48 protein-coding genes and 3 pseudogenes (1 of these 51 running past the window's edge) are annotated in these 57,671 nt (G+C 70.6%); 27 read left to right on the top strand and 24 right to left on the bottom strand.

The window, feature by feature from the left end; genetic code table 11:
* Positions 1-579 precede the first annotated feature (579 nt).
* Positions 580-705, top strand: a pseudogene (locus tag E6P78_RS18165) (CPCC family cysteine-rich protein); the annotation flags it as partial.
* Positions 706-710: 5 nt separating this feature from the next.
* Here E6P78_RS18165 and E6P78_RS18170 read toward each other — a convergent pair.
* Both E6P78_RS18170 and E6P78_RS32805 read right to left on the bottom strand, forming a co-directional pair.
* Complete coding sequence (locus E6P78_RS18170) at positions 711-2,927, bottom strand: hypothetical protein (RefSeq protein ID WP_240799260.1); 2,217 nt, start codon at positions 2,925-2,927, stop codon at positions 711-713.
* On the bottom strand, positions 2,920-3,228 hold the full coding sequence (locus E6P78_RS32805; protein WP_168712642.1) for a hypothetical protein: 309 nt from the start codon (positions 3,226-3,228) through the stop codon (positions 2,920-2,922). Before E6P78_RS32805 ends, E6P78_RS18170 begins: the two co-directional genes overlap by 8 nt.
* Positions 3,229-3,256: 28 nt before the next feature.
* Between E6P78_RS32805 and E6P78_RS18175 the strand changes: the two genes are divergently transcribed.
* Complete coding sequence (locus tag E6P78_RS18175) at positions 3,257-4,186, top strand: restriction endonuclease (protein ID WP_136204653.1); 930 nt, start codon at positions 3,257-3,259, stop codon at positions 4,184-4,186.
* Between the two features lie 50 nt (positions 4,187-4,236).
* On the opposite strand, the gene E6P78_RS18180 is transcribed toward E6P78_RS18175, so the two are convergent.
* Both E6P78_RS18180 and E6P78_RS18185 read right to left on the bottom strand, forming a co-directional pair.
* Positions 4,237-4,767, bottom strand: coding sequence for an NUDIX domain-containing protein (locus E6P78_RS18180; RefSeq protein ID WP_136204654.1), 531 nt, complete (start codon positions 4,765-4,767; stop codon positions 4,237-4,239).
* A gap of 1 nt (position 4,768) precedes the next feature.
* Positions 4,769-6,124, bottom strand: coding sequence for a tetratricopeptide repeat protein (locus tag E6P78_RS18185; RefSeq protein ID WP_136204655.1), 1,356 nt, complete (start codon positions 6,122-6,124; stop codon positions 4,769-4,771).
* Between the two features lie 202 nt (positions 6,125-6,326).
* Here E6P78_RS18185 and E6P78_RS18190 point away from each other — a divergent pair, with 202 nt between their 5' ends.
* The 4 genes from E6P78_RS18190 (at position 6,327) to E6P78_RS18205 (ending at position 9,322) form a co-directional block, all read left to right on the top strand.
* On the top strand, positions 6,327-7,076 hold the full coding sequence (locus E6P78_RS18190) for a hypothetical protein (protein ID WP_136204656.1): 750 nt from the start codon (positions 6,327-6,329) through the stop codon (positions 7,074-7,076).
* Between the two features lie 80 nt (positions 7,077-7,156).
* The gene (locus tag E6P78_RS18195; RefSeq protein ID WP_136204657.1) at positions 7,157-8,068 is read left to right on the top strand and encodes a phosphotransferase; all 912 of its coding nucleotides are present in this window, start codon (positions 7,157-7,159) and stop codon (positions 8,066-8,068) included.
* Entirely contained in the window at positions 8,069-8,761 is a 693-nt protein-coding gene (locus tag E6P78_RS18200) for a class I SAM-dependent methyltransferase (RefSeq protein ID WP_136204658.1), read from the top strand. It abuts the gene before it with no gap.
* Between the two features lie 15 nt (positions 8,762-8,776).
* Complete coding sequence (locus E6P78_RS18205; protein WP_136204659.1) at positions 8,777-9,322, top strand: HAD domain-containing protein; 546 nt, start codon at positions 8,777-8,779, stop codon at positions 9,320-9,322.
* Between the two features lie 90 nt (positions 9,323-9,412).
* Here the strand turns inward: E6P78_RS18205 and E6P78_RS18210 are convergent, their stop codons facing one another.
* From E6P78_RS18210 to E6P78_RS18230, 5 genes and pseudogenes are all read right to left on the bottom strand, one after another.
* Positions 9,413-9,931 (bottom strand): DUF2716 domain-containing protein, encoded by a 519-nt coding sequence (locus tag E6P78_RS18210; RefSeq protein WP_018550276.1) that lies wholly within the window; start codon positions 9,929-9,931, stop codon positions 9,413-9,415.
* A 118-nt stretch (positions 9,932-10,049) separates the two neighbouring features.
* Positions 10,050-11,740: pseudogene (locus E6P78_RS18215) on the bottom strand (mobilization protein).
* Positions 11,730-12,302 carry a MobC family plasmid mobilization relaxosome protein gene (locus E6P78_RS18220; RefSeq protein ID WP_136204763.1) on the bottom strand — a complete coding sequence of 191 codons (573 nt, stop codon included), beginning with the start codon at positions 12,300-12,302 and terminating at the stop codon, positions 11,730-11,732. Before E6P78_RS18220 ends, E6P78_RS18215 begins: the two are co-directional and overlap by 11 nt.
* Positions 12,303-12,617: 315 nt before the next feature.
* Positions 12,618-14,070: pseudogene (locus E6P78_RS18225) on the bottom strand (DUF3631 domain-containing protein).
* 148 nt (positions 14,071-14,218) lie between these two features.
* Positions 14,219-14,413 carry a helix-turn-helix domain-containing protein gene (locus E6P78_RS18230; RefSeq protein ID WP_136204660.1) on the bottom strand — a complete coding sequence of 65 codons (195 nt, stop codon included), beginning with the start codon at positions 14,411-14,413 and terminating at the stop codon, positions 14,219-14,221.
* Positions 14,414-14,533: 120 nt separating this feature from the next.
* Between E6P78_RS18230 and E6P78_RS18235 the strand changes: the two genes are divergently transcribed.
* Both E6P78_RS18235 and E6P78_RS18240 read left to right on the top strand, forming a co-directional pair.
* Entirely contained in the window at positions 14,534-15,034 is a 501-nt protein-coding gene (locus E6P78_RS18235) for a helix-turn-helix transcriptional regulator (protein ID WP_136204661.1), read from the top strand.
* 24 nt (positions 15,035-15,058) lie between these two features.
* A complete protein-coding gene (locus tag E6P78_RS18240; RefSeq protein ID WP_136204662.1) occupies positions 15,059-16,177 on the top strand; it encodes a site-specific integrase in 1,119 nt (372 codons plus the stop codon).
* A gap of 108 nt (positions 16,178-16,285) precedes the next feature.
* Here E6P78_RS18240 and ychF read toward each other — a convergent pair whose 3' ends face one another.
* The 7 genes from ychF to E6P78_RS18275 form a co-directional block, all read right to left on the bottom strand.
* Complete coding sequence (gene ychF, locus E6P78_RS18245) at positions 16,286-17,374, bottom strand: redox-regulated ATPase YchF (protein WP_136204663.1); 1,089 nt, start codon at positions 17,372-17,374, stop codon at positions 16,286-16,288.
* Between the two features lie 251 nt (positions 17,375-17,625).
* Entirely contained in the window at positions 17,626-18,867 is a 1,242-nt protein-coding gene (locus E6P78_RS18250) for a GNAT family N-acetyltransferase (RefSeq protein WP_136204664.1), read from the bottom strand.
* Positions 18,868-19,154: 287 nt separating this feature from the next.
* The gene (locus tag E6P78_RS18255) at positions 19,155-20,282 is read right to left on the bottom strand and encodes a peptidase C39 family protein (protein WP_136204665.1); all 1,128 of its coding nucleotides are present in this window, start codon (positions 20,280-20,282) and stop codon (positions 19,155-19,157) included.
* Between the two features lie 144 nt (positions 20,283-20,426).
* The gene (locus tag E6P78_RS18260) at positions 20,427-22,499 is read right to left on the bottom strand and encodes an iron ABC transporter permease (protein WP_136204666.1); all 2,073 of its coding nucleotides are present in this window, start codon (positions 22,497-22,499) and stop codon (positions 20,427-20,429) included.
* A 32-nt stretch (positions 22,500-22,531) separates the two neighbouring features.
* A complete protein-coding gene (locus tag E6P78_RS18265; protein WP_136204667.1) occupies positions 22,532-23,599 on the bottom strand; it encodes an iron-siderophore ABC transporter substrate-binding protein in 1,068 nt (355 codons plus the stop codon).
* Positions 23,600-23,676: 77 nt separating this feature from the next.
* Positions 23,677-24,540: an ABC transporter ATP-binding protein gene (locus tag E6P78_RS18270; protein ID WP_136204668.1), complete on the bottom strand. Its 864-nt coding sequence runs from the start codon at positions 24,538-24,540 to the stop codon at positions 23,677-23,679.
* Positions 24,541-24,691: 151 nt separating this feature from the next.
* Positions 24,692-25,579, bottom strand: a complete 888-nt coding sequence (locus E6P78_RS18275; RefSeq protein ID WP_136204669.1) for an AraC family transcriptional regulator — start codon at positions 25,577-25,579, stop codon at positions 24,692-24,694.
* Between the two features lie 256 nt (positions 25,580-25,835).
* Here E6P78_RS18275 and E6P78_RS18280 point away from each other — a divergent pair, with 256 nt between their 5' ends.
* Entirely contained in the window at positions 25,836-26,396 is a 561-nt protein-coding gene (locus E6P78_RS18280) for a DUF6542 domain-containing protein (RefSeq protein WP_136204764.1), read from the top strand.
* A 26-nt stretch (positions 26,397-26,422) separates the two neighbouring features.
* Here E6P78_RS18280 and ppgK read toward each other — a convergent pair whose 3' ends face one another.
* Together ppgK and E6P78_RS18290 are read right to left on the bottom strand one after the other, a co-directional pair.
* Complete coding sequence (gene ppgK / locus E6P78_RS18285) at positions 26,423-27,160, bottom strand: polyphosphate--glucose phosphotransferase (RefSeq protein WP_136204670.1); 738 nt, start codon at positions 27,158-27,160, stop codon at positions 26,423-26,425.
* Between the two features lie 66 nt (positions 27,161-27,226).
* Entirely contained in the window at positions 27,227-28,216 is a 990-nt protein-coding gene (locus tag E6P78_RS18290; RefSeq protein WP_206307837.1) for a 4-hydroxy-3-methylbut-2-enyl diphosphate reductase, read from the bottom strand.
* A 74-nt stretch (positions 28,217-28,290) separates the two neighbouring features.
* Here E6P78_RS18290 and E6P78_RS18295 point away from each other — a divergent pair, with 74 nt between their 5' ends.
* From E6P78_RS18295 to E6P78_RS18310, 4 genes are all read left to right on the top strand, one after another.
* Positions 28,291-29,664: an APC family permease gene (locus tag E6P78_RS18295; RefSeq protein WP_136204672.1), complete on the top strand. Its 1,374-nt coding sequence runs from the start codon at positions 28,291-28,293 to the stop codon at positions 29,662-29,664.
* Positions 29,665-29,709: 45 nt separating this feature from the next.
* Positions 29,710-30,921 carry an exodeoxyribonuclease VII large subunit gene (gene xseA, locus E6P78_RS18300; protein WP_136204673.1) on the top strand — a complete coding sequence of 404 codons (1,212 nt, stop codon included), beginning with the start codon at positions 29,710-29,712 and terminating at the stop codon, positions 30,919-30,921.
* A gap of 202 nt (positions 30,922-31,123) precedes the next feature.
* Entirely contained in the window at positions 31,124-31,408 is a 285-nt protein-coding gene (locus tag E6P78_RS18305; RefSeq protein WP_136204674.1) for an exodeoxyribonuclease VII small subunit, read from the top strand.
* Positions 31,409-31,586: 178 nt separating this feature from the next.
* The gene (locus E6P78_RS18310) at positions 31,587-32,177 is read left to right on the top strand and encodes a malonic semialdehyde reductase (protein ID WP_136204675.1); all 591 of its coding nucleotides are present in this window, start codon (positions 31,587-31,589) and stop codon (positions 32,175-32,177) included.
* 136 nt (positions 32,178-32,313) lie between these two features.
* Here E6P78_RS18310 and E6P78_RS18315 read toward each other — a convergent pair whose 3' ends face one another.
* Positions 32,314-32,961 (bottom strand): TetR/AcrR family transcriptional regulator C-terminal domain-containing protein, encoded by a 648-nt coding sequence (locus tag E6P78_RS18315; protein ID WP_136204676.1) that lies wholly within the window; start codon positions 32,959-32,961, stop codon positions 32,314-32,316.
* Between the two features lie 268 nt (positions 32,962-33,229).
* Here E6P78_RS18315 and E6P78_RS18320 point away from each other — a divergent pair, with 268 nt between their 5' ends.
* Complete coding sequence (locus tag E6P78_RS18320; protein WP_240799261.1) at positions 33,230-34,924, top strand: ABC transporter ATP-binding protein; 1,695 nt, start codon at positions 33,230-33,232, stop codon at positions 34,922-34,924.
* A 73-nt stretch (positions 34,925-34,997) separates the two neighbouring features.
* Positions 34,998-36,746 (top strand): ABC transporter ATP-binding protein, encoded by a 1,749-nt coding sequence (locus tag E6P78_RS18325; protein ID WP_136204677.1) that lies wholly within the window; start codon positions 34,998-35,000, stop codon positions 36,744-36,746.
* Between the two features lie 181 nt (positions 36,747-36,927).
* Here E6P78_RS18325 and E6P78_RS18330 read toward each other — a convergent pair whose 3' ends face one another.
* Entirely contained in the window at positions 36,928-37,446 is a 519-nt protein-coding gene (locus tag E6P78_RS18330) for a DUF4245 domain-containing protein (protein WP_136204678.1), read from the bottom strand.
* Between the two features lie 142 nt (positions 37,447-37,588).
* Here E6P78_RS18330 and glpX point away from each other — a divergent pair, with 142 nt between their 5' ends.
* Entirely contained in the window at positions 37,589-38,620 is a 1,032-nt protein-coding gene (glpX, locus tag E6P78_RS18335; RefSeq protein WP_136204679.1) for a class II fructose-bisphosphatase, read from the top strand.
* 159 nt (positions 38,621-38,779) lie between these two features.
* Here the strand turns inward: glpX and E6P78_RS18340 are convergent, their stop codons facing one another.
* Together E6P78_RS18340 and E6P78_RS18345 are read right to left on the bottom strand one after the other, a co-directional pair.
* Complete coding sequence (locus E6P78_RS18340; RefSeq protein ID WP_136204680.1) at positions 38,780-39,151, bottom strand: WhiB family transcriptional regulator; 372 nt, start codon at positions 39,149-39,151, stop codon at positions 38,780-38,782.
* Positions 39,152-39,341: 190 nt separating this feature from the next.
* Entirely contained in the window at positions 39,342-40,010 is a 669-nt protein-coding gene (locus tag E6P78_RS18345; protein ID WP_136204681.1) for a DUF1707 domain-containing protein, read from the bottom strand.
* A 163-nt stretch (positions 40,011-40,173) separates the two neighbouring features.
* Here E6P78_RS18345 and E6P78_RS18350 point away from each other — a divergent pair, with 163 nt between their 5' ends.
* The 3 genes from E6P78_RS18350 (at position 40,174) to E6P78_RS18360 (ending at position 44,031) form a co-directional block, all read left to right on the top strand.
* On the top strand, positions 40,174-41,850 hold the full coding sequence (locus tag E6P78_RS18350) for a fumarate hydratase (protein WP_136204682.1): 1,677 nt from the start codon (positions 40,174-40,176) through the stop codon (positions 41,848-41,850).
* Between the two features lie 139 nt (positions 41,851-41,989).
* Positions 41,990-42,211 carry a hypothetical protein gene (locus E6P78_RS32810; protein ID WP_168712643.1) on the top strand — a complete coding sequence of 74 codons (222 nt, stop codon included), beginning with the start codon at positions 41,990-41,992 and terminating at the stop codon, positions 42,209-42,211.
* A 518-nt stretch (positions 42,212-42,729) separates the two neighbouring features.
* Positions 42,730-44,031 (top strand): M18 family aminopeptidase, encoded by a 1,302-nt coding sequence (locus E6P78_RS18360; protein ID WP_136204683.1) that lies wholly within the window; start codon positions 42,730-42,732, stop codon positions 44,029-44,031.
* Positions 44,032-44,110: 79 nt separating this feature from the next.
* On the opposite strand, the gene E6P78_RS18365 is transcribed toward E6P78_RS18360, so the two are convergent.
* The gene (locus E6P78_RS18365) at positions 44,111-45,634 is read right to left on the bottom strand and encodes a ricin-type beta-trefoil lectin domain protein (RefSeq protein ID WP_136204684.1); all 1,524 of its coding nucleotides are present in this window, start codon (positions 45,632-45,634) and stop codon (positions 44,111-44,113) included.
* A gap of 108 nt (positions 45,635-45,742) precedes the next feature.
* Between E6P78_RS18365 and E6P78_RS18370 the strand changes: the two genes are divergently transcribed.
* The 3 genes from E6P78_RS18370 (at position 45,743) to E6P78_RS18380 (ending at position 50,170) form a co-directional block, all read left to right on the top strand.
* The gene (locus tag E6P78_RS18370; RefSeq protein WP_136204685.1) at positions 45,743-47,143 is read left to right on the top strand and encodes a class II fumarate hydratase; all 1,401 of its coding nucleotides are present in this window, start codon (positions 45,743-45,745) and stop codon (positions 47,141-47,143) included.
* A 44-nt stretch (positions 47,144-47,187) separates the two neighbouring features.
* The gene (locus E6P78_RS18375; RefSeq protein WP_136204686.1) at positions 47,188-47,895 is read left to right on the top strand and encodes a DUF402 domain-containing protein; all 708 of its coding nucleotides are present in this window, start codon (positions 47,188-47,190) and stop codon (positions 47,893-47,895) included.
* Between the two features lie 385 nt (positions 47,896-48,280).
* The gene (locus E6P78_RS18380; protein WP_136204687.1) at positions 48,281-50,170 is read left to right on the top strand and encodes an ATP-binding SpoIIE family protein phosphatase; all 1,890 of its coding nucleotides are present in this window, start codon (positions 48,281-48,283) and stop codon (positions 50,168-50,170) included.
* Positions 50,171-50,259: 89 nt separating this feature from the next.
* Here the strand turns inward: E6P78_RS18380 and E6P78_RS18385 are convergent, their stop codons facing one another.
* Entirely contained in the window at positions 50,260-52,539 is a 2,280-nt protein-coding gene (locus E6P78_RS18385) for a transglycosylase domain-containing protein (RefSeq protein ID WP_136204688.1), read from the bottom strand.
* 222 nt (positions 52,540-52,761) lie between these two features.
* Between E6P78_RS18385 and E6P78_RS18390 the strand changes: the two genes are divergently transcribed.
* The 5 genes from E6P78_RS18390 to E6P78_RS18410 all read left to right on the top strand — a co-directional run.
* The gene (locus E6P78_RS18390; RefSeq protein ID WP_136204689.1) at positions 52,762-53,733 is read left to right on the top strand and encodes an SPFH domain-containing protein; all 972 of its coding nucleotides are present in this window, start codon (positions 52,762-52,764) and stop codon (positions 53,731-53,733) included.
* The gene (locus E6P78_RS18395) at positions 53,730-53,987 is read left to right on the top strand and encodes a hypothetical protein (protein ID WP_136204690.1); all 258 of its coding nucleotides are present in this window, start codon (positions 53,730-53,732) and stop codon (positions 53,985-53,987) included. The genes E6P78_RS18390 and E6P78_RS18395 overlap by 4 nt, the downstream gene beginning before the upstream one ends.
* A gap of 104 nt (positions 53,988-54,091) precedes the next feature.
* Positions 54,092-54,616, top strand: coding sequence for a PadR family transcriptional regulator (locus E6P78_RS18400; protein ID WP_136204691.1), 525 nt, complete (start codon positions 54,092-54,094; stop codon positions 54,614-54,616).
* A complete protein-coding gene (locus E6P78_RS18405; protein WP_136204692.1) occupies positions 54,613-55,299 on the top strand; it encodes an ABC transporter ATP-binding protein in 687 nt (228 codons plus the stop codon). Before E6P78_RS18400 ends, E6P78_RS18405 begins: the two co-directional genes overlap by 4 nt.
* Positions 55,296-57,671: the 5' portion of an FtsX-like permease family protein gene (locus E6P78_RS18410; RefSeq protein ID WP_136204693.1), read on the top strand. It continues 24 nt past the right edge of the window; only the first 2,376 of its 2,400 coding nucleotides appear in the window; the start codon lies at positions 55,296-55,298; its stop codon lies off the right edge, out of view. The genes E6P78_RS18405 and E6P78_RS18410 overlap by 4 nt, the downstream gene beginning before the upstream one ends.

Below are 57,671 nucleotides of genomic sequence, written 5' to 3' on the forward strand. Positions count from 1 at the left end.
TCGGCCGCCGCCCCAGACCACCCGAGATACCTCAGATGGCCTGGATCAACGACCCGGCCAAACGGAGAGACCCCGCACCACAAACCTCATAGCGTCACGACCGTCTCACTGGACTTGAAATCTTCCGGACCGGGGTCCTCACAACGATCGGCTCGTGGTCTCGGGAAGACTCATCAGAGTGAAAACCTGGCACTGGCGGCCCATCCACGTCCAAGCACGGTACGGATGACCAGGGATGACAACAGGTGACGAGGGGTCAGCTATCCCAGCACCATCCCAGCACGGGAAAAAACTAAGGGCCCGACCCCGAAGAGTCGGACCCTGTCTGACTTGCATGTTTGCCAGATCAGCGACGTGGTGTTATGTCACCCGCTACACGTTGAAGCGGAATGTCTGAGGTCTGATCCTGACCTGCGGCGGAGCCCCGCCCAGGGCTCTGACCTGGGATTTCCCGGTTGGCAGGCGTTGGCTCCCGACGGCCGTTTACGGGTGTCCTGCGGACTGGCTGCGGACTGGCCGGAGGCTCCGAGGCTGCGAGATCCCTGGCACGCCGGCGGGGCCTGCGAGGAGACTGCGCAGGTGAGTGACTCCTACCCCTGTCCCTGCTGCGGGCACCGCGTGCTGGACGCGATGCCCGGCTCTTACGAGATATGCCCCGCCTGCTTCTGGGAGGACGACGGGGTCCAGTTCCGCTGGCCGACCATGGCCTCTCACGGACCTGCGAGCGGCTCGGCAAGTCCATCCAGCTTCGCCCGCAACCGGCGGATCTCCACCTCAGCCGTCATCAAGCCCAGTGCGATGCTGTCCGCCTGGTCCCGAGTCAGTGAGCGGCCTCCCGGCTTCGCCTGCACTGCCAGAGACTCGGCAAGCTCCTGACATCTCCCGACGTCGTGGACAAGCACCCCCACCTGCTCTTTCAGGTTCACTGCCAAATTGGGCGCCGGGTCGGTGGCGGGGGCACTTTCGAGACTCGGTGGCTGGACCTCATCTGGCGCCGGATGGGTCGGCGCGATTTCGGGCGACCGAACAGGACCGCTCCTTGTTTCAGGTGCCGGCCGCTCCTCGCCGGGCACCGCCATCGCACCGTTGCCGACCACTGGGCGAGCGGACTGCGCGGTTGGCCGCGGCGCAGCGGAGTTGACCCGTGGTTTCGGCACCCCCCGCCCACGAACTCCCGCCTCTTTGGGGAACTCTCGGTTGAACCACGCCCGGTTCATCGGTTCCAGCAGGGGTTCGCCAGTTGCCGAGACCTTCCGCGGACGACGGTCCCCCTCGTCCATCGCAGCTGCCAGCTCCCGCAGGGCACCCACCGCCTTGCGGCGGTTGTTCCGCATGGCCATCAGGTTGTTCTTGACTGTCCGCCGGACGCGGTCCGCCTTGGTTCCGTCGTCGTCAGTCTTCTGCCCGGTCAGCGATCCCCGGTCCGCGTCGATGATGTCGAAGGCTGCGAGCCAATGTGCCGCCCGGAAGGAGATGAGTTCCTCGAATGCCTCGTCATCAGTGTCCGCCTGGGCAAGCAGCTCCGGCAACCGCCGGTCCGAAGGATTGAGACCGTCTCGGACATCGCCCAGCTGGAAAACCTCCGCGATCCGCGGGTTCCACGGGCTTGGAAAGCTCTCCGAGGTCATGGCCGACCAGACCCGCGCCCTCCGGTTGGCCTCCGGAGCACTGAGTTGGGACGGCGGCGCCTCGCTGAGTGCCCGTCGGATCAACAACCGCTTGCGCCGCTCCACTGGAAAGAGCTCCCGAAGAAGCATCATCGAACGGATATCCCGCCGCTCCGACACCGTCGCATCCGCAGGCAGTCCTGGCAGTCCCGCAATAGGCACGCCTCCTGACAGAACTTCCGCGACCCTTTCGTCAAGCACTCCCTCAGCCACGTACATTCCGAGCACGCTGCGACCGAGTGCCCGGCCTCGGTCGTTCGGGGTGAACTCCAGCGGCATATGAACGTGGTCACGCCGATTGCTCATCTGTGCGATGCGGTAGAGCCTGCGCGGTGCCGAGGTGCCCACGACCAGGTGGGACTCCACTACCGCGAGCCTGGCGGCCTGCACGGCACGGGAGTCGTCGTCAGGATCGGCAGGGCTCATGGCCACGGAGTGCGATGCGTATTCCTCGTTCAATAGGTCGGAAAGGCGCGTGAGCCAGTCGTTCGGATCAAAGACGACGTCTTCCCCGCTCCCTCCGACCTTCTTGACCGGGACACCGGCGACGACATCGGCGGACGAGAGCCGGAAAATCTCGTGGCGCCGCTGCGTCCGGTTGTTGCCCCGGACCGCCATCCACTGCCAGTGCTCGGCCGGATGCAGCGGACGTCCGTCCCGAGCCTGTAGCGGTGCTTCCTTGATGAGGATGTGCTGCGCGACGTAGAGGCCCGGTTCCAGTTGCCCGTTAAGGATCAGGTCTTGCCTGAGATCATAGGCACGGTGGCCTTCCCGTTCGCGCAGCGCCGACGCAGCCTTCTCCAGATTCGCAACCAGTGACTCGCGGTTCTCGACCACGCTCGCCACGGCCGCAAACTCCTGAGTCGAGCCGTCAGCAACCTGCTGGACGTAGGGACGCACTGCGGACAGCGAGCTCTCATCCTCCCGCGCCGGTGCCGGATTGGCAGGCGAGTGCCACAGCGAGCTGATCCGCTCGTTGTGTTCCCAGACACTTCCCCCAGCGCCGTGCATCCGCACCACTGCGATCAGCATGTCCCCTGCATCGGTATGGAGCCGCCGCAGAACATCTGGCCGCCACATCTGCATCCCGACCTGCTCGGTCAGCATGGACTCCGGATCGATCACGAAGGGGGCGAAATTGCACAGCGCCTCACGCGGAACGTTCACCCCTGGGGTGTTCAGACCCGCTTCCACCCATTTGCGCTGCATTTCCAAAGAGGCAGGGCGCAGAAATGGCCCCGCCTGAGCATTCTCAACCACTATTTCTTCCCATTAAATCGCCGGACTTACCGAGACCACTGCCGGAGAGATCGAGCGCACCCTTGAGACCTTCCCTTTCCCAAGCCAACCCATCAGGCGAGTCCATTGAACCCATGCTTACGCGCCACGTTGGAAATACGAAGTTGATGCCATAAAATGAACGAAAATGACTGATTGTCATTGAATATTGATCGCACAATACAAGAATCTGTCCATCTTCAATGACATATGTGGACTTGGATGCGTAACCATGCACTCTTGCGCTAGAACTTAGAAATCCCAACGCGACTTCACGCGCCAAGCAGGTCGACCTGACAAGGAACTCCGCCGTGACACCCCCGCCGCAGCCGATCAGCCCAGCCGCCTACGGAGCCCTGGCCGGCGCGCTCAAATCGATCTTCTGGTATAAGCGTGACCTCGAACGATTCATCCGCTTGTGGGCTACGAACCACCCTTCGCTGCTGGCCCACATGGACTTCAGCAGCTACAAATGGGCCACCGCAGATGAGTTCGTGGACCGGTTGATGGAAAATGAACGCCAATACCGCGACCTTTCATTTCGGATGATGGCGGAGATTTCTCAACTGACAAGTTTCCCTGCATTGAAACGGCACGAGAACACCGAAGCATTGATCGCCGAAGCAAGGGAATCCGTCGACCATCTCAGAGGGCTGGTGGACCGCCAGCGCGTTGCCCACGAGCAACAGTCGCAGTTCGATGATGAGCTTCTCACGTACCGCGCCGTGGTGGAGGCCCAGCATGGCTTTGAAGCTAAGCTTGCCGCCCTTAGAGAACGCTTCCTCGAACTGGAGCGCATGGATAATCGCCAGCAGGCAGGCAGGCTCTTCGAGCCATTCCTAAATGACGTATTCAGGCTGTTTGACATGGAACCACGCCTGGCATACAGCCTGGAGTACGAGCAAATCGATGGCTCGCTCACCTTCGACACGGACGACTACATCGTTGAAGCCAAGTGGTGGCAGGAGGCGATCCAGCCTCACCACCTCTACAGCTTCAATGAAAAGGTGAGGCGGAAGGGGAAAAATTCGCTTGGAATCTTTATCAGCGTAAATGGATTCACTAGCGGGGCCCGAGAAGCTTACAGGGAGAGTACGCCGTTCCTGACGATGGAGGGGCTCGACTTCTTCTATGTTCTCGACGGTCGCCTCACGCTCGACGAACTTTTGCGACGCAAGAAGCGTCACGCAAATGAGACCGGAAGCTGCTACTTTCCAGCCACGATGTTCCCAGGTGAATAGCCGAAACAGCCCGTCGCCGTCAAGCCGGAGTCGACGGAAGGCACTGCACCCTAATGCCACCCGTCAAGTGACACCTGGGAACTGCCGTGTAGGTACTGGTGGAGAGCACTGGCAGTTGTGTCGACAAAGGCGTCCGGGATGGCGTTGGCATCGACCCAGCAAACCTGGGAGTGCTTGCGGGGTTCGCGGTTTTCGGGTTCGCCGGTCCATTCGTGGGCGGCGAAGACGACCGTGAGGAAGCCGTTGGGGGCTTCGACGCCCCAGGCTCCGTGGATGATGTGGGCGACCTTGAGGGACTCGGGCTTCACCGTGAGGCCCGTCTCCTCGTAGAGCTCGCGGACCGCGGTCTCGGTGATGGGCTCGCCCGGTTCGCTTTTGCCGACCGGCAGGTCCCACTTGCCCTGGGCGAACTTGGCGTTCTCGCTGCGCTGGAGAAGGACCACGCGGTTGGTGGCCTTGTCGTGGACGATGACGGCCGCGACCAGCAGGGTCATCGATTCGAGCGCCGGCTTGAGGGCCTTGGGCTGGTCGTCGGTCTGCTGGGTCACGGTGTTCCCTTCGTCGGGCGAGTTGTTGGGCATGTTAGGCGAGGGCCTCGCGGGCTCGGCGGGCGAGATCTGCGGCTCCGGGGACGCGGCGGCGCTGGTAGACCGCGAGAGTGGAGCGGATCGAGGTGATCGCCTTGCGGGTCCGGTCGGAGGTCATGCCCTCCATGAAGACCAGGGCCTGGGTCCAGGCGGCGACGGCTTCGTCGGCGCGAGCCTGGGCGGCGAGGCTGTCGCCGAGGTCGGCGTGGGTGAGGGCGTGGACGCGTTTGTACTTCTCCGGGTCCCAGCGGGTGAGCGCGTCACGGTGCTGCTGTTCCGTTCCGATGTGGTCGGCGAGGTCGGTCAGCGTGCGGGCCGTGTGGCTGGCCACGGTGCCGGCGGCGGGGCCGCTGACGCGGGAGAAGCGGGGCTGGGGACCGTCCTCGCGCAGGAGGGCGTCTTCGGCGGCGAGCAGAGCACGAGCGGCCAATGGGGTCTCGCCGACGGCTGCGTAGGCGCGGGCGTGCGTGATGTGGAGGAGCGCTTCGGTCTGGCCGTCCACATGGCCGAGGCCGCGGGCGAGCGCGCCTTTGACGAGGTCCACGCAGTGGTGGGGTTGCTTGAGGCTGAGGGACTGGTGGGCGAGGGCGCGCATCATCCAGGCAGCATGGCCGTGGGGGTCGGCTTCGCAGGCGAGCTGGTAGCCGACCTGGTAGTAGCGCTGGGCAGCGCCCTCGTGGCCGAGGTCGTGGTGCTTCCACCCTGCGAGGTATGCAAGTTCGGCGACGGCTCCGAAGGCGGCCTGGCGTAAGGGCTCCGAGGAGAAACGTCCACGGAGCATAGGTGCGGCTGTGTCGGCGAGGTACGCAGTGACCGTGGTCAGGCCGTGGCCGCCGCCAAGCCTTTCGTCGGCGGCACTGAAGGCCGCCGTGATCTGCCGTACGACGTCGATGTCGTCGCTGCCGACGAGGGAGCTGGCGGTGCGGGCACGGAGCATCCGCGCGGTGGCCTCGTGGTCGTGCAGGAGCGGCATGGCCACGCCAGCCGTAGTGAAGGCCGCGATGGCGAGGAAGCTGCGGCGTTCGACATCCGCGCGGCCGAGGTCTGTGACCGCGGTGACGGGGTCGGTTTCCGGTGGCGGCTCAGCGTCGGGCGAGTGAAGACCGAGCTCGGTTCGGGTGACGACGCGTCCCAGCCGCCGGGAGAGAGCTTCGGCGAGGTACTGGCCTGCCCGGCCGGACGGCGTGCGGGCACCGCCCACCCAGTGGGAGATGGCCGACTTGTTGGTCTGGAGCAGTTCTCCGTTCTCGGCCGCGATACGGCGTACGTCCTTGGCGAGCGCGTCGTACGTGCACCCGGCGACGTTGATCGTGTCGCGCAGGCGGGAGTTGGCGCTGGTCGGTGCCGGCACAATCGCCTCCACTCCGATTCCGTAAACCGTGTATACCGCTTGGCCTCGCTCACACCGTACCCACTCTGCGTAGCGGACGGTTCACTTATCGACAGCCGCCCCACTCACGGCATCACGGGCCGGGCGGCCCCCAAGTTCCGTACGCCCCAACGGGCTCGGGCATTCCTGTGCCCCGGCCCGGACGATCAGAGACGGAGACACGGTGACCACCATCGACACCGCGACCATCACGGTCGAGCTGCCCGACACCTTCGACCCGCGCTGGAACCGCCTGCCCGGCATCCACGTGGACGGCCGGAGCATCACCATCGACCCGGCCGAGTACTTCTTCCGCTTCGAGTCGAACACCTGGCTCGTCGCCGACTGGGAGCTGGTCAAGTCCCAGCTCCTGGGCGTGGACGAGTCGACCGAGAGCGCGGTCGAGCAGCTCGCGCTCGACTTCATCAAGCAGCACAGCGAGTCCACGTCCGATGCGGCCCGCGTCCTGGCCACCGCGTACGAGGTGTACGCGTACCTCTTCCGCGAGGAGCACCTGGCCGGCCTCGGCCTGCCGCAGATCACCGCCGACCACCTGAGGATGCTCCGCGAGGCGGCCACGCTCATGGCGCTCAACAAGGTCGAGTTGGACGGCCACATCTCCAACGTCGGCCCGTGCTGGTTCTTCCCCGCCGCCACGTCCGTCGTCTTCGACCTGGACGACGAGACGGGCGGAATGCTGGACGAGGTCTACCACGGCGGCTGGTTCAACGAGCACCGCCGGATCGAGTCCATCAAGGCCCACGCCGCGCTCGGCGGCCGGCTCGTGCACGGCTGCCAGTCCGTGCCGGACCAGTCCGGCGGCGTCGTCGCACCCTACGGTGCCTCGATGGCCAACTTCCGTGACGACCTGTCCGAGTTCAAGGCCGGCTGGATCGAGCAGGTCTACGCCCACCGCGTGACCGCAGCCGAGTAACCCTCCCCCCAGTACGGCTCCGGGGCGGGCCAGCTCGCGCGCGCCCGCCCCGGAAGCCACCATCCCCCTCGGAGACCCCCATGGACCAGAGCGTGTCCGCCACTCTGCTGGACGACCTGTGCACCCTCGTCGGCAAGCCCCTCCCCCACCGTGCCGAGATTCGTGTCTGGGGCATGTCCGGCGTCGAGCGCGTCACCTTCCCCGACGACACCACCGCTGTTTTCAAGTACGCCAAGGAGCCCTTCGACCGCGAGGCCCAGGCCCTGCGGCTGGCCCACCAGCGTGGGCTCCCGGTCCCTGCTCTCCACGCCACCGCCATGCAGGACAAGTGGCTCGGGATGCTCATGGACGACCTTGGCACCCCCGTACGGAACGCAGACGACCTCGACGGTGTCGCCGCCGCCGTCATGCTCCATGCCGCCCGCCCTGCGGGCGGTCTGCCCCTCCTCGACGGGGCGGGCCTCGCAGCCCTGCCCGGCCGAGCTCTCGATCACCTCCAGCGGCTGCGGAAAGCCGACCGATGGACGGACTGCGACGACATCGAGGCCGCGCTGGGGAAGATCTCCGCCGCAGCTGAGACCCGTGTCCAGGGTGCGACGCTCGACCCGTTCGGCTGGGTCCACTCCGAGTTCCACCCCACGAGCGTCCACATCGGGGAGAACGGCTGGCACCTCCTCGACTTCGCCCGCGCCTTCACCGGACCCGGCCTGATCGACCTCGCCTCGTACCACGGCACCACCGACGTGCCGAGCCCCTTCCGCATGCGGGTGTTCCTGGAGCAGTACGTCACCGCGGGCGGTCACGAGGACGCCCTCGCCATGCGGGGCGGACTGGCCGCCGAGGCGTGGGCCCTGGGCTGGCACCGCATGTGGGCCGTGGAGTGGTTCATGGAGCAGGCCATCCGCTGGATCGACGACCCGGCCAAGGACCCCGCGTACATCCCCGTCGTCCGCCGCCACCTGAACGACGTGGTCCAACTCCTGGAGGTCTAGGTGCTCGCCCAGGTCTCCCCCTGGTACGCCCACGCAGCCCAGCGCACAGCCGCCGCCCCCGCACACGCCCTCACCGCACCGGCCCGTATGGAATGGAGCACCCACGCCGGCCTCGGTCCCGGCGCCGAGATCCTGGGCCGGGACCTCTGCGGCAAACGCGTCCTGGAGCTGGGCTGCGGCCCCGGCCACAACGTGGCCCACCTCGCGAAGCACCACCAGGCCCACGTCACCGGCGTGGACCTGATCGGCCTCCAAGTGCGCCGCGCCCGCTCCCACTACGGCCACATCGACGGCGCCACGTTCGCCGCCGGCCACGCACTGCACCACCTGCAGGCCACCGGCCAGACCTTCGACGCGATCTACTCCATCTTCGGCGCCGTCGGCCTCGTCGCCCCCGAACTCCTCCTCGCCGCCATTTCCCGACGCCTGAATCCGGGCGGTGTGCTGGCCTTCTCCGTCCCTCACCCGGCACGGGCCGGAAGACATCCATCCACGGACGACCGTCCGCGCGAGGACTACGTCACCGTGCCCGACCGCACCCGACTGCCCCTCGTTCGATGGGAGTTCGACGCCCGACGCTGGGGAGCCCACCTCTCCCGGACCGGCCTGGGCGTCACCTCGGCGGTGGAGCTGCGGCACCCGCGCCGCGACCCGTGGCCCACCACCCTCCTGATCACCGCCCGCAAACGCTGACCGACGGAGGCACCGATGACCCCTCCCTACCTGCTTCTCGACATCGACGGCGTCCTCATACCGTTCCCGGCCGCCGACGGCAGCACCCCGCCCACCCACGTCCGTCACACCGTCCTGCCTACCGGCCGGCACCCCGACGACCCCGTGCCCATCTGGCTCGACCCGAGTCAGGGCGGCATTCTCGCCGACCTTCTGACCAGCTGGCTAGTCACTCCCGTGTGGTGCACAAGCTGGCGCAAGGACGCCGCCACGATCATCGGCCCCCTCCTGGGGCTGCCCGACTTCCCTTACCTCGACCTGCCTCATCCTCAGATCACCACCAGTCACCCCGACGGCTACCTCTGGAAACGAGACCACGTCGACGTCTGGCTGGCAGACGCCCCCGCCATCTGGATCGACGACGACTTCACCGGCCTCGACCATGAATGGGCAGCAGAGCGCACCGCCAAGGGGACGCCGACCCTCCTCGTTCAGCCAGACCCACACCTCGGGCTGCAGCCCGAGCATCTGACCGAGGTGGCGAAGTGGGTCGCGCAGTTACCCACAGCCCACGCCGTCTGACGACTGATGCCCTCGCTACCGCGAGCGGCGAGGGCATGAGGATGCGCTGTGGGGTCTGACTCCTTGGTGCCTGTGGAGTCGGGACCCACCTCAGGTGGTGCCGGCTGCCCTGCCGGACCTACGGATCGGCTGTCCGAGGAGCTTCTCTACCTCCGCGGATGCGGCGTCGAGGAATTCCTGACCGAACAGACAGAGGGACTCTTCCCAGGGGTGCCCAAAACTGCCTATACGGAAGTCTTCCGACAGGTAGATGTAGTAGTCCCCATCGGGGTACGGGCTCAAAGGCCAGGCCGGCTGCCCAGGGCCACCGACGCCCTGCGGCGCGAAGCGATACGACGTGTGCTGCCAGTCGAGCGCGAGCAGCGTTCCGCTCGGGTCGATGCAGGACTTCAGCCCCTGCTCGACCACCTCGACCAGGCGGTCCAACCGCTCGTATTCAGGATCGTCGTCAAGCGCGGCAAGGCTCCAGGAAACCGAGGCGACGGGCTCCTTGATAGCTGGCCACTTGAGGGAACTCGTACTCGGCTGGAACTTGAACTCGTCGTAGAAGCGGTCCCAAACGCGTCGGTACTCGGCCTCAAGCAGCTCGACCACGGGACTCTCCGTCATGGCCCGATCCTATCGAGTCGCCCGTGATGTTCCCTCGGGGAACATGTCGCACCAGGGGCAGTGCCGGCCTTCGCCTGCCGTTCCCTTCGTCGGGAATCTGGGCTGGGAGGGACCAGGGTCAGCGGTACCGCCTGCGCTCCTCGGGCCTCGTAGCCACTGGTGTGGCCGGAGGGCGCAGCGTGGCCGACATAGATGACGTTCCGCTGGTGGTGCTCCGGCTGCGAGCCGCTTGCGTCCGCCGGTTCGGCTGAGCGGTGATGCGCCAGTTGAGGACCTCGGCTGGGCGCTCGGCGCTGTCGAGCTCTCGCTGGGAGCCCACCTCGATCAGGAGACGTCGGGGGTTGTGGCCAGCGGTTTCGGCTTGGGCGAGGGTTGTGGTCAAGGCGATCCAAGTGGGGTCGGTGAGGATCCGGTCGGCGTGGTTGGGGAGGGCCGCGCGAACGTCCTGTTCGAAGCGGCGGGCGGTTGCGGCTCGTGGTGCGCCAAGTCCGCCAGGACAGGGGTGACGGCTTGCTGGTAGCCGGCCTGGAGGTGGCGGAGGGCTTCGTCGGCTGCTGCGGCTTGCTGTTGGTGGCCTCGTTGCTCGTGCCACTTGGCGGCGGCGCGGGCCAGGTGCACGGTGGCGAAGAGCAGTGCGATGGCGAGTCCGCCCGGCTCGTTGGAGGCGTAGGCGAGTTCCTTGGCGGCTTGGCGCAGGGCGGTAGCGGCCTGGTGATCCGCGCGGGTGGCGGATCGGCGGGCGCGGTTGAACGTCGAGGCTGCTACGCGTAGCTCTGCTTGGTGCGGGCCGAGTGTGGCGCTGGCGATGTTGTAGAGGGCGTCGCCGAAGGCGGCGAGGTGGGCCTGTGCGGCGGCATCGTCGTCGGAGTCGAGGACGGTGTGCGCCGTTTGTACCGCGGAGATGGTGTGCTGCCACGGTTCGGTGGGATCTGCCGCGAACCGGGGACGGTCGGCTGCCTCCTGGTCGGGGAGGCGTTCGCGGAGGCGGTTGAGGGAGAGGTCGGGGGCGAGCTTGGAACCCCCGTACCAGACGGGTTCGCCGGCCGCGTTGGTGTCGCCGGGGGCTGCGAGGCTGTAGCCGATCACGTCGCCTGTCTCGGGACCGAGGCGTGTCTTGACCTTGACGCCGAGGGACTGCAGCACGGTGAAGTAGTCGGCCTCAGTGTGTACGGCGGCGGCGACCGCGTACGCCCGCTCGCGCAGCCAGTGCCGTGCCGTCACCGACTGGCCCTGGCGCTCGGCCTTCGCGCGTTCGGCGCCGGTGGGGGTGCGAGGCGCGGTGAGGTCGCCGGACTTCAGGCGGCGCAGGCCGAACTCGGTTTCGATCCTGCGGCACTCGGCCTGCGCGCGGCGTCCGTCCTGGTGGGTGCGGGGACGGCGTCCGTCGGCGCGGACGGTGGTGGCCATGATGTGGATGTGGTCGTCCGCGTGGCGGACCGCGATCCATCGGCAGGCCCCCTCCTCGCCGTCGGGGGCGATGCCCGTGGCGTGCACGACGCGGCGGGCGACCTCGGCCCACTCGGTGTCGGTGAGGTAGCGGTCACCGGGCGCGGTGCGAACCGGGCAGTGCCAGACGTGCTGAGCGGGCTTCTTGCCGCCGAGCTCGCGGGTGCGGAGGTCGACGTGGTGGTCGAGTCGCCTGGCGAGCTGGGAGTAGGTAGCGGCCGGGTCGCGGCCGGGATCGGGAGCGCCGCCCATGTCCCAGGCGGCGACGATGTGGGGGTTGGTGTGCTCGTCGCGGCGGCCGGGGCCGAAGAGGTAGGCGATCAGTCCGCGGCTGTCGGAACCGGTGGAGACGTCAGGAACCATAAGTCGTGCCGTCCGTCAGGAGCTGGTCGATGAGGTGGAAGCTGTTCTGTGCTGCTTGCTCGACGCGGTCCAGAACCGCCTCGGCACGCTCGGGCACGGTTCCTCGATTGATGGCTGCGGTGATCTGGTTGAGGTTGCCGCCGATGCGGTTCAGCGCGACCGTGTGCGCCTCGACGGCCTCGATCAGCGGGCGCAGAGGATCGTCCTCCGGACTGCCGACCAGGTCGGCCTTGCCTTGCGCAACGGCCAGGGCCGCATCTCCGACGAATCCGGCGAACCTCTGACCGCGCTGGTGAGCAGCGGCGCTGATCACTTGGACCGCGGTGCGCGTGAAGCGGATGGTCTTCTCCTGGTCCCGCTTCTCCACGGTGCGCTTGCGGTTCATCTGCGCGGGCAGGACGGGGGCGTCGAGATCACGCCAGGAGGGCTGCTCGACGAGCGGTGGGACATCGGCCGGCGGATTGCGGGGACCTACGGAGTCGGCTGCGGGCTGGCAGGAGCCCTTGTCCACCCCCTCCTCCGGCTCGGGCGCCCCCTGGCGCTCGGCCTTGTCCTCCGCCACCCCTGGGGCGGGGGCAAGCGCGGACGAAGCCTCGTTAGAGGCTCGTTCGCTCCAGCTTGCTGCTGGTCGTCGGGTGAGCCTGAACAGCTTCCTGCGGCGGCGGGAGGTGGGGTCGTCGGCGTTCGATTCGGGCATGGTGGTGCTCCGTCAGTCGTGTGGGGTGGCCCGTCGTCGCATCCGTCGCATCCGTCGCGTGGCTGGTCAGCACAGGTACGGAGAGGGCCGCAGGTACGGATCGATCCGTAACGGCGAGGAGATCCGTCCCCGCGCTGACCTGCGCGGGGACGGATGCGACGGATTGATGCGGACCTGGTGTCAGCGAGTGGGCCTGGGCCCTGCGGGCTTTCCCGGCGGGCCGGTGGGCAGCGCCCCGGACGGAGGGGCGGGCGGCCTGCCCTGGGCCGGACGTGCCGGGACCTCGGCGGTGGGTGCCGACGGGGCGGGGTCGGGGCAGTAGCGAGCCCATGCGTCCACGAACTGGTTGCGGGCGTACGCCTTGGCCTGCTGGCCTTTCTCGAACCGGTAGTTGGCCGGGCTGATGCCGAAGTCGCGCAGCAGATTCGCCAGGTGGTAGGCGTTCAACCCCTTCGTGCCGTACTCCGCCCACGGGGCCTCGGCGTCCTGGATCAGCACGGCCAGCAGGTCCTGGCTGCGCAGTGCCTCCCTGCCGCCCTCCTGGTCGAAGACACGGCGGATGTCACGCAGCAGCCGTGTCTTCAGCGTCGTCTGCTCGTCCTGGACCACCTCGTTGCGCGTCATCGCCAGACAGGCGGCACGTGCCCGCGCGGGCCAGTGCCCGCCGGCGAGGTCGGCGACGATGACGAGCGGCTCCCATGTGTCGGCGGCGCGGTCCTCGACGGGCATCTTCGGCACCGCGCCCGCGACGGTGCCGCGCTGCGGGACCAGCCAGTCGGCCAGCCGGTCGCGAAGCGCGTGCAGTTCCGGTACGGAGTACCGCGATCGGAACGGGGTGATCCGCTCGCCCGGCTTGCGCTTCTGCATGCGGATGACGATTGCCCGGTCCATGATCGTGTCCGGCAGGTCACCGATACCGGCCAGCGCCGCCATCGCGAAGGTGGGGAATGCGGTCGGCTTGTGCTCCGGCCCGGAGATCCGCCAGGCGGGCCGGTTGCGCTGGTGCCCGGCGTTCAGCAGGCCGCGCAGGTCCTCTTTGTCGCCCGCTTTGGGGCCGAAGATGGTGTCGGCCTCGTCCACCAGCAGCGTCGGCGGGTTCTTGCCGATGACGCGGAAGACGACGGCGGGGGAGGTGTTGACCGTCATCATCGGCTGGTGGACGGTCTCGTCGAGAACGTCCAGGAGACGGGACTTGCCGCACCCCTTGGTCGGTCCGACGACCGCCAGCCGTGGTGCGTGCTGGAGGCCAGGCTGGATGTGGGAGGCCGCGACCCAGAGGGTGACGGCGGTCAGGGGCCTCGTCGCTGGGCAGCACCACGTACCGCCTGATCGCCGTGCGGAGGTCGTCCAGCAGCGCGCTGCCTTCGCCTGCCGCCTCGCCGCCGTCTTGGGTTTCTGATCCGCCTGCAGCAGGATCGACTGCGCTGTCCGACGCGGTTGTCGGGGCGCTGACCTGAGCAGGTCGCGAACCGGGAGTGCTCCGATTCGGAGCATCGGAGGTCGCGCCTCCCGTGCCGGCACGTGGTTCCGTCCGCTCTTCGCGGTTCCGAGGCAGACCCTGGCCCGGGATCGCGATCGGTGGCCAGGCAACACCGGATGCCTTCGAGGGGGCGGGGGACGTAGGGTCCTCCATAGACGTTCCTCTCGGGTGAGGGACGAGACGAACAAGGTCTCGCCCCTCACGGGTTCGTTCGTTCAGGGATGGGCGACGTGCAGGGGAATCTCCGGCCCTCGGCGTTGGCGCGCCGGGGGCCGTTGCTGTGTCTGGGCCTGTCGGTGGCTCATGAGGCCAGGCCCCAGTCCTCTCCACCGTCGATCAGCGCGCGCTCGTAGCGCAGCAGTTCGGCCTCGGGGTAGAGAACCCGCTTGCCGATCTTGATGCCGCGCGGTCCCTTCTCCAGATGGCGCCAGTAGCGGACGGTGCTCTCGGCAGTGCGGTAGCGCTCAGCGACCTCGGAGGTGGTCAGGTATCGCATGTGTTCCCATTCGGCTAGTTATCGATTCGATCTGCATAATCAGTACCTCATGATCGGCGGTTAGCCAAACCGGGAAGGCCATGTTTCAATTCGGATAGCGGTGGTCGCGATGGAGGTTCGATGGCAGGCGAGAAGGCAGAGGGCGGCGAAGTGCCGCTGCTCTACAGCGAAGGCAACGTGGCGGGCCGCGTTGCCTTGGAGCGCGAGGTCAGAGGGTGGAGCACGACTGAGCTGGCCGAGCGGGTGACCAGAGCCGGCGTGAAGATGAACCAGACGGCCGTGTGGCGCATCGAGAACGGCTCTCCCCGCCGGCGCATCAACCTCGACGAGGCCCTCGCCTTCTCCCGCGTCTTCGAGCTCCCCCTCGAAGAACTCATGTCACCGCCCCTGGAAGGGCTCGACATCGATAGCCGACGGCTCGTCCAGGAAGCCGTCGAAGCGTTCTACGAAACCCGCGACGCCCGCGACCGCCTGCACCGCGCCGTGGTCGCCGTGGCGGACCACATCAAGGCACACCCCGACAGCTCACGCGCGATCAACGAGCAGTGCCTCCGCCTCATGGGCGACGAGCGGGACGCTCGCACCCTCACCAGCGACATCGAGGACGGCGGCCACTACTGACAACCAGCACAAAGGAGAAGCCACTTGGCGAACATCCAGAAGCGCCCCAACGGCAAATGGCGTGCCCGCTACCGCGACCTCGACGGCAAGGAACACGCCCGCCACTTCGACCGCAAGAGCGACGCCCAGCGCTGGCTCGACGAGGTCACAACCAGCGTGGTCACCGGGCAGTACGTCGACCCGCGCTCGGCGAAGAAACCCTTCAAGGAGTACGCGGAGGAGTGGCGGGCCAGCCAGCCGCACAGGCCGTCGACGGCCAAGGCCGTAGCCCAGCACCTGCGTTGCTACGCCTACCCCGTCTGGGAGAAGCGGGCACTCGGCGCGATCAAGCCCGGTGACGTGCAGAGCTGGATCACCAGCCTGACGACCACCCACAAGCTGGCTGCGAGCACTTCCCGCACCGTCTTCAACACGGTCAACGCCGTCTTCCGGGCAGCGGTCCGCGACCGCATGATTCCGCACAACCCCTGCACCGACGCGAAGCTGCCCTCAGTTCCGAGGAAGAAGGTCGTACCCCTGGCCGTCGAACAGGTGCGGACGCTGGCCGAGGAGATACCCGGCCGCTACAAGGGCCTGGTCCTGCTGGGCGCGTGCACCGGGCTCCGCCCCGGCGAGCTCTTCGGCCTCCAACTCCGGCACGTAGACCTACTGCACGCGACCGTCTCGGTCGAGCAGCAGATCCAGCAGACCGCCAAGCACGGCGTGTACGTCTGCCCGCCCAAGACCGCTCGCTCGCACCGCACGGTCCCGCTCCCCCGCATGGCGGTGGATGCGATGAAGGCCCACCTGCGGGACTTCCCCGCCGATGGGCCCGAGAGCTGGATCTTCACTGCACCACAAGGCGGGCCCGTGGTCTACACGCACTTCATGGACGGGTCCTGGCGGCCCGCCTGTGCGAAGGCCGGCATACCGAAGGGCACCGGACCCCACGCCCTCCGGCACCACTACGCCAGCCTGCTGATCAAGCACGGCGAGTCCGTGAAGACGGTCTCCGAGCGTCTCGGCCACACCAACGCGGCCATGACACTGAACATCTACACCCACCTGTGGCCCGACTCCGAGGAGCGGACCCGGGCCGCCGTCGACAAGGCGTACGCCGACCAGTCCGCCGATGCCCAGCCACAGGTCGACGAAGCGGCGTAACCGCTCCCCCGCGTGCCGGATTCGTCCAGCACGCTGCGGACTCCGTGCGGACCGCAAAAGCCGCCCAACCCGCTCCGTCGCAGGTCAGACGGCCTTTCGCCGGACGTATTAGACGTTGAAGCGGAACTCCACCACGTCCCCGTCCTGCATCACGTAGTCCTTGCCCTCCATGCGGGCCTTGCCCTTGGCGCGGGCCTCGGCCACCGAGCCGGTTTCGACCAGGTCTTCGAAGGAGATGATCTCGGCCTTGATGAAGCCCTTCTGGAAGTCGGTGTGGATGACACCGGCCGCCTCGGGGGCCGTGGCGCCCTTCTTGATGGTCCAGGCGCGGGTTTCCTTCGGGCCGGCCGTGAGGTACGTCTGGAGGCCCAGGGTGTCGAAGCCGACGCGGCCGAGGGTGGCGAGGCCGGGTTCTTCCTGGCCCATGGACTGGAGCAGTTCCAGGGCCTCGTCGTCGTCCAGCTCGATCAGCTCGGACTCGATCTTGGCGTTCAGGAAGATGGCCTCGGCGGGGGCGACCAGGGCGCGCTGTTCGTTCTTGAAGTCCTCGTCGACCAGCTCGTCCTCGTCGACGTTGAACACGTAGATGAACGGCTTGGTGGTGAGGAGGTGCAGCTCGTGGAGGAGGCGGCCCTTCTCCGTGGAGGCCGTGATGCCGGCGTGGAAGAGGGTGTCGCCCGCTTCGAGGATCTTCTGGGCCTCCTCGGCCGCGGCCAGGACCGCGACCTTCTCCTTCTGGAGGCGGGACTCCTTCTGGAGGCGCGGGACGGCCTTCTCGACGGACTGGAGGTCGGCGAGGATCAGCTCGGTGTTGATCGTCTCGATGTCGTCCTTCGGCGAGACCTTGCCGTCGACGTGGACGACGTTCTCGTCCTTGAAAGCGCGGATGACCTGGCAGATCGCGTCCGACTCGCGGATGTTCGCGAGGAACTTGTTGCCCAGGCCCTCGCCCTCGCTCGCGCCGCGCACGATTCCGGCGATGTCCACGAAGTCGACCGTCGCCGGCAGCACCTTCTGGGAGCCGAAGATCTTCGCCAGGATGTCCAGGCGGCGGTCCGGGACGCCGACCACGCCGACGTTCGGCTCGATCGTGGCGAACGGGTAGTTGGCCGCCAGCACGTCGTTCTTGGTCAGGGCGTTGAAGAGGGTCGACTTGCCGACATTCGGCAGTCCGACGATTCCGATACTAGTACTCATGACACAAACGTCCGCTCAGGATCAAGAAGGGTGGGGTCGGCCGCGACTCCAGACACGCTCACCGGCTCCTCGTTCGCACGGCAGCCCAAGCGCGCCATCGTCCACGTGCGCGTATCACGGTACAGGGACAAGGACGAGAAGATCTCCCTCGAACTCCAGATCGATGCGTCCAGCGCGCTGACGGACGCGCTGACGGGTGCGCTGACGGACGGTCCCGAGACGTGCGGACCTCGTTCCCGGTGCGTGTCCGATCAGAACCAGTGCAGGCAGTGCGGGGAGCGATCGGTTCCGAAGAGCGCGTCCGCGAGGACGGCAGCGCCCGGGTGGTGGGCCCGGATGTGTCCGGCGCGCACGAGCGTGCTCGGGCGGGTACCGCCGAGGTAGACCGAGCCCAGGTCGCGCACGTCCAGGGACAGGTCGGGGTCTCGGTCCGTGGGGACGCAGTCGGCCTTGCCGTCGCGGACGGTCAGCAGGTAGCGGCCGTGCTCGCCCAGGAACGGATCATCGACGTCCAGGACGAGTTCACCGTCCGTGAACCATCCGCGCGCGGTCAGGGCCCGTGGGACGTCGAGAAGGCGCACCCAGAGCCAGTCGGTGTGACCGCCGACCTCGCCGGCCCGGAGGTCGGCGAGTTGCCAGCGCAGCGGGTGCTCGGGCGGGACATGCCGGAACACGACCTGGGAGACCAGGTCGTGTCCGAGTACGAACCGGGCCAGGGCCGTGAAGACCGCGTCGTCGGCGGCGATGGTCTCGTCGACGGTCAGGGTGCTCTGCTCGCCGACGGAGCCGAGGGAGTAGCTGGCGTACCCGTCCGCAGCGCCGTCGGCGTCCCGGTGGACGGCGACGTAGCGCGGTGCCGGGGAGATCGGCGGATGCCCCGCGCCCAGGGTCCACCAGCGGTGCGGCCGGGACAGTGCGCCGGGCTGGGCGCGGCGGTACCGGTCGTAGACCGCTTCGAGGATCTCGCCGCACTCGGCGCGCCGCAGTATCTCGACCGAACCGCTGTCGGAGCCGGTCGCCGGGGCGTCGGCCGTCGCAAGCGCCCGGGGAGCGGCGAGGGCTGCTTTGTGGCGCGGCACCGTCAACCGCGCGGTGGAGGTCGCGGGTCCGTAACCGAACCTCCCGTAGATCGGGGCCTCCGAAGCCAGCAGCACGGAGAGGAACTCACCCCGGGCCCGCACCTCGGTGAGCTGGTGCCGCATCATCGCGCTGAGCACGCCACGTCGCCGGTGCGAGGGCAGGACGCCGACGGCGGTCACTCCGGCGACCGGGACGGGTATCCGACCGGGCAGGGTGAGTTCGAAGGAGTACGCGGCGGCGGTGCCCACGGGCCTTCCCTCCGGCGCCACGGCGAGCAGGCCGCGGTCCATTTCCAGCGCCGACCACCAGCGCCCGCCGTCCGCGATCGGGGTTTCGGGGAAGTGCCCGAATGCCGCGTGGACCGTGTCGACGAAGACGTCCAGGTCCTTGTCGGTCGTGGGACGAATCTCCATCGCTGCCGCTTCCTCCTCGGCTTGGCGACACCCCGGGTCATGGGTCGCGGGTGTCGGGCGGGTCATGGGTCGTGGGTCATGAATGTCGGGCCGGGTCACGGGGATCGGGCCGGGCCACGGGGGTCGGGCCGGGTCACGGGGGTCGGCCGGGTCGCGGGGGTCGGCCGGGTCGCGGGGATGATCGGGCCCGGTCGCTGGGGCCGGGCCACAGCGCAGAGTAGCCCTCTGGCCAGGGCGGATGGACGGCGGCCGAGTGCCGAGCAGGTCACACCGGACGGCCGTGCGGGCTACTCGTCGGTCGGAGCGGAAGGGGGGACGGGCCGCCGCTGCGGGTGGCTGATGGTCACGGCTCCGCGGAAGCCTTCCGGTGACATCGTCGACATCGTGTCGAGCGACGCGTCCGGCACCGGCAGGAGGTGGGCGTCGACCCAGGTGTCTCCCGTCGACGCGTTGGCCCAGGGGTCATCGATCACGACGGCGCCGGGCACGACGCCGTGGCAGAGCACCCAGTGCGGCACGTCGAACCCCTGCATCCCGGCGAGCGAGAGCAGGAGCAGTACGTGCTCCTGCCGGCCGATCGCGTCCCGGATCTCGGTCAGGGAGAGGTGGCGCGGGTCGATCGGGACGCCGACGCGATCGGCATCCGTACGCGACGCGCGCTGGAGCAGGGCGCGCCACTCCTGGTCGCCCGGAGGGAGGTGGTCGAGCATGACCGGCCGGTCCGTGTCGAGGTGGACCGTGACCTGGGACGACGGCCGGGCCCGGCGCACGGCGACACCCAGGCCGACCGGCTCGCACGCCATGAAGTTGTTCGCGTCGCGCCACAGCGTCAGCTCCGCCCGGCGGTCGAGCGCGTCCCGCGCCAGTACTCCCGCGTGCACCTGCGCGACCAGGGCGGTGACGGCGCCGCAGGTGAAGTGTGTGGTCTGCCCGTAGTACGGGGGTGCGCTCACCACGTCGTCGCGCAACCAGCGAACGTAACCGGCGGCCGGTCCGGCCGCACCCTCCGACTGCGTGAGCGGAGGGCTCAGGGTGGCGAAGCCCGCGGCGGCGGCGTCCTCGGGGCGGGCCGTCCATCCTTCCCATTTCAGCTGTACGAGCTCCTGACGGCGTGCGTGGGCGGCGACGGCCGCGACGGCCGCCCGCACGTCGCCGACGGCGTCGACGATCTTCAGATAGGCCGTGTCCGGGCGGGCGGTCACGAGCGCGGCAGCCGTCCAGTCCTCGCCGTCGTCACCGGGAACGGCCACGATGTGCGGGGCGTGGGCGGAGCGGTCGACCGCGCGCCAGCGCTCCGACACCTCGTCGTGTACGAGCCGCGCCAGTCGGTCCGGCGGGGTATCGGGCTCGTACGGCACGACGATGCTCTTCACGGGCCGCACGGGCCGCACGGGCCTCTCCTGCTGGGACGACATTCGGGTGCTCCTGGCGGGACGCGGGGGGGCGGGGACGGGGACGGGGTAGGGAGTACGGGGATTCACTGCGGGTGAACGGCGGCCCGCCGACTGGCGGGACCGGAGCCCGGAGCCGGCCGGTCCGGGCTCCGTACCGGCCGGAGGTCATGCGCGGGACTGCCGGAGCACCCAGACGAAGTACGGTGCGCCGACCAGGGCGATCATGAGGCCGGCCGGCACCTGGGCGGGGGCGACGACTGTGCGGCCGAGTGCGTCCGCCACGCACACCAGCAGCCCGCCGAGCAGCATCGCGACCGGGATCGCGCGGCCCTGCCGGGCGCCCACCAGCGAACGGGCGAGGTGCGGGGCGACGAGTCCCACGAAGCCGACGACGCCGACGGCGACCACGCTGAGCGCCGCGAGCACCGCGGCGATCGCCAAAGCGGAGAAGCGGGTGCGCTCCACCCTGACGCCGACGATGCGCGGGGTGTCCTCGTCGACGGCGAGCAGGTCGAGCCGATCGCGCATGGACAGCAGTACGGGAAGCGCGAGCGCCAGGGCCACCGCGACCGGTACGACGTCGGAGAACGTACGGCCGTAGGTCGTACCGGAGAGCCAGGTGAAGATGCGGGGCGTGTTGTACGGGTCGGCGCGCAGCAGGAGGAAGGTGGTCACGGAGCTGAGGCCGTACCCCATGCCTATGCCGATCAGTACGAACCGGTCGGGCAGGAAGCCCCCACGCCAGGCCAGCAGGGCGATCACCGCGAAGGTGGCGAGCCCGGCCGCGACGGCGACCGCGACGAGCACCGCCTGTCCGCCGCCCAGCCCGGACGTGACGACGCCCGCCGCACCCAGCCCGGCGCCCGCCGTGATGCCGAGCACCCCCGGCTCCGCGAGCGGGTTGCGTACCGTGCTCTGCACGACGCATCCGGCCAGTCCGAGCGCCGCGCCGGCGAGGACCGCGGCGGTGACACGTGGCACCCGGTCGTCGAGCGCCTGGCCGATCAGGTCGGGGGCGGTGCCCTGGACCCAGAGGGCGATGTCCCCGGTCCGCAGCCAGAGGCTCCCCGCCAGGACCGCCACGAGGACCGCCGCGGCCAGCAGTGCCACCGCGCCGGACACGACGAGGAGGTACGCGCGGTGGGATCGTACGGCGACCCGTGCCCGCGGGGGCTGCCGAAGCCGGCCCGTGTCACGCAGCCGCAGCGCGAGGACCACGATCACGACGGAGCCGAGCAGCGTGGTCGGCACACCGGTGGGGATGGAGGCCGCCCCGTCCGCACCCTGCACCGCACGCAGGACCGCGTCCGCGAGCAGGATGAGCAGCGCGCCGAGCAGGCCGGCCGCGGGGATCAGGAGCAGGTGCCGGCGCAACGCGCGGACCCGCCCCGCGATCAGGCGGGCCAGGACGGGGGCGCCGAGACCGACGAAGGCCATCGGGCCCGCGAGGGTCACCGAGGTGCTGGTCAGGAGTACCGCGCAGACCACGGCGGTCACCCGGGTGCTCCGGATCGGCACGCCGAGGGTGGACGCGGTGTCGTCACCCAGGTTCATGACGTCCAGCCGCCGGGACAGTGCCAGGGCGGCGCACAGCACCACGACGACGAGGGGGATGGCGCGTACCGACGCGTCGATGTTCAGCTGCGAGAGCGAGCCGCTTCCCCAGGCGTAGAGGCCGGTCGTGTTCTGCTTGAACAGGATGAGGAGCATCCCGGTCGCGGAGTCCAGGGCCATCGCCATCGCCGATCCGGCGAGGATGAGGCGGGTGCCGGAGGTGCCCGCGGCCCGGCCCGCGAGAAGCAGTACGAGCGCCGCCGCGACCAGGCCGCCGGCGAAGGCGACGACGCCCGACGCCCACAGCGGGACGGCGAGGCCGAGGGCCGCGATGAGCGAGACGGCGAAGTAGGAACCGGCCGAGACCGCGAGGGTGTCCGGCGAGGCGAGCGTGTTGTGCGTGACGGACTGGAGCAGCGTGCCGGCGCAGCCGAGGGCGAAGCCCACCGCCACGCCCGCGAACAGGCGCGGCAGGCGTGAGCCGGTGAGGATCTCGCCGACCGGCGCGCCGTCGGCGCTCTCCCGTTCCCCGGCGAGATGGCGCACCAGGTCGCCGACCCCGACGCCCGATGTCCCCTGGGTCAGGTGCCACAGGCCCACCAGGACGGTCGCGACGAGGAGGACGGCCAGGACAGCCGCCCCGGCGGGGCCGCCGCCGCGCTCCACACGCGGGCGCGCCGGCACCGCCCCTTCCGGTGGCGCTGTGTCTACGGCGCTCACTTCTTGTCGAGCACGTCGACGTAGGCGTCGATCGCCTGCTCGTTGGAGCGCGGGCCGCCGGCGCCCCACACGCTTGCCGGGAAGGCGTGGGCGCGGCCTTCCTTGACGGCCGGGAGGGTCTTCCAGATCGGGTTCTTCCGGATCGCCTCGACGTATCCGCCGGCGTCTTCGTCGTTGGCGTAGAAGAGGTTGGCGTCGCCGACCGCGACGAGTCCTTCGACGTCCGTCTGCGCGAGGCCGTAGGCGGGGTCGACGCCTCCGTCACCGTGCTCCTTGTTGACGCTGCTGGTCCACGCGGGCTTCATGCCGAGTTCCTTGCCTATCTCGGTGAACAGGGCGCCGTCGCTGTAGGGGCGGATGGTGAGGTTGCTCCCCTCCAGCCATCCGTCGAAGAAGACGAAGTCCTTCGTCGGCAGGTCGGCGTCGGCGACCTGCTGCTTGGCCTTCGCCAGGTGGTCGTCGAACTCCTTGAGCACCTGGTCGGCCCGCTCGGTGCGTCCCGTCGCCTGGCCGATCATGCTGAACACCTCGCGCATGTTCCCGATCGGGTCCTTGGGGTTCGCCCCGCGCGTGGCCATCACGGGGACACCTCGCTTCTCCAGCTTCTTGATCGTCTCGTCCTTGGCGTCGAACGCCTCCACGACGATGAGGTCGGGCTTGGTCGCGTAGAGGGTGTCGAGGTCGGGTTCCTCGCGTGTGCCGATGTCCGTCACCCCGCTGGGCAGCTTCTCCGCGCTGACCCAGGTGCTGTACCCCTTCACGTCGGAGACGGCGGCGGGGGTGACGCACAGGGTCAGCGCGTCCTCGACCTGCTGCCATTCCAGGACCGCGATGCGCTTGGCGGGCTTGTCGAGCTTCACCTGCCGGCCGACGCCGTCCTTGAAGGAGACCGGCTCCGTCGAGGTGGTCGTGGTGTCCTGGGTGCAGTCCTTCGACGTGGGGGCCGGGGCGGCGCTGCTCCTGGCCGTGATCTCGTCGGCGTCGGTGGTGCCGCAGGACGTGAGGGCGAAAAGGGCGAGCCCGGTCGAGGCTGCTGCGGCCGTCAGGCGACTGGCACGGTTCATGGAGGGGTCCTCTTTCTCGGACTCGAACGATTCGGCGGAGCGGCGAGCGGGCTGCTCCGGAAGGGGTGCCGCCCTCTTCAGGAGAGGTGGCGCCCGAGTGGGTCGATACGCAGACGGCCGGTGCGCGGATCGACGCCGGCTTCGACCCGGATGTCGTAGACCTCGCCGATGTTCTCGGCGGTGAGAACGTCGGCGGGTGCGCCCGCCGCGTGCACACGGCCGGCACGCATGAGGACCAGCGTGTCCGCGATCCGGGAGGCCTGGTCGAGGTCGTGCAGCACGATCCCGACCGCGATGCCGTGCTTCTCCACGAGATCCCGCACCAGGTCGAGCGTCTCGAACTGGTACCGCAGGTCCAGGTGGTTGGTCGGCTCGTCCAGCAGCACGACACCGGTGTCCTGGGCGAGGCATGCGGCGAGCCAGACACGCTGCATCTCCCCGCCGGAGAGTTCCCCGACCAGCCGGCCCGCCATGTCCCGTACGCCGGTGACGCCCATGGCGCGGTCGATGGCGGCACCGTCCTCGACGGTCGGTCCGGCGAAGCCACGCCGGTAGGGGTGGCGTCCGAACGCCACGACCTCCGCGACCGTCAGCCCCTGGGGTGCGGGCCTCGACTGGGAGAACAGTGTGACCTCGCGGGCGAACTGACGGGGGCTGAGCAGGGCCGCGTCACGCTCGGCCTGTCCGTCGGGGGCGCCGAGCGTGACCCGGCCGCCGTCCACCTGATGCAGTCGGGAGAGCGCGCGCAGCAGCGTGGACTTGCCGCTCCCGTTCGGCCCGACAAGGGCGGTCACGCGGCCGGGTTCCAGGGCGACCGAGACACCGTGGACGACCGGCTTGCCGCCGTAGCGCAGCACCAGGTCGCGCCCGTTGAGCGCGGCCGCCGGGGCGGCGGGGCCGGCCGGGGGACTTCCGGCACGCCGGAAAGGGCTTGTGAACATGAGGAGGTCCGGGTGATCGAGGGGCGCGGGCTGCGGCACCCCGCCCGGCTTTTACCGGCCGGGCCGCACGCTCTCCCGCACGCGGGCAGCACCGTGCGCGGCGAGCAACAACTAAGGGTTACCTAACTTCGAGAAGACTATATTCCACTTGTCATGCAGACAATCCGGCGTTCTCGCCACCCGATACGGAATTCGGGACATCCCGGGGCGCCGCGCCCGCCGCGCCGAAGAACGCGCCCGGCGTGGTTCCCATGACACGCCGGAAGGCGGCGATGAAGGAGCTGGGCTGCGCGTAGCCAAGGCTCTCGGAGACCGACATCACATCGAAGCCGTCGGAGAGGAGCATCAGCGCCCGGTGCACACGCAGCATCTGCCGCCATTGCGCGAAGGAGAGACCTGTCGTCTGCCGGAACGCGCGAGTGATCGTACGGTCGCTGCTCCCCAGCCACCGCGCCCATTCCTCCAGTGAACGGCAGTCGGCGGGATCGTTCAGCAGGGCCTCGGCGATCGCGTCGATCCGGGGGTCGCCGGGCAGCTGCAACGCGAGCTGGTGCTCCGAGGGCTGGATCACGTCGAACACGACGGATTCCGCCCGCAGCCGGGCCGCCACCTCAAGATCGGTGCGCGACAGATGAGTCAGCAGCGACGTGAGCAACGGCGTCATGGCGATCGCTTTCGGCTCCCCGAACGCGAACGGCGTGCGGTCGGGGGCGAAGAAGGCGTCGTGGAAACGCGCACCCTCCGTCGCCCGGCCCGCGTGCACCACTCCGGCGGGCATCCACAGCCCGTGCCCCTCGAACACGGTGAAGACGCGGTCACCCACCCGGGACGTCAGCGTCCCCCCGCGCACCCAGACGAGCTCATGCAGACGGTGCGAGTGCGGCGCCCACTCCGTGGGGGCGGGGACGATCCGGAACTCCGCGACGACGGCACCGGAGGCTTCCGCCCGCTCCGGGAGCGCCCCGGCCCGGCGCAGCACCGTGCCCGCCTCGCGCCGCCACATCCCCGGGCTCACCTCACCACGGGACGATCGGACCATGCGGACGAGTCTAAGGGGCCGTCCCGATCCGGTTCCCGTTGAGCCGTGTGGCATCGAACTCATCGCCAAGGTCGGCCAAAGCGCGTGTCCCGCACCTGGTTCCGCCCTCCCGGCGACCTACGTTGTCCCGGTGGAGCAGCACAGGACACGTCCCCCGCAGCGCAGGCAGACCCGGCAGGCCCCGCTGTCCCCGCTGGGGGCGGCCAGGGGAACCAAGAAGGCGGTCGGCGGCACGGGGGCCCTCGGCTACCGGGTGATGAGCGCGCCCGCCGGGCGCGACGGCCGGGCGGTCTCCCCCGCCGTGCTCGCCCTGCGCCGACTGCCCAACCCCCGGCTCACCGGTATCGGCGCCGGGCTGTTCGCAGCCGCCGCCATGTTCGTGCTCGGCTGCCTGGACCGGCTGCTGTTCGACGGGTCCGCCGCCGTGTTCGGCGTACTGTTCCTGCCGGTCAGCGCCCTGACCGCGTTCTGGGCGCGGCCCGCGGACCTGGTGACCGCGCCGATCAGCGTGCCCATCGCCTTCGCCGTCGGGATCGTCCCCATCTCCGGCGGCACCGGCGGCTTCGGCGGGCAGACCATGGCCGTCGTCACCGCCCTCGCGGTGCACGCCGGCTGGCTGTACGGCGGAACCCTCGTCGCCGGCCTCATCGCGACCGTACGCAAGGTGCGGCTGATGCGGGCCCGGCAGCGGCGGATGCTGCTGGCCGCGCAGACCGCCCGGCCCGCCGCGCACCCGGCCGCGCAGCCGCAGGGCGTCTCCCCCTCACCGGCCTCCCGCCCCGCCGGGCGCGCCCCCCGCCGCCCGTCCCAGCGCTGAGCCGTACGCCCCGCCCGCCTGCGGGCTCAGCTGCTCGCCGCCGCCATCGCCGCGCCCACGATGCCCGCGTTGTTCTGGAGCTCCGCCGGGACCATCTCGGCCCGTACGCGCTCGATCAGCGGCAGGAACTTGTCGGCCTTGCGGCTGATACCGCCGCCGACGATGAACAGCTCGGGCGAGAACAGCATCTCCACGTGGGCCAGGTACTTCTGCACCCGGCGCGCCCAGTGCTCCCAGCTCAGGTCCTCGTCCTCCTTGGCCTTCGTGGAGGCGCGCTTCTCCGCGTCGTGGCCGTTCAGCTCCAGGTGGCCGAGCTCCGTGTTCGGTACGAGCTTGCCGTCGACGAAGAGGGCGCTGCCGATCCCCGTACCGAAGGTCAGCACGATCACCGTGCCCTTGCGGCCCCGGCCCGCGCCGAACGTCATCTCGGCGACGCCCGCCGCGTCCGCGTCGTTCAGCACGGTGACGGGGAGGCCCAGCTTGTCGCCAAGGAGGGTGCGGGCGTCGAGGTCGATCCAGCCCTTGTCGACATTGGCCGCGGTACGGGTCAGGCCGCCGGTGACCACGCCCGGGAAGGTGATGCCGACCGGGCCCTTCCAGTCGAAGTGGCCGACGACCTCGGCCACGCACCCGGCCACGTCATCGGGTGTGGCCGGGTGCGGTGTCAGTACTTTGCGGCGCTCCTGCGCCAGGTCTCCGCGCTCCAGGTCCACGGGAGCGCCCTTGATACCTGATCCGCCGATGTCCACGCCGAAGATCTCCATGTGATCCACCGTACGGGCACCCGGCGCCGATCACTTCCGGAACGGAGAAGGGAGGGCCGAGACCCGCTACTCGCCCTTCAGGGCCGCCGCCTCCGCGCGCAGGTCGCGGCGCAGCTCCTTCGGGAGCGAGAAGACGATCGATTCCTCGGCGGCCTTCACGATCTCGACGTCCTCGAAACCCCGCTCGGCCAGCCATGCCAGCACGCCGTCGACCAGGACCTCGGGCACGGACGCGCCGGAGGTGACGCCGACCGTGGAGACGCCCTCCAGCCAGGCCTCGTCGATCTCGTCGGCGCCGTCGACCAGGTGGGAGGCGCCCGCGCCCGCGCCGAGGGCGACCTCGACCAGGCGGACGGAGTTCGAGGAGTTCTTCGAGCCGACGACGATCACCAGGTCGGCGTCCGCGCCCATCTGCTTCACCGCGATCTGGCGGTTCTGCGTGGCGTAGCAGATGTCGTCGCTCGGCGGCGAGATCAGCAGCGGGAACTTCTCCTTGAGCGCGCCGACCGTCTCCATCGTCTCGTCGACCGAGAGCGTGGTCTGGGAGAGCCAGACGACCTTCGACGGGTCGCGCACCTCGACGTTTCCGACGTCCTCGGGGCCGTCGACCAGGGTGATGTGCTCGGGGGCCTCGCCGGAGGTGCCGATGACCTCCTCGTGGCCCTCGTGGCCGATCAGGAGGATGTCGAAGTCGTCCTGCGCGAAGCGGACGGCCTCCTTGTGGACCTTGGTGACCAGCGGGCAGGTCGCGTCGATCGTGGCGAGTTTCCGCTCGGCCGCCTCCTGGTGCACGGTCGGTGCGACACCGTGCGCGGAGAACATCACGATCGAGCCCTCGGGGACCTCCGCCGTCTCCTCGACGAAGATCGCGCCCTTCTTCTCCAGGGTCCGTACGACGTACTTGTTGTGGACGATCTCGTGGCGCACGTAGACCGGGGAGCCGTACTGCTCCAGGGCCTTCTCCACGGCGATCACGGCACGGTCCACGCCCGCGCAGTAGCCACGGGGAGCGGCGAGGAGGACGCGTCGGGCGGTCGTAGCAGTCATGCGTCCCATCGTAAGGCCGTACCGAACAGGCGCGGGTGGCGACGGGTCGGGAGACTGATCTCGACGCGACCAACGGAGGGCTCATGGCCGGCAGCGGTACGGATTCCACCAGCGGCAGCACCGCGGAGCGGGCCGGGCTGCGGCGGACGCTGGGATTCCGGGACCTGGTGGTCTACGGGCTGCTCTTCATCGCCCCGATGGCCCCGGTCGGCGTGTTCGGGACGCTCGACGCGAGGTCGGACGGCGCGGTCGCGCTCGTGTACGTGGCCGCGACCGTCGTGATGGCCTTCACCGCCTTCAGTTACGCCCAGATGGTGCGGGTCGCCCCGCTGGCCGGTTCGGTGTTCGCGTACGCCCGCAGGGGGCTCGGTGAGGGGCCGGGGTTCGTCGCCGGGTGGATGGCGATGCTGGACTACCTGCTGATCCCGGCCGTGGCCTACCTGTTCTCCGGGATCGCGATGAACTCGCTGGTGCCCGGGGTCTCCCGGTGGGTGTGGACGGCGCTCGCGGTGGTCCTGACGACGCTGCTCAACCTGTGGGGCGTGCGCGCCGCCGCCCGCGTCGGTTTCGCGGTGCTCGCGATGGAGATCGTGGTGCTGCTGGTGTTCCTGGTGTCCGCCGTGGTGGTGCTCGTACGGGACGGGGCGCAGCGCGGCTGGCTGACGCCGCTCACCGGGGACTCCGGTTTCTCCACGACGGCGGTGCTGGGCGCGGTGTCGGTGGCGGTGCTCTCGTACCTCGGTTTCGACGCCATCGCCACGTTCGCGGAGGAGGTGACGGGCGGTTCGGCGAAGGTGGCGCGGGCGCTGCTGTTCTGCCTGGTGCTCGCGGGCAGCCTGTTCGTGGCGCAGGCGTATCTGGCCGCCCTGCTGGAGCCGATGACCTCGGCGGAGCTGGCCGCCGATCCGGCGGCGCAGGGCTCGGCCTTCTACGACACGGTGGACTCCTCCGTCGGCACCTGGCTGCACGATCTGGTGGCCGTCAGCAAGGCGATCGGGGCGGCGTTCGCGGCGCTCGCCGGGCAGGCGGCCGCGGGGCGCCTGCTGTTCGCGATGGCCCGCGAGCGGAGGCTGCCGGCGCTGCTGTCCCGGGTCGATCCGCGCTCCGGCGTGCCCCGGGTCGCGATCCTGATCGCCGCCGTCGTGACGCTGGTGGCGGCGGTGTGGGCGGCCCGGCGCGACGACGGGCTCGACCATCTCGTCTCGGTCGTGGACATCGGGGCGCTGACGGCATTCGTCCTGCTCCACGCGTCGGTGGTCGGCTGGTTCGTGGTGCGGCGGATGGAGGGGCCGCCGAGCTGGTGGCGCCACGTCCTGGTGCCGGTGGTCGGTGCGGGGGCGCTGATCGCGGTGATCGTGGAGGCGGCCGGCAGCGCCCAGGTGGTGGGCGCCTGCTGGTTCGTGGTGGGTCTGGTGGTGCTCCTCGTGCAGCGGGGGCGGCGGGGTGTGGCCCGCTGAACGCGGACGGTCCGGTTGTCGGTCCCGGCCGTTACGCTCGCTCGCATGGCTCTGAACACTTCTCCGGAAGCCCCGCTGCCCGTCGGTGACGTGTCGCGGCTCATCGGCGGCTGGATCGACCGGCTCGGTTCGGTCTGGGTCGAGGGCCAGATCACCCAGCTGTCCCGGCGGCCGGGCGCCGGTGTGGTGTTCCTGACGCTGCGCGACCCGTCGCACGACATCTCGGTGAGCGTGACGTGCTTCCGGCAGGTCTTCGACCGGATCGCCGACGTGGTGTCGGAGGGCGCGCGGGTCGTCGTCCTCGCCAAGCCCGAGTGGTACGCGCCCCGGGGGCAGCTGTCGCTGCGGGCGACGGAGATACGGCCGGTCGGCATCGGCGAGCTGCTGGTGCGGCTGGAGCAGCTGAAGAAGTCCCTGGCCGCCGAGGGCCTGTTCGCCCTCGACCGCAAGAAGCCGCTGCCCTTCCTGCCCCAGCTCGTCGGCCTGGTCTGCGGCCGGGCCTCGGCGGCCGAGCGCGATGTGCTGGAGAACGCCCGCCGCCGGTGGCCCGCCGTCCGCTTCGAGGTCCGCAACACCGCCGTGCAGGGGGTGCACGCGGTCAACCAGGTCGTGCGGGCGGTACGGGAGCTGGACGGCGTCCCGGAGGTCGACGTGATCGTCGTGGCGCGCGGCGGCGGCAGCGTCGAGGACCTGCTGCCGTTCTCGGACGAGGAGCTGATCCGTACGGTCGCGGCCTGCCGTACGCCGGTGGTCTCGGCGATCGGGCACGAGCCGGACTCCCCGCTGCTCGACCTGGTCGCGGACGTACGGGCGTCCACGCCCACGGACGCGGCGAAGAAGGTCGTGCCCGACGTGGGCGAGGAGCTGGACCGGGTGCGGCAGCTGCGGGACCGGGCGCTGCGGACGGTCCGGGGGCTGCTCGACCGGGAGGAGCGGGGCCTGGCCCACGCCCTGGGGCGGCCCTGCATGGAGCACCCGCAGCGGATGGTGGACGAGCGCGCGGCGGACGTCGACGCGCTGGTCGGGCGCTCCCGCCGGGTGCTGGGCCATCTGCTGGACCGGGCGGACTCGGAGCTGGCCCACACCCGCGCCCGGGTCCTCGCGCTGTCCCCGGCCGCGACCCTGGAGCGCGGCTACGCGGTGCTCCAGCGCGCCGACGGGCACGTGGTCCGGGACCCGTCGGATGCGGGCGCGGCCGGGGAGACGCTGCGGGCGCGGGTGTCGGGGGGCGAGTTCGCGGTGCGGGTCGCCGAGTGAGCCGGGCCGGGGGGCGGGGGGCGGGCCTCCGGCGGACCGGGCCGGGCCGGGCCCGGTCGGGCCAGACCAGACCGGGCCAGGCCGGGAGCGACGTGCAGGCCGACACGGACCGGCGTAAACCGGCACAGGCCGGCCAAGGGCCGAGACAGGCCGGCCACAGGCCGATACAAGCTGACACATGCCGATGCGTAGGGTGGATGACATGACGGACGACGGGACGGCGACCGCCGCCGCGACGGGCACGCTCGGCTACGAGCAGGCGCGCGACGAGCTGATCGAGGTGGTGCGCCGACTGGAGGCGGGCGGCACCTCGTTGGAGGACTCCCTCGCGCTCTGGGAGCGCGGCGAGGAGCTGGCGCAGGTCTGCCGGCACTGGCTGGAGGGCGCCCGCGCCCGGCTGGACGCGGCCCTGGCGGGCCCGGCCGGCGGGGAGGGCGGCGACGGGGACGGCGGCCCCGGGGGCTCGACGGCGGCCGACGCGGGCTGAGCCCGTACCGGGGCGTTCCTGTGTCGTGGGCCGCCTTATTCCGGCTGCGTGGGGTGAGTCTCCCCACTTTCGATTTAGTTGAACATTAACGCACTTTCGCCGTACGGTGACCGTCGTTGCTCGATCCCCCGTGGTCGTGATCCGATCCCCCCGTGTACGTCCGGAAGGTATACCCACGATGTCGCTCGTTCTTGACCCCGCCGCTCAGGACCTCCTCTTCCGCGAGGCCCGCACCGCCAACACGTTCACCGACGAGCCGGTGACCGAGGAGCAGGTCCAGGCCATCTACGACCTGGTCAAGTACGGCCCGACCGCCTTCAACCAGTCGCCGCTGCGCGTCGTGCTGGTCCGTTCGGAGGAGGCCCGCGCGCGCCTCGTCACGCACATGGCCGAGGGCAACCAGCCCAAGACCTCGACCGCCCCGCTGGTCGCGATCCTGGCCGCGGACAACGAGTTCCACGAGGAGCTGCCGGCCCTGATGCCGCACTTCCCGCAGGCCAAGGACATGTTCTTCTCCGAGCGCCCGGTCCGTGAGTCGGCCGCCTCGCTGAACGCCGCCCTCCAGGCCGCCTACTTCATCATCGGCGTCCGCGCCGCCGGCCTGGCCGCCGGCCCGATGACCGGCTACGACGCCGCGGGCATCGAGAAGGAGTTCCTGGACGGCGACCACAACGTCCTGATGGTCGTCAACATCGGCAAGCCGGGCGAGGACGCCTGGTTCCCGCGCCTGCCGCGTCTCGCGTTCGACGAGGTCGTCAAGACCGTCTGAGCCCCGCCGCCCGAGAGGGCGGACAGTGGCATGGGGACGGCCCCGGAGTGCGCTCCGGGGCCGTCCCCGTACTCATGCGCCGAACACTCGTGCGCCGGCCGTGAAGCGGCGGCTCCGGTCCCGCACACCTGACGCGTCAGGACGATGCCCGCGCGTCCCCGAGTTCCCCCTCGAATCCGGACAGCAGCGCGTCCAGCGCGAAGTCGAAACGCGCGTCGGCGGTGTCCTCGCCCGCCTCCCGGGCAGCGCCCACCAGCAGCGGATACGCCTCCGCGTCCAACGAGGCGAAGCTGCCGGCCCCGTCGACGTCGCCCGCCTGCGCGGCGGCGTGCCCGACGACGAAACTCGTCAGCGAGTAGAGGATGTCCAGGGTCCTCGGCAGCCGGAAGCCCGCCTCGTGCAGCATCCCCACCACGGCCTCCATCGTCCCCAGGTTGCGGGGCGTCATGGCGGCCCGGGACAGCAGGAGCGGCACGGCGTTCGGATGGGCGCCGAGCGCGGCGATCAGCGCGTGGGCGTAGGCGCCCAGGTCCTCCCGCCAGGTGGCGGCTCCGAATTCCGGAGGCACGGCTTCGGCGACGACCTGCTCGATCATCCCGTCCAGGAGTGCGCTCTTGTTCGGCACGTGGTGGTAGACGGTCATCGCCTCCACCCCGAGCTCGTCGCCGAGCCGCCGCATCGACAGAGCGGCCATCCCCTCCCGGTCGACCAGTCGCAAGGCCGCCTCCAGGACGGCCTGGCGGGTGAGCCCGGCGCGCTGCCCGCGAGCCCTTCTGGCCGCCATGGCACCTCCCCTTTCGTACCGGACGACCCACGACCGGATTGACGAGTCTTACGACGTAAATATAACGTCCCCACATGGCCTTACGTTGTAAGAATTACTGGGTGCATCAATGACCGGCGAGGGCGAGAGGGCGATGACCACCACCGAACTCACCACGGGAAGACATCCCGCACGGCCACCGGAGCATGCCGCTCACGCGCGGGAGGAGCCCCCGCCGGGGCGGAGCACGACAGGGTTTCTGCGGCCCTACGCAGGGGCCTTCGCCGCCGTGATCGTCCTACAGGTCGTCGGCGCCCTGGCAGGGCTGGCGCCGCTGCTCGCGGTCGTCGAGCTGGGCCGCACCCTGCTCGCGCCGGGTCCGGCCGACCACGACCATGTCCGGCTCGTCGTGGTCGCCGGTGCGGGCGGGCTGTTCGTCAGGCTGCTGCTCACGGCCGCCGCGGCGGGAGGCGCCCATCTGCTCGACGGGCGGGTGCAGTTGGCGTTGCGCCGCCAGCTGGCGGCCCGGCTGGGGCGGGTGCCGATCAGCTGGCTCTCCGGCCGCCGTCGCGGTGAGCTGGCCAAGCTGGTGGGTGAGGACGTCGGCGCCGTGCACCCGTTCATCGCCCACACCCCCGGAGAGCTCGCCTCCGCCTTCGTCGTGCCGCTGGCTTCGCTGGTGTACCTGTTCACCATCGACTGGCGACTCACCCTGATCACTCTGATCCCGGTGGTCGCGGCGGTGGCGCTGGTCCCGCTGATGATGACCCCGGCCCGGCTGCGCGAACAGGCCGACTTCGACGCGGCGATGGCGCGGATCGCCGGCTCCGTCGTGGAGTTCGTCCAGGGAATCGCGGTGGTCAAGGCCTTCGGCGGGGGTGAACGCGCGCACCGCGAGTTCCGCGCCGCCGCCGACGCGTTCGTCGACACCTTCAGCCGCTGGGTACGGGGGATCTCCCCGATCGCCGCGAGCATGCAGCTGGTCCTCGCGCCCCCGTTCGTGCTCCTGACCGTGCTGACCGGCGGTGCGGCGCTGATCGGTGACGGGTCGCTGGCCCCGGCCGACCTGCTGCCGTTCCTGCTGCTGGGACTCGGGCTGACCGCCCCGGTGGCGGCGCTCGGGCACGGCTTCGACGAGTTGCAGGCCGCCCGCCGCGCGGTCGGCCGCATCCGCGACGTGCTCGCCGTGCCGCCGCTGCCGGAGCCCGCGAACCCGGTCGCGCCGCACGGCCACCGGGTGGAGCTGCGCGATGTCCGCTTCGCCTACGAACCCGGCCACGACGTCCTGCGCGGGGTCGACCTCGTACTGGAGCCGGGGACGGTCACCGTGCTCGTCGGACCGTCGGGGAGCGGCAAGTCCACGCTGGTCCAACTACTGCCCCGGTTCGTCGACCCGACGGCCGGCTCGGTCCGCCTGGGCGGCGTCGACCTGCGCGAACTGGCCGGCCGGGAGCTGTACCGGCAGGTCTCCTTCGTCTTCCAGGACGTCCGGCTGCTGAACGCGTCCGTCACGGACAACATCGCGCTGGCGGCACCCTCCGCCACTGCCCAGGACGTGGAACGTGTCGCCCGTCTCGCCAACGTCCACGACCGCATCCTCGAACTCCCGCACGGCTACGACACGGTGATCGGCGCGGAGGCCCGGCTGTCGGGCGGCGAGGCCCAACGGGTCGCGCTCGCCCGCGCCCTGCTGGCCGACACCCCCGTCCTGGTGCTCGACGAGGCGACCTCCTTCGCCGACCCGCTCACCGAGCAGGCGGTGCGCCGCGCCCTGGACACGCTGCGGGGCGAGGACAGGACCTTCCTGGTCATCGCGCACCGCCTGGAGACCGTCGCCGGCGCCGACGCCGTCGCGGTCCTGGAGGACGGAGTGATCGTCGAGTACGGCCCGCCCGGTGAACTGCTGGAAAAGGGCGAGAGGTTCGCCGCCCTGTGGCGTACCCGGCAGGTGGCGGGTTCCGCGGAAGAGGGTGAGCGGCTGTGACCACGCACGGCCCGGCCGATCCGATGAAGACGTGTCTGCGGACCCTCTTCGAACAGCGAGGGGACGAGCTCCGATGATCACCATGCTGCTGCGGGTGCTGGGCCATCAGCACGCCCGCCCGATGCGACGCACCCTCACCCTGATGACGACGACCGCGGTGGCCGAGGGCCTGTCCTACGCCCTGCTGGCACCTGTGCTCCGGGCCCTGCTCGGGGGCACGCCGCAGCACGCCTGGCCCTGGCTGGGCGCGTTCGGGGCGGCGGTGGCGGCGTGTGCGGTGCTGCGCTTCCTCAGCGACCTGTCGGGGTTCCGCGTCGGCACCGCGCTGCTGCGCGGCGTGTACCACCGCCTGGGCGACCACCTGGCCCGGCTGCCGCTCGGCTGGTACAGCGCGGCCCGGGTGGGAGAGGTGTCCGTCCTGGCCGGCCAGGGCGTGCTGCGGTCCATGAGCGTGATCGCGCACCTGCTGGCACCGTTCGTCTCGGCCGCCGTGACGCCGCTGACGGTCGTCGCCGTGATCCTCGGGCTCAACTGGCAGCTGGGCCTGGCCGTCCTGGCAGGCGTCCCCGTCGTGGTGGCGATCCAGATCCTGGCCGGCCGCTCGACGGCCGCCGAGGACGCGGAGCGCGCCACCCGCGACCGGGAGGCCACCGGACGGGTCATCGAATACCTCTGGGCACAGCCGGTCCTGCGCGCCGGCGGCCGGACCGCCGAACGCTTCCGCCTCCTGGACGACTCCCTGCGGCAGGTCCAGCGGGCCTCCCGCCGCTCCACGCTGTCCGCGCTGCCCGGCGCGGTGGGCCTGACACTGACGGTGCAGGCGGTGTTCACCACGGTGCTGGCCCTGGGGGCGTATCTCGCACTCGGCGGACACATCGGGGCCGCCGAACTGCTGACGGTCCTGGTGCTGGCGACGCGCTGCGCGGACCCGCTGCTGTCGCTGGCCGACCTCGGCGGCAAACTGCGCGCCGCGCGCGGGGAACTGGCCAGGCTCGACGCGCTGCTGCGCACCGAGCCGCTGCCGCAGGCCACCGATCCCGTGGAACCGGCGGGGCACGGGGTGGAGTTCGAGTCGGTCGCCTTCCGGCACGGAGAGCGCACCGTGTTCGACGATCTGTCGCTGTCCGTCCCCGAGGGGCAGTGGCTGGCAGTCGTGGGGCCGTCGGGTGCGGGCAAGAGCACCCTGCTCCAGTTGCTCGCCCGGTTCTACGACGTGGACGCGGGTGCGGTGCGCGTCGGCGGCGTGGACGTACGCGCGATCAGCACCGAGACCCTGATGGCACAGTTCGCCATCATCTTCCAGGACGTCTACCTCTTCGACGGCACGATCGAGGACAACGTACGCCTGGGCCGGCCCGACGCCACCGGTGCCGAGGTGCGCGCCGCCGCGGAGGCGGCGCGGCTGGACGAGGTGATCGAACGCCTGCCCGAGGGGTGGGCGACCGCCGTCGGCGAGGGCGGCGCCCGCCTGTCGGGCGGCGAGCGCCAGCGCGTCTCCATCGCCAGGGCCCTGCTGAAGGACGCCCCGATCGTGCTGATGGACGAGGTGACATCCGCGCTGGACCCCGTCAACGAGTCGGCCGTCCACGCCGCCGTCGAACACCTGGTGGCGGGCCGGACCGTGGTGTCGGTGGCCCACAGGCTGCACACCGTCCGGCGCGCCGACCGCATCGTCTTCGTCGACGGCGGCCGGATCGTCGAGGAGGGCGGCCACGAGGAACTGCTGCGCCTCGGCGGTCGCTACGCGGCGTTCTGGGACCTCACCCTGGACCCCTCGGCGCCGGGACCGGCACCGGAACGCCTTCTTCCGCCGGTGATGTGAGCGAGCACGGGCCGGTCGCGGCGCCCCGCGACCGGCCCGAAGCCTTCCCCGTACGCACGGACGCGCGTCGTCTGCGCAGGCCCGCGTCGTACGCCCAGACCGGCGTCGTGTGCACAGACGCTCGTCGTATCCGCAGATCCGCGTCGTATCGGCAGACGCACGTCGTACGCACGGACGCGCGTCAGGACGTCTTGAGGGCCGCGGCCATCTCCGCCAGTCGCTCCGCCGGGGCCGAGCCGGTCACGACCGTCGTCGCGCCCTTCTCCTCGCGCACCAGCGCGTCGTACTTCGGGCCCTCCCAGCGCTGCCAGGTCTCCCCCGCCACCTCCTGCGTGCGGCCGGTGTCCTTCGCCTTCTGGCTGACCTGGCTGATGTACGGCTTCGCCGGGGACGTGGACTGCTCCACCGCGACGTACTTGCCGTCCGGGTCCAGGAAGCCGAGGTGCCAGCTGTTACCCCCGTCCCGGTCGTAGGTGACCGAGGTGGGCTTCCAGCCCTCGGGCAGGCCGCTGGGGGCCGCCACCGGGTACGGGGCGGCGCGCCGGGCGGTCAGGAGCTCGACACGGTAGTCGACCGCCTTGATCGGATCGGCCTTGTCGTCGTGCGGAATGAAGATGTAGACGACACCTGCCACGGCGGCGATCGCCATCAACGACAGGATCATGTCCCGCACGGTCTGCTTGCCTCGCTTGCTTGCCACGGGACCATCGTCGCATCAGCCCCCGCGGGACCGACTCGGGGGCGCCCCGCTCAAACGTGACCCGGTCTGCTCATTTTATCGACCTGGCGATAGAGTCAGATCACCCTCATCCGGTCGTCGTCGTACAGAAAGGTGCGCTCCGATGTCCGAGCATCATCTGCCGTCCCAGCTGGAGGTCTCCCCGGAGGCTCCCGACCGCAACCTCGCCCTGGAGCTCGTCCGGGTCACCGAGGCCGCCGCCATGGCCGCCGGGCGCTGGGTCGGCCGCGGAGACAAGATCGGGGCCGACGGCGCGGCCGTGAAGGCCATGCGGACCCTCGTCTCCACCGTGTCCATGAACGGCATCGTCGTCATCGGTGAGGGCGAGAAGGACGAAGCCCCCATGCTGTTCAACGGCGAGCACGTGGGTGACGGCACCGGGCCCGAGGTGGACATCGCCGTCGACCCGATCGACGGCACGACGCTGAACGCCAAGGGCATGCCGAACGCGATCGCCGTCCTGGCCGCCGCCGACCGGGGCGCGATGTTCGACCCGTCCGCGGTCTTCTACATGGACAAACTGGTCACCGGCCCCGAGGCCGCCGACTTCGTCGACATCAACGCGCCCGTCTCGGTGAACATCCGGCGGGTCGCGAAGGCGAAGAGCTCCACGCCCGAGGACGTCACGGTCGTCATCCTGGACCGCCCCCGCCACGACGGCATCGTCAAGGAGATCCGGGAGACCGGCGCCCGGATCAAGTTCATCTCCGACGGCGACGTGGCCGGATCGATCATGGCCGCGCGCGAGGGCACCGGCGTCGACCTCCTGATGGGGATCGGCGGCACGCCCGAGGGCATCATCTCGGCCTGCGCCATAAAGTGCCTCGGCGGCACCATCCAGGGCAAGCTCTGGCCCAAGGACGAGGCGGAGCGGCAGCGCGCCCTGGACGCCGGGCACGACCTGGGCCGGGTGCTGTCCACGGACGACCTGGTCAGCGGGGACAACGTGTTCTTCGTGGCGACCGGCATCACGGACGGCGAGCTGATGCGCGGGGTGCGCTACCGCGCGGAGACGGCGACCACCGAGTCCATCGTCATGCGGTCCAAGTCGGGCACCATCCGGACGATCTCCTCCACGCACCGGCTGTCGAAGCTGCGCGCCTACAGCGCCATCGACTTCGACCGCGCGAAGTAGCCCCGGCGGCTCCGCGCCCACCGGCGCGTTCGGCGACGACGGCGACGGTGGACCCGGCCCGCCCGCGCGTCCGGCCGAAGAGGCGCCCCCCATGTGCGGTGGGGGGCGCCTCTTCGTACGAACGGGTACGAACGCGTACGGGCGGGGGCGGCGGCCTCGTCAGCCCGCCGCCGCGACCCGCTCGGTCGCGCCCGAGGCCTTCAGCTCCACGTCGCGCCGCCTGCGCCGGGCGAGCGCGACGCGTCGCTCGGCGGCGGTGAGGCCGCCCCAGACCCCGTACGGCTCGGGCTGCATCAGGGCGTGTTCGCGGCACTCGACCATCACGGGGCAGCGCGCGCAGACCCGCTTCGCGGACTCCTCGCGCGAGAGGCGGGCGGCAGTCGGCTCCTTCGACGGGGCGAAGAACAGCCCGGCTTCGTCCCGGCGGCACACCGCCTCCGAATGCCAGGGGCCGGCCTGGTCCTCCCGAGCGGGGGCCCGCTGCGGGGGGACGGCGGCGACCTGCAGGGGCTGATGCGGCAGTTGCAGCACGGGTCCACTCCTGACGACGGCTTCGCGAGCGAGAGACGATGCAGCAGTCCCTACCCGCTGTGCGCGCGCCTATGCACTGAGTGGCACTCAGGTCCGTTCCGCGCAATTGCGGTCGAGTGCCTTTCCGGCCGGAAACGCACCCGCGCCCGCGCCGGAATCCGCGCCGCGCCTCACATCGCCGCGCACTTCGTCAGTGGCCGAGATGTTTGCGCAGCCGGTCCTGGAGATCCGCGATGAACTTGCCGCGCTTCGGCTTCGCCTCGACGCTGCCGAACACGGAACATCCGTTCACGACCACCACGGGCGCCTCGGGATCGGGGGATTCCAGCGTGCGTACTTCGAAACTGCCGAAAATGCCCGTACCGCTGCCGCGCAGCGAGATGTTCTCGGGCACCTTGATCTCCACGCTCCCGAAGACGGAGGTCGCGTTGATCACGGTGAGACGCTGGCCGAAAAGCGCCTCGGTCAGGTCGATTTCCACACTGCCGAACAGCGAGAACGCGTTGGTACGCCCGCCGACCCGCCAGCGCCCCTTCCGGGTCGAGCTGCTGAAGATCGCCACCAGGTTGTCGGCGGGGCCGGTGGCCTCCTCGGGACCGTAGGAGTACGAGGTGCCGGTGGCGGCCCTTGGCGTGCCGCCCGGCGTCGGCAGGTCCCGCACCAGCGGTTCGAGCTCGCCGACGGTCTTGGCGCGGTAGACGGAATCGACCCGCTCCGCGTGTTCGTCGGCGGTCAGCCGGCCCTCGGCCAGCGCTTCCCGCAGAATGTCCGCGATCCGGTCGCGGTCCGCGTCGGAGGCGCGGATGACGTCTGTTTCCGCCGGTGCGGTGGGCTGCTGGGGCTGCTTCTCGAGGTCCACCGACCCAGCGTACCGAAACGCGATAGATCGCGACAGAGGCTGGACGGTACGCCGCCCGGCGAACCCGGGTGAGCCCTACCTCACAAGCCCGGCGCTCCCGGCGGGTCCTACCCTGGTGGGTGCGCTGTCCAAGGGTGGCCAGCCGCTGTCTGCCGAGTGAGGAATGGCCGTAATGCCAGAGTTTGCGTACTCCGATCTGCTCCCTCTGGGAGAGGACACCACGCCGTACCGTCTGGTCACCGCCGAGGGTGTGTCCACCTTCGAGGCCGACGGGCGTACGTTCCTCAAGGTCGAGCCGGAGGCGCTGCGCACCCTGGCCGCCGAGGCCATGCACGACATCTCGCACTACCTGCGGCCCGCGCACCTGGCGCAGCTGCGGCGGATCGTGGACGACCCGGAGGCCTCGTCCAACGACAAGTTCGTCGCGCTCGACCTGCTGAAGAACGCGAACATCGCCGCCGCGGGTGTCCTGCCCATGTGCCAGGACACCGGTACGGCCATCGTCATGGGCAAGCGCGGGCAGAACGTGCTGACGCGGGGCGGTGACGAGGAGGCGCTGTCGCGGGGCATCTTCGACGCGTACACCAAGCTCAACCTGCGGTACTCGCAGATGGCCCCGCTGAACATGTGGGAGGAGAAGAACACCGGCTCCAACCTCCCCGCCCAGATCGAGCTTTACGCGACCGACGGCGGCGCGTACAAGTTCCTCTTCATGGCCAAGGGCGGCGGCTCGGCCAACAAGTCGTTCCTGTTCCAGGAGACCAAGGCGGTCCTCAACGAGGCCTCCATGATGAAGTTCCTGGAGGAGAAGATCCGTCTCCTGGGGACCGCGGCCTGTCCGCCGTACCACCTGGCGATCGTCGTCGGCGGTACGTCCGCCGAGTTCGCGCTGAAGACCGCGAAGTACGCCTCCGCGCACTACCTGGACGAGCTGCCCGCCGAGGGCTCCCCGACCGGGCACGGCTTCCGCGACAAGGAGCTGGAGGAGAAGGTCTTCGAGCTGACGCAGAAGATCGGCATCGGGGCGCAGTTCGGCGGCAAGTACTTCTGCCACGACGTGCGTGTGGTGCGCCTCCCCCGGCACGGCGCCTCGCTGCCCGTCGCCATCGCCGTCTCCTGCTCGGCGGACCGCCAGGCCACCGCGAAGATCACCGCCGAGGGCGTCTTCCTGGAGCAGCTGGAGAAGGACCCGGCCCGCTTCCTGCCGGACACCACCGACGAGCACCTCGACAGCGAGGGCGACGTCGTACGCGTCGACCTGAACCGGCCGATGGACGAGATCCTCGCCGAGCTGACCAAGTACCCGGTCAAGACCCGGCTCTCGCTGACCGGCCCCCTGGTCGTGGCGCGCGACATCGCGCACGCCAAGATCAAGGAACGCCTGGACGCGGGCGAGGAGATGCCGCAGTACCTGAAGGACCACCCGGTGTACTACGCGGGCCCGGCGAAGACCCCCGAGGGTTACGCCTCCGGCTCCTTCGGCCCGACCACGGCCGGCCGCATGGACAGCTACGTCGCGCAGTTCCAGGCGGCGGGCGGCTCCAAGGTGATGCTCGCCAAGGGCAACCGCTCGAAGCAGGTCACCGACGCCTGCGACGCGCACGGCGGCTTCTACCTGGGCTCGATCGGCGGCCCGGCGGCCCGGCTCGCGCAGGACTGCATCAAGAAGGTCGAGGTCGTCGAGTACGAGGAGCTCGGCATGGAGGCGGTCTGGAAGATCGAGGTGGAGGACTTCCCTGCGTTCGTCGTCGTGGACGACAAGGGCAACGACTTCTTCACCGAGCCCGCCCCGGCCCCGACGTTCACCAGCATCCCGGTGCGCGGCCCCGGTCTGGGCTGAGTCCCGCACGGCCGGAGGGGCGTTTGCGCCCGCGCCCCTCCGCTCCGCCGTCGCTCAGCCGTCGCAGCAGCCCCGAGGTCGCCACCGGGTAGCCGAGTGGGCGCGGCCGGTGCTGCCCAGCCGCTCGGAGCCCTCGCGCATGTGCTCGGCAATGCTGCGCCGGCTCATCCCGATCCGCCGCGCTGTCGCGGCGTCCGCCTCGCCGTTCACCACGGAGGGTCGCCCGGTCCGGGCGGACGGTGTGCTGGTGGACGGTCCGCCGCCGGATGCCGCGCCGCAGGTCGCCCATGTCCCGGGCCGGCGCCACCCGGAGGGCCTGCTCGGACCGCCGGCCGCCCGCCGCCGGGCCGCGCGGTGCTGATCTCCCCTCCCCCCGACAGCCGGCCGCCCCCGCCTCCCCCGCCTTGCTGATGACGGCTTCCCGGAGAGCCGGATGAGCCGGGGCGCCGCTCGGCCGATGTCGTGTACGCGGACACGCTGGGCATGTACATGTACAGCAGGAACCAGCCAATCTCGCGCACGGCCCGCAACGGTCCCGGGGCGGCGCGGGTCCGGGTCGCGGGGACGCGGCGCGAACCGGGCCGGGGCCCCGCCCCGGGCGGCGTACGCGCCCCGGGGCCGCCCGCAGCGCACCGCCGCTTTCGCGCAGCGGGCCGTCCACCGGACTTGCGGGGCACCGGGCCGATGCGGTGGGTTGTCCGGCGTTGCCGGAGAACTCCGCACCACCGGGCGGTCCGGCCCGGTGCCGTCACCGGACGCCGGGCCGCCCCCACGAGCCCGCCGCCGGCCCTCGCCCCTTGCCGATCCTCGCCGCGCCGCCGTCCCAACCCGTACGGCCGCACCACCCTCACCGTCCCACTCCGGAAAGGCGGACACCGCATGACGCCGGTCCCCCACCGCAGCCATGCCGACGACCTGCTCACCTTCATCAGGGCCAGCCCCTCGCCGTACCACGCCGTGGCGAGCGCCGCCCAGCGGCTGGAGAAGGCGGGCTTTCGTGAACTGCGCGGAACCGACGACTGGACGGGCACCACGGGCGGCAGCTTCGTCGTCCACGGGGGCGCCCTGATCGCCTGGTACGCCCCCGAGTCCCTGCCCGCCCACACACCGTTCCGGATCATCGGCACGCACACCGACTCGCCGAACCTGCGGATCAAGCCCACCCCCGACACGGGCTCGGCCGGCTGGCGGCAGGTCGCGGTGGAGATCTACGGCGGGGTTCCGCTCAACACCTGGCTCGACCGGGACCTGGGCATCTCCGGCCGGCTCGCGCTGCGCGCCCCCGGCGGGCGGACCGACTCCCGGCTGGTGCAGATCGACGAACCCCTGCTGCGGGTGCCGCAGCTGGCGATCCACCTGGACCGTTCCGTCAACGACGGGCTGGCCCTGGATCGGCAGCGTCACATCGCCCCGATCTGGTCGCTCGGCGCGGCCGACGAGGGGGCGCTGCTGCGCCGGGTCGCGGCGGCGGCCGAGGCCGACCCGGACGAGGTGCTGGGCTGGGACCTGATGCTGCACGACGTGCAGGCGCCCGGCTACCTGGGCGCGGAGCGGGAGTTCGTGGTGTCCTCGCGGCTGGACAACCTGGTGTCGGTGCACGCCGGGGTCACCGCGCTGGCAGCGGTGGCGACGGCGGCCGACGCGCCGGCGTACGTCCCGGTGCTGGCGGCCTTCGACCACGAGGAGGTCGGCAGCGGCTCGGACACGGGGGCGCAGAGCCCGCTCCTGGAGCGGGTGCTCAGCCGTTCGGTGACCGCCCGGGGCGGCAGCTCCGAGGACTGGTCGCGGGCGCTGGCCGGCGCGTACTGCGTCTCGGCCGACATGGCGCACGCCGTCCACCCCAACTACGCCGAGCGCCACGACCCGGGCCACCAGCCGCTGCCCAACGGCGGCCCCACCGTCAAGGTCAACGTCAACCAGCGCTACGCCACCGACTCGTCCGGGATCGCCCTGTTCACGGCGGCCTGCGAGCGGGCGGGTGCGCCGTGGCAGCCGTTCGTCTCCAACAACGCGATGCCGTGCGGCACGTCCATCGGCCCGCTCACGGCGGCCCGGCTGGGAGTGCCGACCGTCGACGTCGGTGTTCCGGGGCTCTCGATGCACTCCGCGCGCGAGCTGTGCGGGGCCGAGGACCCGGGTCACCTCGCGGCGATCCTGACGGCGTTCGCGACCTCGGGCTGAGGCGCTGAGGCGCTGAGGCGGGGCACGGGTACGGGGAGGGGCCGGTGCGGCTCCTCCCCGTACCCGTGCACGACGGGTGTTACGCGAAGCGCTGCTTCGCGCTGCCGTCGCAGGTTTGCAGCCTCAGCGGGTCGTGGGCGCCCGCCAGGGTCGCGCACAGGCCCGTCGACGCGGCCGGGCGCAGGGTGCCCGACTGGCGGACGAACTGCTGGTTGGCGGCGCCGGAGCAGTTGTAGAGGATGAGGGCCGCGCCCGCCTTGTAGTTCACGCCCGGCACGTCCAGGCAGCGGTCGTGGCTCAGCTCGGTGCGCAGGGTCTTCGTGGCGGAGTCGTACCACCAGCCCTGGTTGCGCCCGCCGTGGCACTCCCAGCCGGTGACCCCGGTGTTGTTACGGGTGACGGAGGCGGGGGCATCCAGGCAGGTGGCCGTCGCCTCGCCGCGCAAGGGCGTGAAGACGTCGTCCCAGGCGGCCGGCTGGAGGACGGGCTGTCCGGTGCTCGCCGGGTCGGCGCAGCTCGCCTCGCGCAGGCCCGAGTTGTAGATCTGGGTCAGGCAGGAGGCGAAGGCGCCGTGGCCGGCCGCGTTCGGGTGGAAGGACTGCCGCACCGAGTTGGAGTCCGGCGGGAAGTGCGACAGGTCGATGTAGAGGCCGCGGGCCCAGGTGGACTCGCTGCACACCTCGTGGCCGTGGAAGAGCCGGGAGTTGTCGAGGTAGACGGCCCCGGTGTCGGCGGCCGCCCTGCGCATCCCGCGTTCGAAGGCGGGGACGGCGGTGTTGCGGCCCCAGGCGGCGTCGGAGTCGTATCCGGCGCAGCCGCCGGGAAGCTTGCCGGGGAACTTCGGGTTGTCGTAGAAGTCCGGGCCGATGGGGCTCGGGTAGCCCATGACGACGAGCTTGTAGTCGCTGTCGGCGTAGCCGGCGCCGGTCATCACGGTCCGCAGGTCGCGCACGGTCTTCTCGACCTTGGGGACGAGCCCGTCGACGCGGGCCTGCCAGCCGCCCTCGTACTTGGACTGGCAGACGCCCTGGAGGAGTATCCAGCGCTCGACGCAGTCCGTCATGACGGGCCCGAACTGGAGGTCGTCGTTGGCACCCGCCACCAGCACGATCATCTTGATGCGGGTGTTGCGCGCCTTGATGGCCAGGTTGTCGCTCTGCACCAGCTCGTCGGCGTACTGCTTGGAGCCGCCGATGACGATGTTTCCGGTGTACGCGCCGGAGCACGAGACGTTGTACGTGACGTCGGCCGGAATCCCCGTGCGGTGGATCGCGGAGTCGGGTGAGCGGTGGCACCAGTTGTCGGGGCCGTTGGTGCCCGCCTCGTACGTGCCGACGCCCTCGCCGGAGATCTCGCTGTCGCCGAGCGAGACGAGCCCGGTCTTGCGCTGGGCGAGCGGGCGCTCGGCCGGGTCGCCGTACAGCTGGGTGGCCTCCGCGGCGCGGATGGCCTCCAGTTCCGGCGACAGGGGGGTGGATGCGGTACTGGTGGTACCGGACTGGGCGGCGGTGGCCGGTCCCGCCGCCGCCATGCCGCCGAACGCCGCCGCGATGGCCGCCGCGGCTGCGACGGTACAGCGGAGTCTGTGCCTGGTGCGCCTCATTGCGCCTCCCCGGGTTGGTGGTTACCCCCGGTATTTACTGGTCGGTAAGCGACTTGGGAATAGTTAGAACAAGACAAGTGCTCATCTTTTTCAGGAGGTTGAACGACCATGGATCAGGGAACGGGCGAGAGCTACCGCGTCGAGCACGACTCGATGGGCGAGGTGAAGGTCCCCGCGGACGCGAAGTGGCGGGCCCAGACACAGCGGGCCGTGGAGAACTTCCCGGTCTCCGGGCAGCGCCTGGAGCGGGCCCACATCGAGGCCCTGGCCCGTATCAAGGCCGCCGCCGCCAAGGTCAACGCCGAGCTGGAGGTCCTGGACCCGGAGATCGCGCGGGCGGTCCAGGAGGCGGCGGAGGAGGTCGCCGAGGGGCGCTGGGACGCGCACTTCCCGGTCGACGTCTTCCAGACCGGCTCGGGTACCTCGTCGAACATGAACACCAACGAGGTGGTGGCCACGCTCGCCACCGAACGCCTCGGCCGCGAGGTCCACCCCAACGACCACGTCAACGCCTCGCAGTCCTCCAACGACGTCTTCCCCTCCTCCATCCACATCGCCGCGACCGCCGCGGTGACCGCCGACCTGATCCCCGCCCTGGACCACCTGGCGGCCGCCCTGGAGCGCAAGTCGGACGAGTTCGCGACGGTCGTGAAGTCCGGGCGCACCCATCTGATGGACGCCACGCCCGTCACCCTCGGCCAGGAGTTCGGCGGGTACGCGGCGCAGATCCGCTACGGCGTCGAGCGGCTGCGCGCCTCACTCCCCCGCCTCGCCGAACTCCCGCTCGGCGGTACGGCGGTGGGCACCGGCATCAACACCCCGCCGGGCTTTTCCGCCGCCGTGATCGCCGAGGTGGCCCGCGTCACCGGGCTGCCGCTCACCGAGGCCCGCGACCACTTCGAGGCGCAGGGCGCGCGGGACGGCCTGGTGGAGACCTCCGGCCAGCTCCGCACCATCGGCGTCTCGCTCACCAAGATCTGCAACGACCTGCGCTGGATGGCCTCGGGCCCGCGCACCGGACTCGCCGAGATCTCCCTCCCCGACCTCCAGCCGGGCTCCTCGATCATGCCGGGCAAGGTCAACCCGGTCGTCCCCGAGGCGGTGCTGATGGTCGCCGCCCAGGTGACGGGGAACGACGCCACGGTCGCCGCGGCGGGCGCCGCCGGCAACTTCGAGCTGAACGTGATGCTCCCGGTCATCGCGAAGAACCTGCTGGAGTCCGTACGGCTGCTCGCCAACGCCTCCCGGCTGCTCGCGGACCGTACGGTCGACGGGATCACCGCCCACGCGGAGCGGGCCAGGGAGTACGCCGAGTCCTCGCCGTCCGTCGTCACCCCGCTGAACAAGTACATCGGCTACGAGGAGGCGGCGAAGGTCGCCAAGAAGTCCCTCGCCGAGCGCCGGACCATCCGCGAGGTGGTCCTCGAATCGGGCTACGTGGAGCGCGGCGACCTGACCGAGCAGCAGCTCGACGAGGCCCTGGACGTGCTGCGCATGACCCGCCCGTGATGTGCGTCGCTGCGGGGCGGGGCCACGCTCACTAAGATCTCTCCATGACAGGTAGCGGAGAGATCGAGCGCTGGGCGCCGGGTGATCAGATCCTGTGGCGCTACCGGGGCAACGGCCCCCGGCGGCCGGATTCCGCCGCGCATCCGTTCCACATCTGCCGCCCCGTCACGGTCGTCCAGGACACCGAGGAACTGCTCGCGGTCTGGGTGGCGCCCGGCACCGAGTGCGTCAAGCCGGTCCTGGCCGACGGCACCGACGTGCACGCCGAACCGCTCGCCACCCGGTACACCGCCCCGCGCACCACCGCCCGCTCGGCCTGGCTGGGCAACGGGGTGCTGAAGCTGGCCGGGCCCGGCGAGCCCTGGTCGGTCTGGCTGTTCTGGGAGCGCGGCTGGCAGTTCCGCAGCTGGTACGTCAACCTGGAGGAGCCGCGCACCCGGTGGGCCGGCGGGGTCGACTCCGAGGACCACTTCCTCGACATCTCGGTCTACCCGGACCGCAGCTGGCTCTGGCGCGACGAGGACGAGTTCGAGCAGGCCCAGCGGGTCGGCCTGATCACGCCGGACGTGGCGGACCGGGTGCGGGCGGCGGGGCGCGCGGCGGTCGGGCTGATCCGGGACTGGGCCGCGCCGTTCCGGGACGGCTGGGAGGACTGGCGGCCCGATCCGGCGTGGCGGGTGCCCGAACTGCCGGACGACTGGGACCGCCGGCCGGATGGTTCGGACCGCACGCCTTCCGCCATGCCGTCGTGAGACCCTTGATGCACCCCAGGGGGGCAAACGTAGGATCGTCCCGAGAAGAGCGGCTCGGCCCCAACCGGCAGGCGGGGTTCAGGACCTGACCGTGAGTCATCGGCTCGTCGCACAGACCGCAGCCCTCATGGACCGCATCGGCGCCACGAGTCGACGAGTTGCCCGCACCGCATGAGCCACGACGAGGGGGTGGAGACGTGTCCGCTGTCCGCTGCCGCCCCGTCGGAAACGTTGTCATCGGCATCCCGCGCAGACATCAGGTTTCGGCCCCGAGTTCCGGGGCAGGCGATGTCAGCCGTTGTTATTGCCGCTCCTGCCGGGGCACAGTAGCGCCCCACAAGGTGATTGCCTCATACAACCGGCCCGGACGGACGGAACCCCACGCGTGACGGAGCACTCCACCTCCCACGAAGGCCGGCAGCCTCTCGCCGCCCGGCCGCAGGAACGCACCCGGCCGCGGCAGCGGGACGCCGCCGTGGCGGCCGCCGCTGCCGCGACGGCGATCCCGGCCCCGGCCAAGGGCCCCGGCCCCTCGGGGCCCGACCCACAGGCGGCGACGCGGCGCGAGGGCGACCGGCTGCGCTTCGTGGGGGCCGCGACCCGGCGGATCGCCCGGGGCATAGACCTGGACGAGATCGTGCTGGGGCTGTGCCGGGCCAGCGTGCCGACGTTCTCCGACGCCATACTCGTCTACCTCCGCGACCCGCTGCCCGTCGGCGACGAGCGGCCCGTCACCCCGTTCGTACTGCGGCTGCGCCGCTCGGACCGGCTGCGGCTGACGGAGGAGGAGACCGAGAGCCTGCCGGAGACCGAGCGGCTGCGGCTGCCCGCCGTCGACCCGCAGGCCGATCTGATGCCCGCCGCCGAGCTGTGCGAGGTCCAGGCCGGGAGCGCGCTCGCCGAGGTGCTGCGCGGGGTGCGCCCGGTCTTCGGCGACTCCGCGGCGGCCCGCGTCGCGCTGCCCGAACTGCTCGGCGCCGACCGCACGGTGCCGTCCGGGCACCGGGTGATCCTGGCCCCGCTGCGCGGCCGCCGGCGGGTGATCGGGGCGGCGGTCTTCCTGCGCGGCGCCGAACGCCTGCCGTTCGAGGCCAACGACCTGCTGGTGGCGGCCCAGCTGGCGACGCACACCGCGCTCGGCATCGACAAGGCGGTGCTCTACGGGCGCGAGGCCTACATCGCCGACGAGTTGCAGCGCACGATGCTTCCCGACTCGCTCCCCCAGCCCACCGGCGTCAAACTCGCCTCGCGCTACCTCCCGGCCGCCGAGACGGCCCGGGTCGGCGGCGACTGGTACGACGCGATCCCGCTGCCCGGCAGCCGGGTCGCCCTCGTCGTCGGCGACGTCATGGGCCACTCCATGACCTCCGCCGCGATCATGGGCCAGCTGCGCACCACCGCCCAGACCCTGGCCGGGCTCGACCTGCCCCCGCAGGAGGTGCTGCACCACCTGGACGAGCAGGCGCAGCGGCTCGGCAGCGACCGCATGGCCACCTGCCTGTACGCGGTGTACGACCCCGTCGCGCACCGCATCACCGTCGCCAACGCCGGCCACCCGCCGCCCGTCCTGCTCCACCTGGGCGGCCGCGCGGAGGTGCTGCGGGTGCCCCCGGGCGCACCGATCGGCGTCGGCGGGGTGGACTTCGAGGCGGTCGAGCTGGACGCCCCGGCCGGCGCGACGCTGCTGCTGTACACCGACGGCCTGGTCGAGTCGCGGCTGCGGGACGTGTGGACGGGCATCGAGCTGCTGCGCGAACGGCTCGCCACCACGGCCCGGCTGACCGGCCCGGACCACTCGCCGCCGCTGGAGGCCCTGTGCGACGACGTGCTGGACATGCTGGGCCCCGGCGACCGTGACGACGACATCGCGCTGCTGGCCGCCCGCTTCGACGGGATCGCGCCGAGCGACGTCGCGTACTGGTTCCTGGAGCCGGACGACTCCGCCCCCGGCCGGGCCCGCCGACTGGCCCGCAGGGCGCTCGGCCGCTGGGGCCTGGACGAGCTCTCGGACTCGGTGGAGCTCCTGATCAGCGAGGTGGTCACCAACGCCGTGCGGTACGCGGAGCGGCCGGTGACCCTGCGCCTGCTGCGCACGGACACGCTGCGCTGCGAGGTGGGCGACGACTCCCCGCAGCTGCCCCGCCAGCGCCGGGCCCGCGACATGGACGAGAACGGGCGCGGCCTGTTCCTGGTCAACCGCCTCGCCAGGCGCTGGGGCGCGACCCGACTGTCGACCGGCAAGGTCGTGTGGTTCGAGATGCCGGTGCGCGGGTAGCGCGCCCAGCACGCCGGAACGGGCGGTGTACGAGGATTCCTCCTCGTACACCGCCCGTTCCGGCTGTCGGGACCTGGACGGTCAGGGCGTCATCGCTCGTCGCTGTTGTCCGGCCGGTTGTCCCCGGAGAGGTCCGGCAGCTCGATGGTGGCCGAGGGGTCCGGTTCCGTCGACGGGCCGGGGGGCGGCTCGCTCGACGGGTCGCCCGAGGGCGAGGCGGGCGGTGAGCTCGGCGGGGCCTCGCTGGACGGGGGCGGCTCGGAGGACGGGGTGTCGTCGGACGGTTCGCCCGAGGGCGTGGGGTCCTTGGACGCCGAGGTGCTGGGGGACGCCGAGTGGGACTCGGGCGGCGGACTGACGGCGGCGCCCATGTCGGTGTCGAGGTCGAACTTGCTGGCCTTGCCGACGGAGTGCCCCATGTAGTCGGCCCAGATCTCGGCCGGGAAGCCACCACCGTTGACGCGGCCGCCGCCGCCGGCGCCCTGGAGGGTCACCTGCGCGTTCTTCTTGATCTTCTTGCCGTCGTCGCCGGTGCGGTCGAAGGCGGCCTCGCCGAACAGACCGACCGAGGTGACCAGGTCGGGGGTGTAGCCGGTGAACCAGGCCGACTTGTTGTCGTCGGAGGTTCCGGTCTTGCCGGCGATGTCCCGGTCGGAGAGCCCCTCCGCGTTGCGGACCGATCCGCGGGCCGTACCGTCGTCGACCACACCGGTCAGCACGGACGTCACGGAGTCCGCCGCCTGGCGGGAGATCACCTGCTCGCCGATCGCGTCGGGCATCTTCAGCGGCTCGTCGCCCTGGTGCACCGCGGACTTCACGATCTGCGGGGTGACCTTCTTGCCGTGGTTGTCGAACGTGGCGTAGATCCCGGCCATCTCCAGCGGGCTCGCGCCCATGGAGCCGAGGGTCTGCGCCGGTACGGCCTGCAGCCCCTCCACGTCCATGCCGAGCTTGCCGGCGGTCTCCATCACCTTGTCCATGCCGACGTCCACGCCCATCTGCGCGAAGGCGGAGTTGATGGACTTGTTCATCGCGGTCTGGACGGTGACCTGGCCGTAGTTCTGGTCGTCCTCGTTCTCCGGGGCGAAGTATCTGTCGCTGCCGACGACCGGGCGCTTGCTGGTGCCGTCGTAGCGGGTGTTCGCGGTGATCTGCTCGCCGTCCTGCGTCTTCGACTTCTGGTCGAGGGCGGCGGCGAGGATGACGGGCTTGAAGGTGGAGGCGGGCTGGTAGTCCTTGCGGCCGGCGTTCGATATCCAGTGCTCGTTCTGGCCGCGTCCGCCGTACAGGGCGAGCACCGCGCCGGTCTTCCGGTCGACCGAGACGGCGCCGGCCTGGATGTCCTGGTCGAGCTTGCGCTTCTTGGTGTCCAGCTTGTCGATCAGCTTGGTCTCGACCGACTTCTCCAGCTGCTGCTGCTTCTTCTTGTCGATGTTGACGGTGATCGTCCAGCCGCCGAGGTCGAACTGCTCGCCGCTGATGCCCAGCTGCTTGAGCACCGCCTGGCGGGCCATGTCGACGATGTACCCCTTCTGGCCGGCCGTCCCGTTCAGCGGCTTGGGGTCGCGCGGCACGGGGAACGTCAGCTTCTGGCGCTTCGCGGGGTCGAGCCAGCCCTCCCCGACCATGTTGTTCAGCGTGTACGCCCAGCGCTCCTTGACGAGTGCCTTGCCCTTCGGTCCCGCGACGGCCCAGTCGTACTGGCTCGGCGCCTGGAGCAGCGCGGCGAGGTAGGCGCCCTGGGAGACGTCGAGGTCCTTGGCGTCCACGCCGTAGTACGCCTGCGCCGCGGCCTGGATGCCGTAGGCGCCCCGGCCGTAGTAGCTGGTGTTGATGTACCCGGCGAGGATCTCCTTCTTGCTCCTCTTCTGGTCCACCTTCAGCGAGATGACCAGTTCCTTGAGCTTCCGGGTGACCGTCTGGTCCTGCTCCAGGTAGTAGTTCTTGACGTACTGCTGGGTGATGGTCGAGCCGCCCTGCTTGCCCTTGCCCGAGAGGGTGTTGATCAGGCCGCGCGCGGTGCCCTTGAAGTCGACGCCGTGGTCGTCGTAGAAGGACTTGTTCTCGGCGGCGACGAAGGTGTCCTGGACCTCCTTGGGCACCTCCGAGAGGCTCACGATCTCGCGGTTGACCTCGCCGGTCCTGGCCAGCAGGCTGCCGTCGGCGTACTTGTAGACGTTGGACTGCAGCTTGGCCTGGGCGTTGCCCTCGGGCACGTCCACGAGCATGTAGAGCACGGCGAAGGCGCCCATGCCCAGAAGGACCACCCCGAAGGCAGTGCCCAGTAGTTTGCGCCAGGTGAAGAGTCTGCGTATGCCGCCGCTCTTCGCAGCCCGCCGCTGGGCTCGTCGCGCATCCGCTCGACCCATCGCTTGGTTGCTCCCGTTTCTCTGCTCGGCCGGATCAGCTCGGACCTGCCAGCTAACACCGTTGGCAAGCCCGGAAAGCAGGCGTTCCGATGTTTTACGGACGTGAGAATCAGCACCCGCTCCCTGTGGAACCGACTCCTGAGGGGTGCGCAAGGTTGCGAAAACCAGTAATGTGGAATCACATTGCTAGCGACCGGCTAGCCACACACCACGGGGGCTCCCATGACCGATCCGCTCGACCGGAACACCGAGACCCAGCCGACGGCCGACCTGACGCCGGACGCCCCGGACATGCCGGAACCGCAGGTCCGGGAGACGAGGGCGCACAGCATCGCGGGCGGCCTCGGGCTGCTGCTGACCGTGCTGGGGGTGATCGCCGGCATCGCACTCGCCATCGTCGGGGGCGTCATCGGATCGGACGGGAACAACGCGGTGGGCATCCCGCTGTGCATCCTGGGCATCCTGCTCGCCATCGTCTCGTTCTTCTGCATGGGCGGTGTGAAGATGGTCGCACCGGGCGAGGCGAGGGTCATCCAGCTGTTCGGCCGGTACGTGGGCACCATCCGCACCGACGGCCTGCGCTGGGTCAACCCGCTGACCTCCAGCCGCAAGATCTCCACCCGCGTCCGCAACCACGAGACCGCCGTCCTCAAGGTCAACGACGCCTACGGCAACCCCATCGAGCTCGCCGCGATCGTCGTGTGGAAGGTCGAGGACACCGCGCAGGCCCTCTTCGAGGTGGACGACTTCCTGGAGTTCGTCGCCACCCAGACCGAGGCCGCCGTCCGGCACATCGCCATCGAGTACCCGTACGACGCCCACGAGGAGGGCGGCCTGTCGCTGCGGGGCAACGCCGAGGAGATCACCGAGAAGCTGGCCGTGGAGCTGACGGCCCGGGTGCAGGCGGCGGGCGTGCGGATCATCGAGTCCCGCTTCAGCCACCTCGCGTACGCCCCCGAGATCGCCTCCGCGATGCTCCAGCGCCAGCAGGCCGGTGCGGTCGTCGCGGCCCGGCAGCAGATCGTGGAGGGCGCGGTCGGCATGGTCGAGATGGCGCTGACCCGGATCGCCGAGCAGGACATCGTGGAGCTGGACTCCGAGCGCAAGGCCGCCATGGTGAGCAATCTGATGGTGGTCCTGTGCGGTGACCGCGCCGCCCAGCCGGTCCTCAATACGGGCTCGCTCTACCAGTGACCGAAGAGAGCGCCGGGGAGGCACCGCGGCCCCGGTCGCGGCAGCGCAAGCAGATGCTGCTGCGGCTGGACCCCGTCGTGCACGACGCGCTGGCCCGCTGGGCGTCGGACGAGCTGCGCAGCGCCAACGCGCAGATCGAGTTCCTGCTGCGGCGGGCGCTGGGCGAGGCGGGGCGGCTGCCGGGCGGGGCCGCACCGATACCGCGCCGGGGGCGCCCTCCCAAGGAAGCCCAGGAGCCACCGGGCGAAGATTGAGACGCCAAGGCCCGTCCCGCGAGGGGCGGGCCTTTGACGTGCGCCGTTCAGGTGTACCCCCCGCGTATACACGGCAGGTATACACACCATGTAGAGTGCCGGTCATGTCTATCGGCCACACGTTGCTCGGGCTCCTGGAGTCCGGCCCCCGCCACGGTTACGACCTCAAGCGGACGTTCGACGAGAAGTTCGGGCACGACCGCCCCCTGCACTACGGGCAGGTCTACTCGACGATGTCCCGGCTCCTGAAGAACGGCCTCGTCGAGGTCGACGGCGTGGAGAGCGGCGGTGGCCCCGAGCGCAAGCGCTACGCGATCACCGACGCCGGCATCACCGACGTCGCCACCTGGCTCGCGCAGCCCGAGAAGCCGGAGCCGTACCTCCAGTCGACCCTGTACACCAAGGTCGTCCTCGCCATGCTCACCGGCCGCAACGCCGGCAACGTGCTGGACGCCCAGCGCTCCGAACACCTTCGTCTGATGCGCATACTCACCGACCGAAAGCGGCGTGGCGACCTCGCGGACCAGCTGATCTGCGACCACGCCCTGTTCCACCTCGAAGCCGATCTGCGTTGGCTGGAACTGACCGCCGCCCGCCTCGGCCAGCTCCAGAAAGTGGTGACCGCGTGACCCCCGCCGGCTCCCTGCTCGCCGCGCACGACCTGCGCAAGACCTACGGATCGACCCCCGCCCTCGACGGCGCCTCGTTCTCCGTCCACCCCGGCGAGGTCGTCGCCGTCATGGGCCCCTCCGGCTCCGGCAAGTCCACGCTGCTGCACTGCCTCGCCGGGATCATCACCCCGGACTCCGGCACCATCACCTACGACGGCCGCGAGCTGTCCGCCATGTCCGACGCGGAGCGCAGCGCCCTGCGCCGAAGCGTCTTCGGCTTCGTCTTCCAGTTCGGCCAGCTCGTCCCGGAACTCACCTGCGTGGAGAACGTCGCCCTGCCGCTCCGCCTGAACGGCACCCGCCGCAAGGACGCCGAGCGCACCGCCCGCACCTGGATGGAGCGCCTTGAGGTCGAGGACATCGGCTCCAAGCGCCCCGGCGAGGTCTCCGGCGGCCAGGGCCAGCGCGTCGCCGTGGCCCGCGCGCTCGCCGGCTCCCCGAAGGTGATCTTCGCCGACGAGCCGACCGGCGCCCTGGACTCCCTCAACGGCGAGCGCGTCATGCAGCTGCTCACCGAGGCCGCCCGCTCCGCCAACGTCGCCGTGGTCCTGGTGACCCACGAGGCCCGCGTCGCCGCCTACTCCGACCGTGACGTCACCGTGCGCGACGGCCGCGCCCGCGACCTGGAGCACGCCGCATGACGCTGCTCGACGAGAAGCGGACCCCGGCCCCCGCGCCCGCGCCGCCGCCGGCCCGCCCCTCCCGTACCGCGCCCTGGCTGCGCGACCTCGGGCTCGGCATCCGGTTCGCCGCCGCCGGCGGGCGCGAGGGCTGGACCCGCACCCTGCTCACCGCCGTCGGCGTCGGGCTCGGCGTCACGCTCCTGTTCCTCGCCGCCTCCGTGCCGCACGCGCTCGACGCGCGCAACGCCCGGGAAGACGCCCGCAGCGAGACCCAGATCTCCGAGAACCCCGACGCGCGAGCGGAGAAGTCGGACACCACGGTCCTGCGGATCTCGTCGGACACCGAGTACCACGACCGCTCCATCATCGGCTACGTGATGCGCGCCGAGGGGGACCACCCGGTCCTCCCGCCGGGCATCGACGCCCTGCCGGGCCCCGGCGAGATGGTGGTCTCCCCCGCCCTGAGGAAGCTGCTCGACTCCCCGGACAACGCCCTGCTCAAGGAGCGTTTTCCGTACAAGGTGACTGGCACGATCGCCGACGAGGGGCTGCGTTCACCCAACGAACTGTGGTTCTACGCCGGCAGCGACACCCTGACCCCGGCCGCGGGCGGCCACCGCGTCACCGGATACGGCGACCCCGGCCCGACCCCACCGCTCGCCCCGCTGCTCGTCGTGCTCGTGATCATGGTCTGCGTGGTGCTGCTCGCGCCCGTCGCCATCTTCATCGCCACCGCCGTACGCTTCGGCGGCGACCGCCGCGACCGCCGGCTGGCCGCGCTGCGCCTGGTCGGTACGGACATCAGGTCCACCCGCCGGATCGCGGCCGGCGAGGCCCTGTTCGGCTCGGCGCTCGGCGTGGTCATCGGCCTCGTCCTCTTCCTGGTGGGGCGTCGGTTCGTGGGCCACATCGAGGTGTGGGACGTCAGCGCCTTCCCCGCCGACCTCGCCCCCGACCTGCGGCTGTGCCTGCTCATCGCCCTCGCCGTCCCGCTCACCGCGGTGCTCGTCACGCTGACCGCGATGCGCTCCGTGGTCATCGAACCGCTCGGGGTCGTACGCAACAACCGGGCCCGCAAGCGCCGCCTGTGGTGGCGGCTGCTGCTCCCGCTCGCGGGGCTCGGCGTGCTCGCGCTCAACGGACAGGCCGGCGAGTACGAGGTCGTCAACCCGTACACCATCACCACCGGCGCGGTCCTGGTCCTCGTCGGGCTCGCCCTGCTGCTGCCGTGGCTGGTCGAGGCGTGCGTGGGCCGGCTGCGCGGCGGCCCGGTGCCCTGGCAGCTCGCCACCCGCAGGCTCCAGCTGAGCAGCGGGACCGCCTCCCGCGCCGTCAGCGGCGTCACCGTGGCGGTGGCCGGCGCGGTGGCCGTCCAGATGCTGTTCGCCGCGATGAACGCCGACTTCACCGAGGAGACCGGACAGGACACCAGCCGCGCCCAGTTCTACGCCTCGTCCGAGCAGGTCAGCGGAGACGCGGCGGTACGGACGATCAAGGAGTTCCGCGCCACCGAGGGCGTCACCCAGGTCATCGGCATGGTCGAGGCGTACGCCTCCAAGCCGGGGAAGTACGCCGAGGACGACATCCCGCCCACCACCTCCTTCAGCGTCGGCGACTGCGCCACCCTGCGCGAGGTCGCCCGCATCGGCTCCTGCGAGGACGGCGACAGCTTCGTCGTGCACCCCAGGAACGACAAGGAGATGACCGGCTGGATGGACAAGACCGCCCGCAAGGGCAAGGTGGTCCAGTTCGACTCGGGCAGTGGCAAGCCGCTGCGCTGGACGCTGCCGGCCGACGCGAAGACCGTCGTCAGCCGCAAGGACCCGGTCGGCGAGGACCGCTGGGGGATCATGGTCACCCCCGGCGCGATCGACGCGACCACCCTGCCGGGCGCGACCACCGTCTCGCAGATCCGCATCGACGAGAGCGTCCCGGACGCCGCCGAGTACGTACGCAACACGGCCGCCCGCATCGACCCCGGCATGCGCCTGGTCACCATGATGTCCGTCGAACGAGACCGCCAGTACGCCAGCGTCCGGACCGGTCTCCAGGTCGGCGCCACCATCACGCTGCTGCTGATCGCCGCGTCCATGCTGGTCTCCCAGCTGGAGCAGCTCCGGGAGCGCAAGCGGCTCCTGTCGGTGCTGGTCGCCTTCGGCACCCGGCGGGCCACGCTCGGCTGGTCGGTGCTCTGGCAGACCGCGCTCCCGGTGGTCATCGGCCTCGCGGTGGCGGTGGCAGGCGGCCTCGCACTGGGCGCCGCGCTGTGCTGGATGGTCGGCAAGGAGGTGACCGACTGGCTGGTGTTCCTGCCCCTGGCGGGGGCGGGCGCGGGCCTCATCCTCCTGGTCACCCTGCTCTCCCTGCCGCCGCTGTGGCGCATGATGCGC

Source organism: Streptomyces sp. A0958 (assembly GCF_004795035.1).
Taxonomy (GTDB): domain Bacteria; phylum Actinomycetota; class Actinomycetes; order Streptomycetales; family Streptomycetaceae; genus Streptomyces.

Bases quoted from the DNA above. Each gene is read 5' to 3' on its own strand.
- E6P78_RS18180 (WP_136204654.1), bottom strand. From the start codon at position 4,767: ATGCCCAACAACTCGCCCGACGAAGGGAACACCGTGACCCAGCAGACC.
- E6P78_RS18195 (WP_136204657.1), top strand. From the start codon at position 7,157: ATGGACCAGAGCGTGTCCGCCACTCTGCTGGACGACCTGTGCACCCTC.
- E6P78_RS18205 (WP_136204659.1), top strand. From the start codon at position 8,777: ATGACCCCTCCCTACCTGCTTCTCGACATCGACGGCGTCCTCATACCG.
- E6P78_RS18210 (WP_018550276.1), bottom strand. From the start codon at position 9,931: ATGACGGAGAGTCCCGTGGTCGAGCTGCTTGAGGCCGAGTACCGACGC.
- E6P78_RS18230 (WP_136204660.1), bottom strand. From the start codon at position 14,413: ATGCGATACCTGACCACCTCCGAGGTCGCTGAGCGCTACCGCACTGCC.
- E6P78_RS18235 (WP_136204661.1), top strand. From the start codon at position 14,534: ATGGCAGGCGAGAAGGCAGAGGGCGGCGAAGTGCCGCTGCTCTACAGC.
- ychF (WP_136204663.1), bottom strand. From the start codon at position 17,374: ATGAGTACTAGTATCGGAATCGTCGGACTGCCGAATGTCGGCAAGTCG.
- E6P78_RS18250 (WP_136204664.1), bottom strand. From the start codon at position 18,867: ATGGAGATTCGTCCCACGACCGACAAGGACCTGGACGTCTTCGTCGAC.
- E6P78_RS18255 (WP_136204665.1), bottom strand. From the start codon at position 20,282: ATGTCGTCCCAGCAGGAGAGGCCCGTGCGGCCCGTGCGGCCCGTGAAG.
- E6P78_RS18265 (WP_136204667.1), bottom strand. From the start codon at position 23,599: ATGAACCGTGCCAGTCGCCTGACGGCCGCAGCAGCCTCGACCGGGCTC.
- E6P78_RS18270 (WP_136204668.1), bottom strand. From the start codon at position 24,540: ATGTTCACAAGCCCTTTCCGGCGTGCCGGAAGTCCCCCGGCCGGCCCC.
- E6P78_RS18275 (WP_136204669.1), bottom strand. From the start codon at position 25,579: ATGGTCCGATCGTCCCGTGGTGAGGTGAGCCCGGGGATGTGGCGGCGC.
- E6P78_RS18280 (WP_136204764.1), top strand. From the start codon at position 25,836: ATGAGCGCGCCCGCCGGGCGCGACGGCCGGGCGGTCTCCCCCGCCGTG.
- ppgK (WP_136204670.1), bottom strand. From the start codon at position 27,160: ATGGAGATCTTCGGCGTGGACATCGGCGGATCAGGTATCAAGGGCGCT.
- E6P78_RS18290 (WP_206307837.1), bottom strand. From the start codon at position 28,216: ATGGGACGCATGACTGCTACGACCGCCCGACGCGTCCTCCTCGCCGCT.
- E6P78_RS18295 (WP_136204672.1), top strand. From the start codon at position 28,291: ATGGCCGGCAGCGGTACGGATTCCACCAGCGGCAGCACCGCGGAGCGG.
- xseA (WP_136204673.1), top strand. From the start codon at position 29,710: ATGGCTCTGAACACTTCTCCGGAAGCCCCGCTGCCCGTCGGTGACGTG.
- E6P78_RS18305 (WP_136204674.1), top strand. From the start codon at position 31,124: ATGACGGACGACGGGACGGCGACCGCCGCCGCGACGGGCACGCTCGGC.
- E6P78_RS18310 (WP_136204675.1), top strand. From the start codon at position 31,587: ATGTCGCTCGTTCTTGACCCCGCCGCTCAGGACCTCCTCTTCCGCGAG.
- E6P78_RS18315 (WP_136204676.1), bottom strand. From the start codon at position 32,961: ATGGCGGCCAGAAGGGCTCGCGGGCAGCGCGCCGGGCTCACCCGCCAG.
- E6P78_RS18325 (WP_136204677.1), top strand. From the start codon at position 34,998: ATGATCACCATGCTGCTGCGGGTGCTGGGCCATCAGCACGCCCGCCCG.
- glpX (WP_136204679.1), top strand. From the start codon at position 37,589: ATGTCCGAGCATCATCTGCCGTCCCAGCTGGAGGTCTCCCCGGAGGCT.
- E6P78_RS18350 (WP_136204682.1), top strand. From the start codon at position 40,174: ATGGCCGTAATGCCAGAGTTTGCGTACTCCGATCTGCTCCCTCTGGGA.
- E6P78_RS32810 (WP_168712643.1), top strand. From the start codon at position 41,990: ATGTGCTCGGCAATGCTGCGCCGGCTCATCCCGATCCGCCGCGCTGTC.
- E6P78_RS18360 (WP_136204683.1), top strand. From the start codon at position 42,730: ATGACGCCGGTCCCCCACCGCAGCCATGCCGACGACCTGCTCACCTTC.
- E6P78_RS18365 (WP_136204684.1), bottom strand. From the start codon at position 45,634: ATGAGGCGCACCAGGCACAGACTCCGCTGTACCGTCGCAGCCGCGGCG.
- E6P78_RS18370 (WP_136204685.1), top strand. From the start codon at position 45,743: ATGGATCAGGGAACGGGCGAGAGCTACCGCGTCGAGCACGACTCGATG.
- E6P78_RS18375 (WP_136204686.1), top strand. From the start codon at position 47,188: ATGACAGGTAGCGGAGAGATCGAGCGCTGGGCGCCGGGTGATCAGATC.
- E6P78_RS18385 (WP_136204688.1), bottom strand. From the start codon at position 52,539: ATGGGTCGAGCGGATGCGCGACGAGCCCAGCGGCGGGCTGCGAAGAGC.
- E6P78_RS18390 (WP_136204689.1), top strand. From the start codon at position 52,762: ATGACCGATCCGCTCGACCGGAACACCGAGACCCAGCCGACGGCCGAC.
- E6P78_RS18400 (WP_136204691.1), top strand. From the start codon at position 54,092: ATGTCTATCGGCCACACGTTGCTCGGGCTCCTGGAGTCCGGCCCCCGC.